59 protein-coding genes (1 of these 59 cut by a window edge) are annotated in these 56,821 nt (G+C 43.0%); 41 read left to right on the top strand and 18 right to left on the bottom strand.

Annotation, left to right across the window (positions count from 1 at the left end; all coding sequences use genetic code 11):
- The 3 genes in view from VB775_RS17220 to VB775_RS17210 are tightly spaced (each overlapping or abutting the next) and all read right to left on the bottom strand, a layout consistent with a single transcriptional unit that may run on beyond the window.
- Window positions 1–828: the 5' portion of a GumC family protein gene (locus VB775_RS17220; RefSeq protein ID WP_281006893.1), read on the bottom strand. The gene continues 654 nt to the left of window position 1, outside the view; the window shows 828 of its 1,482 coding nt (coding positions 1–828); the start codon lies at window positions 826–828; the stop codon falls past the left edge of the window.
- Window positions 825–1,949 carry a polysaccharide biosynthesis/export family protein gene (locus VB775_RS17215; protein WP_281006892.1) on the bottom strand — a complete coding sequence of 375 codons (1,125 nt, stop codon included), beginning with the start codon at window positions 1,947–1,949 and terminating at the stop codon, window positions 825–827. Before VB775_RS17215 ends, VB775_RS17220 begins: the two co-directional genes overlap by 4 nt.
- Window positions 1,936–4,089 (bottom strand): sugar transferase, encoded by a 2,154-nt coding sequence (locus VB775_RS17210; protein WP_281006891.1) that lies wholly within the window; start codon window positions 4,087–4,089, stop codon window positions 1,936–1,938. Before VB775_RS17210 ends, VB775_RS17215 begins: the two co-directional genes overlap by 14 nt.
- Window positions 4,090–4,889: 800 nt before the next feature.
- On the opposite strand from VB775_RS17210, the gene VB775_RS17205 reads away from it, so the two are divergent.
- The 4 genes from VB775_RS17205 (at window position 4,890) to VB775_RS17190 (ending at window position 6,236) form a co-directional block, all read left to right on the top strand.
- The gene (locus tag VB775_RS17205; protein ID WP_281006882.1) at window positions 4,890–5,126 is read left to right on the top strand and encodes a type II toxin-antitoxin system HicB family antitoxin; all 237 of its coding nucleotides are present in this window, start codon (window positions 4,890–4,892) and stop codon (window positions 5,124–5,126) included.
- The gene (locus VB775_RS17200; RefSeq protein ID WP_281006890.1) at window positions 5,123–5,353 is read left to right on the top strand and encodes a type II toxin-antitoxin system HicA family toxin; all 231 of its coding nucleotides are present in this window, start codon (window positions 5,123–5,125) and stop codon (window positions 5,351–5,353) included. The genes VB775_RS17205 and VB775_RS17200 overlap by 4 nt, the downstream gene beginning before the upstream one ends.
- A 125-nt stretch (window positions 5,354–5,478) precedes the next feature.
- Window positions 5,479–5,814: a nucleotidyltransferase domain-containing protein gene (locus tag VB775_RS17195; protein ID WP_281006889.1), complete on the top strand. Its 336-nt coding sequence runs from the start codon at window positions 5,479–5,481 to the stop codon at window positions 5,812–5,814.
- On the top strand, window positions 5,811–6,236 hold the full coding sequence (locus VB775_RS17190) for a HEPN domain-containing protein (protein WP_281006888.1): 426 nt from the start codon (window positions 5,811–5,813) through the stop codon (window positions 6,234–6,236). Before VB775_RS17195 ends, VB775_RS17190 begins: the two co-directional genes overlap by 4 nt.
- Here the strand turns inward: VB775_RS17190 and VB775_RS17185 are convergent.
- Window positions 6,211–6,498, bottom strand: coding sequence for a type II toxin-antitoxin system RelE/ParE family toxin (locus tag VB775_RS17185; RefSeq protein ID WP_281006887.1), 288 nt, complete (start codon window positions 6,496–6,498; stop codon window positions 6,211–6,213). The two genes, VB775_RS17190 and VB775_RS17185, sit on opposite strands and share 26 nt — an antisense overlap.
- Window positions 6,485–6,838 (bottom strand): type II toxin-antitoxin system Phd/YefM family antitoxin, encoded by a 354-nt coding sequence (locus tag VB775_RS17180; protein ID WP_281006886.1) that lies wholly within the window; start codon window positions 6,836–6,838, stop codon window positions 6,485–6,487. The genes VB775_RS17185 and VB775_RS17180 overlap by 14 nt, the downstream gene beginning before the upstream one ends.
- Before the next feature lie 68 nt (window positions 6,839–6,906).
- Here VB775_RS17180 and VB775_RS17175 point away from each other — a divergent pair, with 68 nt between their 5' ends.
- The 9 genes from VB775_RS17175 (at window position 6,907) to VB775_RS17135 (ending at window position 10,541) form a co-directional block, all read left to right on the top strand.
- Window positions 6,907–7,101, top strand: a complete 195-nt coding sequence (locus VB775_RS17175) for a hypothetical protein (protein ID WP_281006885.1) — start codon at window positions 6,907–6,909, stop codon at window positions 7,099–7,101.
- A gap of 30 nt (window positions 7,102–7,131) precedes the next feature.
- A complete protein-coding gene (locus VB775_RS17170) occupies window positions 7,132–7,308 on the top strand; it encodes a hypothetical protein (protein WP_281006884.1) in 177 nt (58 codons plus the stop codon).
- Entirely contained in the window at window positions 7,298–7,621 is a 324-nt protein-coding gene (locus VB775_RS17165) for a type II toxin-antitoxin system PemK/MazF family toxin (protein WP_281006883.1), read from the top strand. Before VB775_RS17170 ends, VB775_RS17165 begins: the two co-directional genes overlap by 11 nt.
- 219 nt (window positions 7,622–7,840) lie before the next feature.
- The gene (locus VB775_RS17160; protein WP_281006882.1) at window positions 7,841–8,077 is read left to right on the top strand and encodes a type II toxin-antitoxin system HicB family antitoxin; all 237 of its coding nucleotides are present in this window, start codon (window positions 7,841–7,843) and stop codon (window positions 8,075–8,077) included.
- Complete coding sequence (locus tag VB775_RS17155) at window positions 8,074–8,304, top strand: type II toxin-antitoxin system HicA family toxin (protein WP_281006881.1); 231 nt, start codon at window positions 8,074–8,076, stop codon at window positions 8,302–8,304. The genes VB775_RS17160 and VB775_RS17155 overlap by 4 nt, the downstream gene beginning before the upstream one ends.
- 117 nt (window positions 8,305–8,421) lie before the next feature.
- Entirely contained in the window at window positions 8,422–8,631 is a 210-nt protein-coding gene (locus tag VB775_RS17150; protein ID WP_281006880.1) for a hypothetical protein, read from the top strand.
- Window positions 8,621–8,881: a type II toxin-antitoxin system RelE family toxin gene (locus tag VB775_RS17145; RefSeq protein WP_281006879.1), complete on the top strand. Its 261-nt coding sequence runs from the start codon at window positions 8,621–8,623 to the stop codon at window positions 8,879–8,881. Before VB775_RS17150 ends, VB775_RS17145 begins: the two co-directional genes overlap by 11 nt.
- A gap of 312 nt (window positions 8,882–9,193) precedes the next feature.
- Window positions 9,194–9,559: a hypothetical protein gene (locus tag VB775_RS17140; protein ID WP_281006878.1), complete on the top strand. Its 366-nt coding sequence runs from the start codon at window positions 9,194–9,196 to the stop codon at window positions 9,557–9,559.
- Window positions 9,560–9,656: 97 nt separating this feature from the next.
- Complete coding sequence (locus VB775_RS17135; protein WP_281006877.1) at window positions 9,657–10,541, top strand: HEPN domain-containing protein; 885 nt, start codon at window positions 9,657–9,659, stop codon at window positions 10,539–10,541.
- Window positions 10,542–10,623: 82 nt separating this feature from the next.
- Here VB775_RS17135 and VB775_RS17130 read toward each other — a convergent pair whose 3' ends face one another.
- Window positions 10,624–10,932, bottom strand: a complete 309-nt coding sequence (locus VB775_RS17130; RefSeq protein ID WP_281006876.1) for a hypothetical protein — start codon at window positions 10,930–10,932, stop codon at window positions 10,624–10,626.
- 27 nt (window positions 10,933–10,959) lie between these two features.
- Between VB775_RS17130 and VB775_RS17125 the strand changes: the two genes are divergently transcribed.
- Window positions 10,960–11,121 carry a hypothetical protein gene (locus VB775_RS17125; RefSeq protein WP_281006875.1) on the top strand — a complete coding sequence of 54 codons (162 nt, stop codon included), beginning with the start codon at window positions 10,960–10,962 and terminating at the stop codon, window positions 11,119–11,121.
- 136 nt (window positions 11,122–11,257) lie between these two features.
- On the top strand, window positions 11,258–12,469 hold the full coding sequence (locus VB775_RS17120) for a glutathione S-transferase family protein (RefSeq protein WP_281006874.1): 1,212 nt from the start codon (window positions 11,258–11,260) through the stop codon (window positions 12,467–12,469).
- Window positions 12,470–12,656: 187 nt separating this feature from the next.
- Here VB775_RS17120 and VB775_RS17115 read toward each other — a convergent pair whose 3' ends face one another.
- A complete protein-coding gene (locus VB775_RS17115) occupies window positions 12,657–14,300 on the bottom strand; it encodes a GspE/PulE family protein (protein ID WP_281006873.1) in 1,644 nt (547 codons plus the stop codon).
- A 226-nt stretch (window positions 14,301–14,526) separates the two neighbouring features.
- Here VB775_RS17115 and VB775_RS17110 point away from each other — a divergent pair, with 226 nt between their 5' ends.
- From VB775_RS17110 to VB775_RS17095, 4 genes are all read left to right on the top strand, one after another.
- Entirely contained in the window at window positions 14,527–15,288 is a 762-nt protein-coding gene (locus VB775_RS17110) for a pentapeptide repeat-containing protein (RefSeq protein WP_281006872.1), read from the top strand.
- Window positions 15,289–15,519: 231 nt separating this feature from the next.
- The gene (gene dnaK / locus VB775_RS17105; RefSeq protein WP_281006871.1) at window positions 15,520–17,424 is read left to right on the top strand and encodes a molecular chaperone DnaK; all 1,905 of its coding nucleotides are present in this window, start codon (window positions 15,520–15,522) and stop codon (window positions 17,422–17,424) included.
- Window positions 17,425–17,558: 134 nt separating this feature from the next.
- Window positions 17,559–18,914: an ATP-binding protein gene (locus VB775_RS17100; RefSeq protein WP_281006870.1), complete on the top strand. Its 1,356-nt coding sequence runs from the start codon at window positions 17,559–17,561 to the stop codon at window positions 18,912–18,914.
- A 13-nt stretch (window positions 18,915–18,927) separates the two neighbouring features.
- Window positions 18,928–23,838 (top strand): eIF2A-related protein, encoded by a 4,911-nt coding sequence (locus VB775_RS17095; RefSeq protein ID WP_281006869.1) that lies wholly within the window; start codon window positions 18,928–18,930, stop codon window positions 23,836–23,838.
- 246 nt (window positions 23,839–24,084) lie between these two features.
- Here VB775_RS17095 and VB775_RS17090 read toward each other — a convergent pair whose 3' ends face one another.
- Window positions 24,085–24,630 carry an NYN domain-containing protein gene (locus VB775_RS17090; protein ID WP_281006868.1) on the bottom strand — a complete coding sequence of 182 codons (546 nt, stop codon included), beginning with the start codon at window positions 24,628–24,630 and terminating at the stop codon, window positions 24,085–24,087.
- 361 nt (window positions 24,631–24,991) lie between these two features.
- Between VB775_RS17090 and recA the strand changes: the two genes are divergently transcribed.
- On the top strand, window positions 24,992–26,131 hold the full coding sequence (recA, locus tag VB775_RS17085) for a recombinase RecA (RefSeq protein ID WP_281006867.1): 1,140 nt from the start codon (window positions 24,992–24,994) through the stop codon (window positions 26,129–26,131).
- Between the two features lie 281 nt (window positions 26,132–26,412).
- Here the strand turns inward: recA and VB775_RS17080 are convergent, their stop codons facing one another.
- Window positions 26,413–28,551, bottom strand: coding sequence for an IMS domain-containing protein (locus tag VB775_RS17080; protein WP_281006866.1), 2,139 nt, complete (start codon window positions 28,549–28,551; stop codon window positions 26,413–26,415).
- 228 nt (window positions 28,552–28,779) lie between these two features.
- Window positions 28,780–30,021, bottom strand: coding sequence for a TetR/AcrR family transcriptional regulator (locus tag VB775_RS17075; protein ID WP_281006865.1), 1,242 nt, complete (start codon window positions 30,019–30,021; stop codon window positions 28,780–28,782).
- A gap of 123 nt (window positions 30,022–30,144) precedes the next feature.
- On the opposite strand from VB775_RS17075, the gene VB775_RS17070 reads away from it, so the two are divergent.
- The 8 genes from VB775_RS17070 (at window position 30,145) to VB775_RS17035 (ending at window position 39,010) form a co-directional block, all read left to right on the top strand.
- Window positions 30,145–31,008: an acyl-CoA desaturase gene (locus VB775_RS17070; protein WP_281006864.1), complete on the top strand. Its 864-nt coding sequence runs from the start codon at window positions 30,145–30,147 to the stop codon at window positions 31,006–31,008.
- A 122-nt stretch (window positions 31,009–31,130) separates the two neighbouring features.
- Complete coding sequence (locus VB775_RS17065; protein ID WP_281006863.1) at window positions 31,131–31,601, top strand: GNAT family N-acetyltransferase; 471 nt, start codon at window positions 31,131–31,133, stop codon at window positions 31,599–31,601.
- Between the two features lie 134 nt (window positions 31,602–31,735).
- The gene (phoU, locus tag VB775_RS17060; protein ID WP_281006862.1) at window positions 31,736–32,407 is read left to right on the top strand and encodes a phosphate signaling complex protein PhoU; all 672 of its coding nucleotides are present in this window, start codon (window positions 31,736–31,738) and stop codon (window positions 32,405–32,407) included.
- A 144-nt stretch (window positions 32,408–32,551) separates the two neighbouring features.
- Complete coding sequence (locus VB775_RS17055; RefSeq protein ID WP_281006861.1) at window positions 32,552–33,388, top strand: carbon-nitrogen hydrolase family protein; 837 nt, start codon at window positions 32,552–32,554, stop codon at window positions 33,386–33,388.
- Between the two features lie 254 nt (window positions 33,389–33,642).
- On the top strand, window positions 33,643–34,818 hold the full coding sequence (locus VB775_RS17050) for a GNAT family N-acetyltransferase (protein ID WP_281006860.1): 1,176 nt from the start codon (window positions 33,643–33,645) through the stop codon (window positions 34,816–34,818).
- A gap of 262 nt (window positions 34,819–35,080) precedes the next feature.
- Complete coding sequence (cphA, locus tag VB775_RS17045; RefSeq protein WP_281006859.1) at window positions 35,081–37,672, top strand: cyanophycin synthetase; 2,592 nt, start codon at window positions 35,081–35,083, stop codon at window positions 37,670–37,672.
- Window positions 37,673–37,681: 9 nt separating this feature from the next.
- Window positions 37,682–38,659, top strand: a complete 978-nt coding sequence (locus VB775_RS17040; protein WP_190580153.1) for a carbohydrate kinase family protein — start codon at window positions 37,682–37,684, stop codon at window positions 38,657–38,659.
- A gap of 51 nt (window positions 38,660–38,710) precedes the next feature.
- On the top strand, window positions 38,711–39,010 hold the full coding sequence (locus VB775_RS17035) for a DUF2499 domain-containing protein (RefSeq protein WP_281006858.1): 300 nt from the start codon (window positions 38,711–38,713) through the stop codon (window positions 39,008–39,010).
- 74 nt (window positions 39,011–39,084) lie between these two features.
- Here VB775_RS17035 and VB775_RS17030 read toward each other — a convergent pair whose 3' ends face one another.
- The 3 genes from VB775_RS17030 to VB775_RS17020 are packed head-to-tail and all read right to left on the bottom strand — an operon-like array spanning window position 39,085 to window position 41,388.
- Entirely contained in the window at window positions 39,085–39,999 is a 915-nt protein-coding gene (locus VB775_RS17030) for a hypothetical protein (protein WP_281006857.1), read from the bottom strand.
- Window positions 39,911–40,588, bottom strand: a complete 678-nt coding sequence (locus tag VB775_RS17025; protein ID WP_281006856.1) for a hypothetical protein — start codon at window positions 40,586–40,588, stop codon at window positions 39,911–39,913. Before VB775_RS17025 ends, VB775_RS17030 begins: the two co-directional genes overlap by 89 nt.
- A complete protein-coding gene (locus VB775_RS17020; RefSeq protein WP_281006855.1) occupies window positions 40,585–41,388 on the bottom strand; it encodes a TIGR04255 family protein in 804 nt (267 codons plus the stop codon). The genes VB775_RS17025 and VB775_RS17020 overlap by 4 nt, the downstream gene beginning before the upstream one ends.
- Window positions 41,389–41,726: 338 nt before the next feature.
- Here VB775_RS17020 and VB775_RS17015 point away from each other — a divergent pair, with 338 nt between their 5' ends.
- Window positions 41,727–42,008 (top strand): DUF3593 domain-containing protein, encoded by a 282-nt coding sequence (locus VB775_RS17015; protein WP_281006854.1) that lies wholly within the window; start codon window positions 41,727–41,729, stop codon window positions 42,006–42,008.
- Between the two features lie 143 nt (window positions 42,009–42,151).
- Entirely contained in the window at window positions 42,152–42,517 is a 366-nt protein-coding gene (locus VB775_RS17010) for a hypothetical protein (RefSeq protein ID WP_281006853.1), read from the top strand.
- Between the two features lie 22 nt (window positions 42,518–42,539).
- Here VB775_RS17010 and menC read toward each other — a convergent pair whose 3' ends face one another.
- Entirely contained in the window at window positions 42,540–43,559 is a 1,020-nt protein-coding gene (gene menC, locus VB775_RS17005; protein ID WP_281006852.1) for an o-succinylbenzoate synthase, read from the bottom strand.
- Between the two features lie 111 nt (window positions 43,560–43,670).
- Here menC and VB775_RS17000 point away from each other — a divergent pair, with 111 nt between their 5' ends.
- The gene (locus tag VB775_RS17000; RefSeq protein WP_281006851.1) at window positions 43,671–44,012 is read left to right on the top strand and encodes a hypothetical protein; all 342 of its coding nucleotides are present in this window, start codon (window positions 43,671–43,673) and stop codon (window positions 44,010–44,012) included.
- 77 nt (window positions 44,013–44,089) lie between these two features.
- Here VB775_RS17000 and VB775_RS16995 read toward each other — a convergent pair whose 3' ends face one another.
- Together VB775_RS16995 and VB775_RS16990 are read right to left on the bottom strand one after the other, a co-directional pair.
- Window positions 44,090–44,689, bottom strand: coding sequence for an ATP-dependent Clp protease proteolytic subunit (locus VB775_RS16995; protein WP_281006850.1), 600 nt, complete (start codon window positions 44,687–44,689; stop codon window positions 44,090–44,092).
- 151 nt (window positions 44,690–44,840) lie between these two features.
- Window positions 44,841–45,542 carry an ATP-dependent Clp protease proteolytic subunit gene (locus tag VB775_RS16990; RefSeq protein WP_094532815.1) on the bottom strand — a complete coding sequence of 234 codons (702 nt, stop codon included), beginning with the start codon at window positions 45,540–45,542 and terminating at the stop codon, window positions 44,841–44,843.
- Between the two features lie 320 nt (window positions 45,543–45,862).
- Here VB775_RS16990 and petJ point away from each other — a divergent pair, with 320 nt between their 5' ends.
- The 4 genes from petJ (at window position 45,863) to VB775_RS16970 (ending at window position 48,817) form a co-directional block, all read left to right on the top strand.
- Complete coding sequence (gene petJ, locus VB775_RS16985) at window positions 45,863–46,204, top strand: cytochrome c6 PetJ (RefSeq protein ID WP_281006849.1); 342 nt, start codon at window positions 45,863–45,865, stop codon at window positions 46,202–46,204.
- Between the two features lie 76 nt (window positions 46,205–46,280).
- Window positions 46,281–46,925: a superoxide dismutase family protein gene (locus VB775_RS16980; protein ID WP_281006848.1), complete on the top strand. Its 645-nt coding sequence runs from the start codon at window positions 46,281–46,283 to the stop codon at window positions 46,923–46,925.
- Between the two features lie 20 nt (window positions 46,926–46,945).
- Window positions 46,946–47,401 (top strand): hypothetical protein, encoded by a 456-nt coding sequence (locus VB775_RS16975; RefSeq protein ID WP_281006847.1) that lies wholly within the window; start codon window positions 46,946–46,948, stop codon window positions 47,399–47,401.
- Window positions 47,402–47,608: 207 nt separating this feature from the next.
- Window positions 47,609–48,817, top strand: coding sequence for a sulfite exporter TauE/SafE family protein (locus VB775_RS16970; RefSeq protein WP_281006846.1), 1,209 nt, complete (start codon window positions 47,609–47,611; stop codon window positions 48,815–48,817).
- Between the two features lie 85 nt (window positions 48,818–48,902).
- Here the strand turns inward: VB775_RS16970 and hisS are convergent, their stop codons facing one another.
- Window positions 48,903–50,183 carry a histidine--tRNA ligase gene (gene hisS, locus VB775_RS16965; protein WP_281009442.1) on the bottom strand — a complete coding sequence of 427 codons (1,281 nt, stop codon included), beginning with the start codon at window positions 50,181–50,183 and terminating at the stop codon, window positions 48,903–48,905.
- 266 nt (window positions 50,184–50,449) lie between these two features.
- On the opposite strand from hisS, the gene VB775_RS16960 reads away from it, so the two are divergent.
- The 5 genes from VB775_RS16960 to VB775_RS16940 all read left to right on the top strand — a co-directional run bounded on the left by VB775_RS16960 (window position 50,450) and on the right by VB775_RS16940 (window position 54,429).
- Window positions 50,450–50,704 carry a hypothetical protein gene (locus tag VB775_RS16960; protein ID WP_199288714.1) on the top strand — a complete coding sequence of 85 codons (255 nt, stop codon included), beginning with the start codon at window positions 50,450–50,452 and terminating at the stop codon, window positions 50,702–50,704.
- A 32-nt stretch (window positions 50,705–50,736) separates the two neighbouring features.
- The gene (locus VB775_RS16955) at window positions 50,737–51,219 is read left to right on the top strand and encodes a hypothetical protein (RefSeq protein ID WP_281006845.1); all 483 of its coding nucleotides are present in this window, start codon (window positions 50,737–50,739) and stop codon (window positions 51,217–51,219) included.
- A gap of 2 nt (window positions 51,220–51,221) precedes the next feature.
- Complete coding sequence (locus VB775_RS16950) at window positions 51,222–52,175, top strand: DNA polymerase III subunit delta' (protein WP_281006844.1); 954 nt, start codon at window positions 51,222–51,224, stop codon at window positions 52,173–52,175.
- A 146-nt stretch (window positions 52,176–52,321) separates the two neighbouring features.
- The gene (gene gmd, locus VB775_RS16945) at window positions 52,322–53,392 is read left to right on the top strand and encodes a GDP-mannose 4,6-dehydratase (RefSeq protein ID WP_281006843.1); all 1,071 of its coding nucleotides are present in this window, start codon (window positions 52,322–52,324) and stop codon (window positions 53,390–53,392) included.
- A 59-nt stretch (window positions 53,393–53,451) separates the two neighbouring features.
- Entirely contained in the window at window positions 53,452–54,429 is a 978-nt protein-coding gene (locus VB775_RS16940; RefSeq protein ID WP_281006842.1) for a GDP-L-fucose synthase family protein, read from the top strand.
- Window positions 54,430–54,779: 350 nt separating this feature from the next.
- Here VB775_RS16940 and VB775_RS16935 read toward each other — a convergent pair whose 3' ends face one another.
- Window positions 54,780–55,961: a TRC40/GET3/ArsA family transport-energizing ATPase gene (locus VB775_RS16935; RefSeq protein ID WP_281006841.1), complete on the bottom strand. Its 1,182-nt coding sequence runs from the start codon at window positions 55,959–55,961 to the stop codon at window positions 54,780–54,782.
- A 364-nt stretch (window positions 55,962–56,325) separates the two neighbouring features.
- Here VB775_RS16935 and VB775_RS16930 point away from each other — a divergent pair, with 364 nt between their 5' ends.
- On the top strand, window positions 56,326–56,703 hold the full coding sequence (locus tag VB775_RS16930) for an Hpt domain-containing protein (protein WP_281006840.1): 378 nt from the start codon (window positions 56,326–56,328) through the stop codon (window positions 56,701–56,703).
- Window positions 56,704–56,821 lie beyond the last annotated feature (118 nt).

The following is a 56,821-nucleotide window of genomic DNA, read 5'->3' as shown; positions in this document are numbered from 1 at the left end:
GGTCGCCGATGATTCACTAAAATCCCTGAGATTTTGTTGATAAATCGGATCGGACTGCAAAGTAAAGGCGGCGCTTGCCTCATCGACGCTTAAACCGAGGCTACTTGATAATTGCTGAAGGCGATCGCTAATTAAGATATCCTGCGCTAACATTTCCGCCCTCTGTTTCCGCAACTGCTCCAAACTCACCGCCACTTCTTTCACTTGATCGCTGGTACTCAGCCCCGACTGACTTTTATAGGCAGCCAATTTCTTTTGGGATTCCGCTAATTTAATCTTTGCCATGTCCAGAGTCGCCTGTGTGCCATCATCCCGCCGCGCGATTTCATCTTTACGCAGCTTACTCACCTTTCGCATAAGCGTATTGTAAAGCGCAAATCCCCGCTCTTGAGCCTCTTTTGCGCTTGGACCCTCAATTTCCACTTGCAAAATGGAAGTATTATCGATTAATTTACTTTTAGGCTTTCCTAATTCTGAAGTCTTGATATTTAGAGATTCCGCCGCTTCTTTTAAAACTGGCTCATCATTGAGGATATATTGATAATTTGCGCGGGGATCAAGAGAAGATCCGCCTGAAGCCGAAGTACTCGAAGAGGAAGCTTGACCAATACTCGGTAAGTTCACATTTGCTCCCACATTGCCCCCAGGCAAAATGATTGCCATTTTGCTCACAAATTTAGGCTTTGTCCTTTTGAGATAGGTCAAGGCTCCTCCCCAGATGATCGCATTTAGGGCTAATCCCATGAAAACATAGATCCACCACCCAAAGCGAGGCGATCGCTTAGGCTCGGTCAAATCAATAGTTTCAGGAGGAGATTCCTTACTCATTGACCGCTCCCGCCGAAAATATCGCGAATCAGCTTGATCGGATTGAGAATATCCCCCACAAAATTTAAAACACCTCTCACTTCCGTTACAGTGGAGTCATAACAGGCGACGCTATCCTGCGGCATTAAAAATGGATTCGTAATCTGATCCTTAGAATTGCGGATTAAATCTTCAACGGAGCGATCAATTGCAACAGTTTCTCCTGAAGGGCGATCGGTTCGCACTAGCACCGCACGGCGTGGAACGTTTGTGGGTGTAGTCCCACCGACACAGTTGGCGGCAAATACCGCCTGCGAAAAACGGGAACCATAGGGAAAGCTAGATGAATCCTTGCCGATCGCTGAAGAAGCGTTACTACTAGCAGGTACGGTTAAGTTCGATAGAAAAACCGTAATTCCAGGGGGAGTAATTTGGGAGGGGCGTACAATGCGCGGATCGATGGTGTCTCTTTTGGGAACGATGATCGTATCACCCGCGATCAGGGGAATATCTTCCACTGGCTCCCCTGTGAAAATTCCTGACAAATCCACGGTTAACTGCTTATTTTGGCGAATTATGCTGATTTTGGTGATATCGGCATTAGGTGTTACGCCTCCCGCACCCCGCAAAGCCGAAGTTAAAAACCTATCAGGAGCATAGTCACCCGATGATTGCGTCAGTTGCTGGGCGCGAACTTCGGCACTGCGATTATTGATCAGCACTCGCCCCGTTTGAAAGGTTTCCCCCGAAACATTCACAGCGATCGGGGCAAGCGCCAGAGGCAACACTGAAATTTGCAGGAATTGCGGTTGAAAATATTTCCTCTCAATCAGTTGAATCTGAATTAAATCTTGAATGGTGGGCAGATCCAATCCAACTACAGACAGAGGCGCTAAATAGGGAATAGAAATGGTTCCATCGGTATTGACTTCATATACGCCGTTGAATAATTCGCCTTCGGGAATCAGTATGCGAATACGATCGCCTGGGGATAGGGGTAAAGCGGCTAGGGGCTGGACGTTGCTAACAGCGATCGCAATCATTGCCAAGATTAAACGTCCCAAATTAAGCGGTAAAACTAAACTTAACCACCTGATTTTGCATTGTTTGTGAGATCTATGCGATCTTTTAGACTGCGCCATTGTTCCGTTCAAATAAAACTGCAATAGTTCTCCAGATCAGCCATAGATCATATTTTAGACTCCAATTGCGTTTATAGGTAAGGTCAAAGCCCATCACCTCTTCAAAGCTTCTGACCGTCGAGCGTCCACTTACTTGCCAGACACCACTGAGTCCTGGTTTGACATCGAGCCGACTCCATTCGGTCATTTTTTCATCGGTATATTCGTTCTCTAGCTCATACAGCCCCACTTCACCGAAGGTTGGTGGTCTTGTGCCAATCAGACTCATATCGCCTGTAAGAATATTCCAGAATTGGGGAAACTCATCAAGGCTAGTTTTACGCAGGAATTTACCGACTTTAGTAACGCGTGGATCGTTACTGTTTTTAAAAAATTTACCGCTATCACTATTTTTAGGTGTGCCATCAGTGGAATTAGCGATCTCATTGGTAACCTTTTGCTTTAACATTTCCGCATTTTTGACCATAGAGCGAAATTTCCAAATCCCAAAGGGTTTGCTCATCAGTCCTGCGCGTTTTTGCTTAAAGAGAATCGAACCACGGCTCTCCAGTTTGATCGCGATCGCAATTGGCACAAACAAAATTGCTGTAAAACTCAACCCCACCAAAGCACCGAAAATATCGATCAACCGCTTGGGGAAACTACGAACCGATGGATGCACTGTTAGAGAAGGATCTAGCTCGATCGCAGGGTAGAAAAAATACATCACATAGGCAATCACACAGAAGATGGGAATACCAACAAAAAATTCATAGATTCGATGTAAAATTCTTGACAGTAGATTAGATTTGCTGTGCGATCGACCATTGTATGGATTTGGTAAACGATTGGTACGACTTGCTGGCTCAATATAAAAAACATGCTCAAGCTTGGTCATTTTTAAAATTGATAACACTTGAGAATTGACACTCCAGAGAGCCAGTTCTGTTGGTTCTGATTTACCTGACTGAATATCTGTTTGACGCAAAACTTTTAAACAAGATACCAACGCACCAACACCTGAGCTATCAATGAACTCAGTATGAGACATATCGATGATAATCTTGCGAAAGCTTTCTTCCTCTTGACACAACTGGTGAAAGTCTTCCTTTAATTTGCGTGCTTCAGGGTTAAATATATTTTTAGGTGTGCTGATCAAAACCGTGTCATAAAAATTAGTCATCTGTACATCATTTAAACCAAACCTCAAGGATTGCTGCTCACTATTGGTTGGGATATAGACTGCTTCAGGATAGAGACTTGCAATGTCTTCAGACCGAACAACCAACAAGTCCAAAGCTTTACACGATCGCAATAATTTAGCCGACAGACTCAGGTCGCGGATGCGCGTTTTTGACTCAATGAAAATTACTTTACTCTTAAACAAATACTTAGCAGCTAATAAAAAGGGTGCAGCGACACCAGCTCCAGTAGACATCACGAGCTGAGGTCTTTCTTTCCTTAGGACATCTATTGCTAAATACAAGTTGCGGATAAAGTTAGGAATATTGCGATTAGTAGGACTATAGGCCCAGAAAGTCTTTTCGGCACTTAACTCGGTCTGTGTTGTCCCTGTTTTAAAGGTAATCCAAGTTCTTTGCGGAATGGTTTGCCAATATTCGCTTAATCCTTGCATTCCCTTGAAGTGCCCACCTGATGAGCATACTAAGAGAATTTTTTGATAGTCTTGGCTAGGATAGCGATCGCTTAAATATTCACATAGTGCTTTGTCTTCACTAAAGCTAAGAGGACTCCGAGGAATAGTCACTAACTTCAAAAACTTCACTAAATCGGCTGGCGATCGGGCAATGAGTACGCCTTGGTTTTCTAAATCCTCAGCCATTTCTAGCTGATGATCGTCCACATGTTCATGGAATTTAACTGTGCGTGGTACTAAGATATAAGGCTTATCAAATTCTTCAAGCAACAGGGTACTACCCTCACCACAGTGGGCAATTACTGCGCTTGCTTGCTCAACCAGTCGCTTAAATTGCGTTTCTGGAATTATTTTACTAATTTTTACATCGTCAGGTAAGCGTGTTGAAGCCCCATACTGAATGACAACTTCTTCATTAATTATCCCCTCCTTGATCAACAAACTAATCCAATCCATTAATGAATTGAATGGATACTGCTCAGTCCCGACTGTAACAAGTATCATAAATTAATGCTCCCCATTTGTTTAGCTATGTATTTGCTTGGATGAGACTTGGCATATATTCAGTCTCGCAATTTTTTAAGTCCTATCTCTTGATCGTAAAACTCTTGAATTTCTAAATTTGATTTAAATTTGATTGGATCAGAAATAGATTTGCATTTCTTTAAATAAGTTTAGCAGATTGTACCTATTATTCACTCAGCATAAAATATTACAACTATGCTTAGCAATCTAAGTTTCGATTGGGAGATAAAACTCAAATAAATGAAGGCGGTGCAAAGCACCACCTTCATTTAACGTCAGTTCGACGAAAGCGAAAAATGGTAAGAATCGCTAAGCGATTCTTACCATTTTTCGCCATTTGCGGCGTGCGAAGCACGCCGCAAATGGCAGGGTAAAATAATAAGCCAAAGGCAAGGAATAAGCCAAAAATGAGGAAAAATTTATTACTACAGCGCTTTGCGCTCAAATCCAAACCAAGAAAAACTTTGAAAGCGTTGCAAGAAAACGCTTTCAAAGTTTTTCTTGTGGCTCGTTTGATCGGCAATTGCTGTAGTATAAATCCAGAGATGTCAGAGATAAGAGTGGCGAACCTAGATCATCCTTAATACACAATCGCCCATTTTTTCTATCAAACAGCGATCGCCCTCTCACCATACCCAAAATCCAATCGCCTATTCTCTCAAATCAAACAGCGATCGCCCCTCACCACCCACCAAACCTGATCGCCTAACTCAGCAAAAATCAATTATGATCAAAGAGATGAAACCTAAAAATTGATGCCTTAAAATAATCAAGAATATATGAAAAACAGCAAAAAAGCATATAACTATACGGTGCTTCTAGAAAAGGAAGAAGATGGAGGTTATCACGCTTTTTGTCCTATTCTCAGAGGTTGTCATTCTCAGGGGGATACTTTTGAAGAAGCGATCGCTAATATTACGGAAGCAATTGAGCTATATATTGAAAGTTTAATAGCTGATAGTCAGCCTATCCCTAGAGAAAATTTAATTGTCAAACCTTTGAGTGTTTTGGTATGAGCAACTTTCCAAGCGTTAAGGCTAAGGAGTTTATAAGGGTTATCGAAAAGTTGGGGTTTTATTTCGATCGCCAAAAAGGAAGTCATGCTATTTACAAAAATATTCAGGGAAAAAGAGTTGTTGTTCCAATTCATTCTGGAAAAGATATTAAACACGGTACTTTGATGGGAATGATTCAAGATATTGATGTTGACAAAGAGACTTTTTTCAAATTATTGCAAGAATAAAGCGATCACACTCTCACCACCCATAAACCCGATCGCCTATTTCCCCACCAAACAGCGATCTCCTCTTCATGTTAATGATCCTAGATTAGAATAGTGTTGATAATGCTTGCTTTAGCCTTAAACCTATGATTACAACTATTAAGAACAAGCAATTATTTGTTTTGTTAAACGAGCTAAAGTCTAGTCTGGTGAAACTCTATGGAGACAGATTGTTTTCGGTGATTCTTTTTGGTTCTCATGCAAGAGGAGAGGCTACTTCTGAATCAGATATTGATGTGATGGTAGTTTTGGCAGATCCTGTTAACGCAGTTGAGGAGAGATCAAGAATGTCTAGTCTTTTTTGGTACTTCTTGAGGGAATATGATGAACTAATCTCAATTATCCCAATATCAAAATCTCGGTTTTTAGCGGGTGAAATTTCTTTTCTGAGAGTGGTTAGGCGTGAAGGTATTGAGGTATGAATGAATTAGCAAAGTTCTTGCTATTATCCAATGACGATTTGGAAACTGCTCAATTATTATGCGATTGTGGACGTTATCGTTCGGCTATATCGCGTGCTTACTATGCCATGTTTTATATGACTCAATATTTACTTCTCTCTGAAGGATTGGATACTTCTACTCACAAAGGAGTTCTTAAGATGCTTAGTCTACATTTTGTGAAAACAGGGAAAATAACTCCAAGTGTTGCAGACTTACTGAGAGAGGCTTACGATGCTAGACAAGCTTGTGATTATGAATCTGATATGACTGAGAATGAGGAAATGGCGAAAAATGCGATCGCTAACGCTCAAACTTTTATTTCTAGCGATCGCCTTTTCTTTCCATCCAAAAAAACACTTGAATTTTACTCAAGTATTAGAACTGATTTTCAATATCTCTAGACTGATGCAGAATACGCACAATTTCAATGTAAGTTTCCATTCTTTTGTAGAAGATAATGTATGGCTTAACTGGGAAACTACGCAGTTCTTCTGAAAGCTCTTTTCTGCCTCTACCCATCTCTGGAAACTGTGCAAGCATAGGAAACTTGTCTAGGACTTTTGCTAGTAATAAATCGGCTGCTAGGGAATCATTTTGAGCAAGATATACCCACATATCCTCAAGGTCACGATCTGCTTGTCGGGATATCTTAAATCGATTCATTTTTATTAGCTAGGCGTTTTTGACCACGATTTTTAATGTTTTCTAATAGATTGGGTAATGTGTCCGAATCGTATTCGGTGTAATCACCATTTTTGAGTTGTGCAATTCCGAGGTTAATGTCTTGTTGTAGTGTTGCGAGTTTCAGGGCGCGAAGTTCGGCTTCGGCTTGCTCTGCCCGATCGCATATTGCTTGAAAGGCATGAGCATCTTGGACAACGACTTCAGCTTTACCGTTAACGGTTAGAACCATAGGCGATTGTGTTGATTTAATGCGTTCGATAAATTCTTTGGCGTTGCGCTTGAAGTCGCTGAGGGAATGGATATTTTTTAGCTCGATCATAGTTGTCAAAGCACTTAATTCGGATCTAATTTAATGATAGCTGATCTTTCTTAGCGATCGCAATTTCTATGATTCTTCATAAAGATCTATCGCTCTATCGCCTATTTCTCCAAATCAAACAGCGATCGCCCCTCATCACCCATAAACCCGATCGCCTAAATCTCCACATCAAACAGCGATCGCCTCTCTCTATCCACAAACCCGATCGCCTATTTCCCTCAACACCAAACAGCGATAGCATACTAACAAATATGCTAATCTAGGTTAAACTGACGCATTATGCAAAGGTAAAAATGGATACTTTGGTGGAAACATTAAATGTAAAGTTAGCCAGATGGCAGCCAGATGTTGCTGAATTGGCGAGACAGTTCATTTTGGAAATAATTGACTTAGCTGATCAGGATGCGTTAGATATTTTGCGATCGCGTTCTGTGGAGCAGGAAGTATTGGATTTGCTGGATGAATATTAAACAGGGTGAAGTTTGGTTAGCAGATTTAGGGATAGCTGCAAAGACTCGTCCTGTTGTCATTGTTTCTCGTTATGATGCAAATCCTCCAAGAGTTTTAGTGATTTATGTTCCATTGACGACTCAGTATAGAAATAGTGAGTATGAGGTCGTACTTCCTAACTTGAAGTTTCTCAATCAATCATCTATAGCTAATGTTCAGGGTATTGCTTCTATTCCTACCGCAAGGTTAGAACGCAAGTTGGGAGATTTGCCGAGTGATGTAATGTCGCAAATCAAGAAAGCAATTATTTTTTCGATGGATTTAAGTTTGTAAGTTAGCGATCGCCCCTCATCACCCAACACCCGATCGCCTTTTCCTCACCCCACACTGCGATCGCCAATCACCACCCACAAGACCCGATCGCCTATTTCCCACATCAAACAGCGATCGCCACTCACCACCCACCAAACCTGATCGCCTAAATCAACAAAAATCAATTATGATCGAGTAGATGAAATATAGAGATTGATATCTTAAAAAATTCAAGAATATATGAAAAACAGCAAAAAAGCATATAACTATACGGTGCTTCTAGAAAAGGAAGAAGATGGAGGTTATCACGCTTTTTGTCCTATTCTCAGAGGTTGTCATTCTCAGGGGGATACTTTTGAAGAAGCGATCGCTAATATTACGGAAGCTATTGAGCTATATATTGAAAGTTTAATAGCTGATAGTCAGCCTATCCCTAGAGAAAACTTAATTGTTAAGCCTCTGAGTGTTTTGGTATGAGCAACTTTCCAAGTGTTAAGGCTAAGGAGTTTATCAGAGTTATCGAAAAGTTGGGGTTTCATTTCGATCGCCAAAAAGGGAGTCATGCTATCTATAAAAATATTCAGGGAAAAAGAGTTGTTGTTCCAATTCATTCTGGGAAAGATATCAAACAAGGTACTTTGATGGGAATGATTCAAGATATTGATGTGGATAAAGAGACTTTTTTCAAATTACTACAAGAATAAAGCGATCGCTCTTTTCACCACCTACAAAACCCGATTGCCTAAATCTCAAATCAAACAGCGATTATATTGACGGCTAAGTTAAAATTAGTTAAACCCAAGTAGTAGATCCTTAGTGCTATGCAGATAAAAGAACTCACTACCGAACAGTTTCGTTTACTAGTTCGTGAAGTTGTAATTGAAGTGCTAGAAGAATATATCGATCTAGATGAAGGTAAGAAGTTAAAAGCATCGGTTGTGGAACGTTTATTACGACAACAACATCAACCGACTGTTATTCCTGCGGCTCAAACTATGCAATCATTGGGGCTGAATTGGGATGAGCTATAGCATTGATTTTACTTCTGAGGCGATCGCGGATCTTGCGAAAATTGATCGCACTAATCAAATACGGATAGCTCGTAAAATTAAGTGGTTAGGCGAGAATTTTGAACAAATTACGCCTCTATCTCTTTCTGGCAATTTATCAAGCTTTTTTAAGCTGCGTGTTGGAGATTATCGGGTTATTTATGCGATCGCCCAATCACAAAAAAGTGTCATTATTCATCAGGTCGGACATCGTAGAGAAATTTATGATTAGATGAATAATCGCCTATTCCCTCACCTCAAACTGCGATCGCCCCTCATCACCCAACACCCGATCGCCTAAATCCCCACCCCAAACAGAGATCGCCCCTCGTCACCCACAAAACCCTCTTGCCTATTCTCTCAAATCAAACAGCATCGCCAATCACCACCCACAAACCCGATCGCCTATTCCCTCAAATCGAACAGCGATCGTCCCTCATCACCCACAAACCCGATTCATATTAAAGTCTTGGATTAACATATTTAAAGATTTTGTAATAAAATAAAGGAAATATCTGGTTTTTGAATCAAGTAGGTATACTTCATGTTTGATTTTATCGCTAAGCTTTTTGGTGAAGACAACCGTAGTGAGATAGAACGCTATATCGAAGATGAACTATTTTTTAGGGAAAAAGATTTTGTCAAGTTTGTTGTACTTCAAGCAAGATTCGATGTAAATATTGCTGAAAAAAATTGGTTTCTTCGTCAGAATAAAACTATACAAAAAGCTTATTTGGGTCTGCTTTTTATGTGTGAAAATGATTCTGGGAAGGAGACTTTTGACAAGCTGGGTCATTTAAGCCCAATCTCACCAGAGTTTAAAAAGCTTAGAGATTTGAATATGAAAAAATATGGCTTGCATCTATGGGGTGACGAATTGATAAAATATCATAATCCTCAACTGAAGTAATGATGATAAGCATCAGTTCGATTTTTAAACGAAAAATATTAGACAATAAAAATTATTCTTTATTTAATAAAAACTAAAATAGCCTAAGAGGATAGGGATGTATAAAATCTGTATTGTTTTTCATACTGATAGTCCAAATATATTTGAGAATAATTTAGATTGTCAAAAATTCAATTTCTTGAAAGGTAAATTCTTATCTTTTGAAAGTCTAAAAAAAGACTCTTTAGACCAGATTAATGAATTTGCAATAACTGTAGGCAAATTTGAGGATAAAGATGAAGCGCAAAAAGAAAGTCATATCCTCAAAGACTGTTTATTAATGCTTGGAGCAAAATGGAGAATAGGTGTCAAAGTAAGTAAAGTAGATGTAGTTGCAACTGACGCAATAGTTCTAAATGTTGGTTTCAAAAGTGCGACTTATTTAGCATCTAGATCCATTGAGATCTTTAGAGATGAATTAGATTCTATCATGAACTTAAATCCTAAACTCAGTGATAAGCAAAGACTAGCTTTAGAGCTTTACGGTAATTCATACTACGAGTATTCTGTACGCGCTCAGTTTCTTACATTAATAACGGCAATAGAGAGTCTTATTAAAAAAAAGAAATTATCTAAAAATATAAGTGATGTAATAGATCAGCTTAAACAATTTGTCATGAATTCAGACACAATTTCTGATATTGAAAAAAAATCAATCTCAGAACGCCTATCGCAAGAGTTGAAAAAACAGACTATTACTGAAGCAGTAGCAGAACTTGTTAAGACTCATCTTGATGGCAAAGAATATGCCTATTTGACTGAAAAGGGGATTTCATATCCAAGTGAATTTGTAACTTCCTGCTATAAGGTACGCAATAAGCTCGTACATAATGGTTCCAGTGACGAACATCCTTTTCCATCTGGAATCAAAAATTTTGAAGAACTTACTCGTCTATTGAAACTTGTAGTTGCTGATCTTCTACTTAAAATAATCGAATCTTAAGTGATATATCCTGACGTGCTTTAATCGATAAAGCTTTTATTTGTCGTGCCGCCTTTGGCAATATTTGCACTTCATAGGACATCTAAACTAACTCTCCCACCAATGAGTTCCAAGGAATTGGTTGATCCCCTAACCTTTCTGCCTCAGCGATCGCCTCTAGAGCATCCTGTAAATCCAATCTATCCTCTAAGTCGGTTTCTTCTAAAAAATCAACCAATTCTCTAGGCGTAGTATCCAGAATCTTTGCCAGCGTAAAAATGGAAATCTGCGGCGTATCGTTGAAATAGAGCAAACTATGCAAATATTCACGCTTTAACCATGCCAAAAAGCGATCGGGCGTAGTTCCCAAAACATCTGCTGAAGTTGCTAAGTCAACTGTTAGCTTTGCCATAATTTTACTCAATAGCGAAAAAGTAAGATGCATAAGCGTCATCCTAAGGTTGATTGTACTCTAAACTTCAACACGATCGCCAGCGCCCTCGCCATGCAGGAAAAACTGATGCTCAATGGCATCCGCTATCGTCCCAATTACAAGATTGCGATCGCCAACCATCCTGCTTTGGTAATTTCTCGGCTATGAGCAACCGCTTCAATTTAATCTGATTGGGCTTAGTTTTATAGTGTGTATTTTTGGCGCAAAGGACTGTGAGTGTCGCGATCGCAATTTATGGCACTATGATGGATTAAAACCCTGCCCAATCATCACGCCTGTTTCTATGACTATTGCTCCGCTAAACTGGACAGAATTAGAATCCCTTACAGATTTCCACATAGATACTGTCAATGGTTCTACTAACTCACAAGCACGGCTACGACTATTTGGACATACCGAAGCCGATGTACGGGTGACACTATATCGCGACAATCATGCATGGTGTCCTTACTGTCAAAAGATTTGGCTCTGGTTAGAGGAAAAACAGATTCCCTATCGCATCGAAAAAGTAACTATGTTTTGCTATGGCGAAAAGGAAAGGTGGTACAAACAGATTGTGCCTTCAGGAATGTTACCTGCGATCGCCTTAGATGGAAAAATCATTACTGAAAGCGATGATATCTTGATTGCCTTAGAGAAGGTGTTTGGCTCTCTCAGGCACGGTATGCTTGATGCTCAAGTAATTCCCGTCAGACGATTAGAAAGAATTCTATTTCGAGCTTGGTGTGAATGGCTCTGTCGTCCTGTCAGTTCTGCTGCTCAAGAGCAGCGCCATCGTCAACAGTTTATTGAAGTCATGCAGCAGGTAGAAGCGGTATTGGGAAGTACGCCTAGCCCCTATTTTCTGGGAGACTTTGGTACTGCTGATGTGATTTTTACGCCCTATGTTGAGCGGATGAATGCTAGCCTCTACTATTACAAAGGCTACTCCATGCGTGAAGTTAATCCGCGCATGTCAGCTTGGTTTGATGCGATGGAAAGTCGTCTGACCTATCGCGGTACTCAGAGTGACTTCCATACCCATGCCCATGACTTACCACCACAAATGGGAGGTTGCTATGAAAATGGTGAACCACAGATGCTCATCAATAAGGAACGAGTGGATCATGGTTCTTGGTTTGGACTGCCCGACGTAACTTATGCAGAACCTAATAACTCTCGTCAAGAAGCACTGCACCGAGTGATCAAACATCGAGCCAATATCATTAAAGTCAATCCTGAAGATAATAAATTATTTGATGAAGCTCTACGTTGTGCTTTAACCAATATGATGACTGGGGAAGATTGTGCGCCACCACCTCATTCTGATATTGCTTTGAGGTATTTGCGCGATCGCATTAGCGTACCTCGTGACATGTCGATTTATGCGGCAAAGCGTCTCAGAGAATCACTTGAGAAAACTGCGGCTTTAGCAGGCGATCGGCAAAGTCCACCTATTCTCGTCAGACATCGGCGCGATCAAGATCCTACTAACTTTACTTCTCTCTCTTCGTGAAATCAATTACTGATGTTATGTGGAAGTTTCCAAGACCCTCACCCCTAGCCCCTCTCCCAAAAGGGGAGAGGGGAACAAGAAATTAGTCTTACTCCCCTTCTCCCTTGATGGGAGAGGGGGCTGGGGGGTGAGGGTTCCAAGTAACATCAGTCAATTAAACGAAAGCGGTGTAGAGCGCCGCCTTCGTTTATGTTTCTGTATCAAACATTTGACGGGGTAGTACCCGTAGGGATTCTTCCAATGTGGTTACTCCTGTGGAAATTTTCTTACGCACACTATGATAAAAAGGTTCATAACCATGACCTGCCAAGTATTCAACTAGTTGCGATTGAGTTCCTTCAGTGATGATTTTGCGTACTTGAGGGGTAACATCGAGTAATTCAAATATCGCCTCACGTCCCAAATAACCTGAGCCAAAACAATGTTCACATCCTCTTCCAGTTCGCCAATCCTGATATTTAACCTCCTGTACTGTCACATTGAGAAACTTTAGTTCTGCTTTTGTGGGTACATAAGATTCAGAACAGAAGGAGCAGATTTTCCTTACTAATCTTTGTGCGACAACTCCTAACAAAGATTCGGCAATCAAACTGGGATGCAGCCCCAAATCCTTTAATCGTGCTACGGTACTCACTGCATCATTAGTATGCATTGTAGATAGCACTAAATGCCCTGTCATCGCCGCTCGAATTGTAATTTCCGCAGTTTCCAAATCTCGAATCTCTCCCACCATAATGATGTCAGGATCTTGACGCAAAATTGACCTTAGCCCAGAAGCAAAGGTTAATCCTCCGACTTCCTGCACTTGTCCTTGGGTGATATTTGATAAATTATATTCAACGGGATCTTCCATCGTAACGATGTTAACTTTATCAGTTGCTAACAATTGCAGAGTGGCGTATAGAGTACTAGTTTTACCCGATCCCGTTGGTCCAGTAACGATGATTAAGCCTTGGGGTTGCGATATCCAACTGCGATAAATTGTTAATGCTTGTGCTGTGAAGCCCACATCTTCGAGGGTTGTTGTCAGCATCTTGTGACGTGGCAATAGTCGAATTACCGCCTTTTCCCCGCCCACACAAGGAAATGTGCTAACCCGCATGTCTAAATCTAAATCAAGATTATCAGCAGTAATATAATGTTGAGTAACTCGACCATCTTGCGGACGGCGGCTTTCGCCGATGTTCATATTACTCATTACCTTAAGAGCCACGATTGTTTTGCGACTTATTTCGGGAGGTAAGATGCGGGTTGTCCGCAAGATACCATCAATGCGATAGCGTACACGCAAGCCTGACTCGGTAGGTTCTAAGTGAATGTCACTAGCACGATGTTGCAAAGCCACAGAAATTAGGGCGTTGATTCGATGGGTTTGATCAAGGGCTTGAGAGAGGTAAATTTCAGAGATCTCATCTAAGTGAGCTTCTTCATTTGCCCCTGTGAGGGGATTGATAATTGGTGCGGCAATATTGTCGGTTTCAGGGAGATTTTGTCTGAGGAACCATAACAGATAACTTTCAGGAGAAATAGATATATTTTTGACTCCTGTTAGTGTTACGTTACTTATCTTTTTTATCTCATCGCTGGTTAGGGGATGGGGTGAGCCTAAATAAAAATAGCCATGCCACAGCAATAAGGGAATAATAGGAGGTAATGATTTGCGATCGTCGAAGTGATGAAAAAATCGATAGTTCACATCTTCATCCAGTAAGTCAATTCGCAGCCCACCTCGTTTATCAACTAATTGCTGAAGTGCATCTTCGCAACTAATCTCTTGGTTGCGGAGGCGATTCCATACCGAAATTGCTGGATTTACGGGTAATTCACTCATAGGGTCCTTAAGGATATCTAATTCACGTTAAATTTAGAGAGAGATTTAAGAACTTTGGTGACATTTTTTGTTTTTTTATTCTTGGGACTGAGAATTTATTAAAATCATCGTCTGCTACAGGGATGGTTTCTACTGATAAACTTACGATTCATGGTCTAATTAGCGATTAAAATCGCCCCTCCTTTCATATGTTATTTAATTTGCGTTCCTGCATTGAGAGGTGAGTATGTCTGATATACAACAATTGCAACTACTAGCGAAAGGGATAAAGGGCTGGAATCATTGGCGAAAGATCGATCCAGATGCAGCTATCGCCTTAGACAATGCAGCCCTTAGCATTGCTGATTTGCGCTATGCCAACTTAAGTATGGCAAATCTCGAAGGTGCAGATTTATATCACGCTAACTTAATCGAGGCGAACTTAGAATATGCAAACCTAGCTAAAGCGACTTTAAATGGGGCGATCGCGACAGGTTCTCTGCATCATGCCAATCTTAGTGATGCGAATCTATACAGCACTATTTTTACTTTTGCCGATCTCAGTCATAGCAATTTACAAAGATCTAATGCGATCAGTGCAAACTTTAATAGCACCAACCTCGAAAAAGCTAATTTACAAAATATCAATGCCAGTCATGCCATATTTTGGCAAGCTAATTTAAAAGGCACTGATTTAAGCAATGCAATTTTGTGGAATACCAAGTTTTACTGTGCTAATTTAGAGCGATCGCAATTACAAAACACCGATTTTAGTGGCGCAGACTTAAGCGGAGCAAATCTGCGTGATGCTGATTTAAGTTGGGCTGATTTGCGTGATGTGAATTTGAGTGGGGCAAATATGGAAGGCGCAAATCTTCATAAAATCTGTTGGGGAAAAAATGTCAAAGGACATGATACTAATTGGAATAGTGTGATTGGATTAAAGAATGCTCAAAATGTTCCTAAAGCACTCTTGTCATATAGCGCTAAGCTTTCAAAACTAAACTAAGAGATTTTTGGAAGTTGGTGCTTCGCAAAACTTTCCAAAAATCCATTGTGGCTCATTTGAAATGTTGATGTGCCAAAAAGTATAAGCAGAGCGTCGCGATCGCCTCTACTTTTAAGGATTGTACGGGAAACCCTACCAGATTAGGTAGAGTCCCCCTGATGTGCTAATCGGGAAAAGTGGTTAATCTTGTATGAGATTAAAGATTAACAAAACTTAGGAGTTAGAAGCCTTATGGCTAAAGTAGTTGGAATCGACTTAGGTACGACAAACTCAGTCGTCGCCGTCATGGAAGGGGGCAAGCCAACGGTGATTGCAAACGCCGAAGGCTTCCGTACCACGCCCTCAGTTGTCGCTTATGCCAAAAATGGCGATCGCTTAGTTGGACAAATTGCTAAGCGTCAAGCTGTGATGAATACTGAAAACACATTTTATTCAGTAAAGCGCTTTATCGGCAGACGTTATGACGAAGTTAGCGGCGAATCTAAGCAAGTCGCTTACAAAGTTATGAAGGTGGGCGAAAACGTTAAAATTGATGCACCTGCGGCTAGCAAACAATTTGCCCCCGAAGAAATCTCTGCCCAAGTACTACGCAAGCTAGTTGATGACGCTAGCAAATATTTAGGCGAAACCGTCACCCAAGCAGTTATCACAGTTCCTGCATATTTCAATGACTCTCAGCGTCAAGCAACTAAAGACGCTGGTAAGATTGCAGGTGTTGAAGTTCTGCGGATTATTAACGAGCCTACTGCTGCCGCTCTAGCCTATGGGCTTGATAGCAAAACTAACGAAACTATTCTTGTATTTGACCTTGGTGGCGGTACATTTGACGTATCTATCCTCGAAGTTGGCGATGGCGTATTTGAAGTAATGTCCACCAGTGGAGACACCCACCTCGGTGGTGATGACTTTGACAAGAAGATCGTAGACTTTCTTGCTAACCAGTTCCAATCATCTGAAGGGATTGACCTCCGCAAAGATAAACAAGCTTTACAAAGGTTAACTGAAGCTGCGGAAAAGGCAAAGATTGAACTTTCTAGTGTTACTCAAACTGAAATTAACCTTCCCTTCATCACCGCAACTCAAGATGGACCTAAGCACTTAGATACCACCTTGACCCGTGCTAAGTTTGAAGAGCTTTGCTCTGATCTGATTGATCGCTGTCGCATTCCCGTAGAGCAAGCGATTCGTGATGCCAAGATCGACAAGTCGAAGATTGATGAAGTTGTGCTTGTTGGCGGTTCGACCCGCATTCCTGCGGTGCAAGAAGTTGTTAAGAAGATTCTTGGCAAAGACCCCAACCAAAGTGTGAACCCCGATGAAGTCGTGGCGATCGGTGCAGCCGTCCAAGCGGGGGTATTGGCTGGTGAAGTTAAGGACATTCTCTTGCTTGACGTTACCCCCCTCTCCCTCGGTGTGGAAACCTTGGGCGGTGTCATGACGAAGATTATTCCGAGAAACACCACCGTTCCTACCAAGAAATCAGAAGTGTTCTCCACAGCCGTTGATGGACAAAGCAATGTAGAAATTCATGTTCTCCAAGGTGAGCGGGAAATGTCCAATGACAACAAGAGCTTGGGAACCTTCCGTCTTGATGGAATTCCTCCTGCACCTCGTGGCGTACCTCAAATCGAGGTTACCTTCGATATCGATGCTAACGGTTTACTATCCGTAACCGCAAAGGACAAGGGAACTGGTAAAGTCCAAACCATCTCGATTTCTGGTGCTTCGACCTTGCCTAAGGATGAGGTGGAGCGCATGGTTAATGAAGCTGAGCGTAATTCTGCTGCTGATAAAGAGAAGCGCGATCGCATTGAAGAGAAGAACCAAGCTGACTCTCTCGCATACCAAGCTGAGAAACAAATTAAGGATCTCGGCGACAAGGTTCCTGATGCGGACAAAACCAAGATTGAAGGCTTGGTGAAGACTCTGCGTGAATCTATCGCTAAGGATGACCACGAAGCGATCACTGCTCAAGCTGAAGAACTGAAGCAAGCGCTCTATGCCCTTAGCTCCTCGGTTTATCAACAGGGTGGTGCGGAAGCCGATCAAAGTGGTGCGGCTCCTGAAGATAGCACTCGTGATGCGGCAAGCGGTGATGATGATGTGATCGATGCTGACTTCACTGAGTCGAAATAGTAATAGCGCGATGCGCTGATTTTCCCAATAGGCTGTAGCGCGTTGCGCTACAGCCTATTGTTGTTTAGCGGGAATAATCAGCGATCGCTATATGTCGCTATAATGGTCTCAGCAAAAGAGGAATGAGATGACCCATGAGCGTAGATTACAAGAAGTTTTTTAAGGCGACAGATCCTAGTCGAACGTTGAGAGCCGATGACGAAGAGGATAAAAAATATTACATTGACTTTTCCACAGTACGTGGTGGTCAGGTTGTCGAAGACCTAAAAGATAATATTTCTTTATTTTCCGATGGACAGCCTACCTGTCAACTCTTTACAGGACATATTGGTTGTGGCAAGTCTACGGAAATTTTGCAACTAAAACAAAAATTAGAAGCCGAAGGCTTCCATGTGGTCTATTTCGAGTCCAGTCAAGATATGGAAATGGGCGATGTTGACCTCAGTGATATTTTATTGGCGATCGCCCGCCGTGTGGTGGATAGCCTCGAAACTGCCAAGGTTAAAACTGAAGCAAAGGGCTTTCGCGCTATGCTCAATGGGGCGGTTAAGATTTTGCAAACAGAAATAGAACTGTCGGCAGAAGCTGATGTACCGGGGGTTGGCAAGGTGGAAGCGAGTACCAGTGGCGAATTTTCGCTGTCTTTGGGTATTGGTAAGCTATCGGCAAAAACTAAAGATAGCCCCGATATGCGAAGTAAGCTACGGGGCTACATGGAACCAAAAACCAATGGTTTGCTAGATTTAATCAATCAAGAAATTCTTTTGCCTGGAATCGCTGATTTAAAAAAATTGGGCAAAGAAGGGCTGGTGGTAATTGTCGATAACCTCGATCGCGTGGATGATTCGCCGAAACCTTGGGGGCGACCACAAACCGAATATCTATTTGTTGATCGCGCCGAACAACTTCGCAAATTGCAATGCCATTTGGTCTATACCATGCCCCTCGCATTGAGATTTTCGCGGGATTATGGAACCCTGACCGCCAGATTTATGACCGATCCGATTGTCTTGCCAATGGTTCCTGTAGTCCGCCGTAATGGTCATCCCCATGCAGAAGGTTTGGCATTGTTACGGCAGATGGTTCTATCGCGGGTGATGCCAGATCAGAGTGATGATCAACGCTTAGCAGCGATCGATCAAATATTTGATAGCATACAAACCCTCGATCGCCTCTGTTTCGCTAGTGGTGGTCATGTGCGAAATATCATGCGCTTGTTGAACGATGCACTTCGCAAACAAAGAGGGCTGCCAGTAACGGCTGACGTGTTAGAAGATACAATCCGTAAACGCCGCAATGAACTAACTCTATCCATAGATGATGAAGAATGGAAGTTATTGCGTCAGGTCAACGCCACCAAGAAAGTGGTTGGCGATACGGGCTATCAAACCTTGATTAGAAGTATGTATGTCTACGAATATCAAGATGAGAACGGTTCTTGGTTTGAGGTCAATCCTGTGCTTGCCAATGCTCCCGAATTTAGCGGATAGGTCATGAACAAACATGCAAAATGATAATGCCGATAATGCCAACTATAAGCAATCTCAATCCCGCGAAGATGTAACCGTCTTTTACTTTTCTCCAGAGACTGAGCAAGCAATCCAGACCATGACCTCGCAACAGGATCGCTATCAAAGTGATTTGGTGAGTTCCTTTAATATCTCCTCAGAAATGGAAGATGCAATCCAAGAGCTATCTTTGCTTTTGGACATCTATGAGAATACGTTTACATTGCTGCTAGCAAGGTGCAACTATGCAAATCTGCGCGATCGCGCGATCGCTAGACTATGTGAGATTAGTTCTATGCCAATCCGTCAAGTGGGCATTGAGGCAACGACATCATCAATTTATCAGTTGATTCAACCAGAAGGCTCGACGGCAACTACATCCATAATGGTGACAGGGATTGAGCTTAGCGGTAATGTCGATGGACTAGTCAAGAGTCTGAACCAAATCCGCGAAGAGTTTCGTAAAAATTGCCATTTCCCGATTGTACTGTGGATTAATGATGATGTCCTGAAGCGGATGATTCGGGTTGCACCTGACTTTGAGAGTTGGACAACAACCATTGAATTGGCGATCGCAGGTAATGATCTTAAGGAATCATTATATTCAGGGACAGAAGCCCTGTTTAACATGGCTCTTAGTGCCAAATTGATCGATCCTAGCTATAGCCTTGGGCGCATATCGCATTTAGGTGGCATTTATCTATCGGAGTTAGATCTAGCTTTGCGAGATTTACGGAACCAAGGACAGGCGATCGCCCCCGCTCTAAAAGCAGGGCTAGACTTCATTCGCGGCATGAATACCGCCGAATTTAGTACTTCCCTGTCCTACTTGCAAGCCAGTTATCAATATTGGGAATCGATCCAAAACTTTGAGCGACAAGGATTACTTCTCTATCAAATTGGGCGGCGGCGCTATCACCTAACTAAATTAGAAAAGCATTCCCATGAAGAGAACTGGCAAACGGTTCAAGATTTGTTTTTCCGCAGTCTTGCTTGTTTTGAGATTGCCGATCGCCCCGATCTAATGTCCGAATGCTATCTGCAATTACAACGCACTCTGCACCACCTCCAATCTTGGACAGAATTAAAAGCTCTCTCTCACAAAGCTTTATCGGTACATCAAGAACAGACCCATTACCTCGCTGCTGACTATGGCTTCCTTGCCGAAGTCGCCCTCGCTCAACAACAATGGCAAATAGCACAGGAATATGCTGAGCAAGCGCTCTCACTACTGTCCCAAACCCCTAATACCTATCATTGGCTCTATGGTTTGTATTGGTGTTATCTAGCAGAAGCACAAATCCAGCTAAACAACCATGAAACTGCCTTAGAAAACCTGCTTAAAGCCCGCAAGCGTAGCCATTGTGGACATCCCCACATGTACATTCGCATTTTGAATCAATTACGGGATTTATATTTTGTACAGGGAAGATATTTAGAAGCTTTCCAAACTAAACAAGAACGCCTCGCAATCGAGCAGCGCTATGGATATCGCGCTTTTATCGGTGCAGGACAATTGCAGTCCTGTCTCGAAGAATATTCGAGCTTTTCTGGTCAAAAAAATCGATTCATTATCTCTCCCGAAATCTATGCGTCAGGACGCAAACAAGATTTAGATGAACTAACTAGGCGTATTAGTGAACCCCGTTACAAATTGATCGTTTTACATGGTAACTCTGGGGTTGGTAAAAGTTCCTTTGTAAATGCAGGGCTAATGCCCGCTTTGCAACAAACTACCTATGGTGGACGCACGGTAATTCCTATATTTCAAAGGGTTTACACCAGTTGGGATCAGGAAATCACCGATCTATTGATCGATTCATTAGAATTGTTGCAACTAAATTCTGCACCGTTGCTCGCTAATCCGATTGACCCCGCCACATCAGATAAGCACTCACTATGCGATCGCATTATCGAACAGTTGCGCTGGAATGAATCCCATAATTTCCGTTCGGTCTTAATATTTGATCAATTTGAAGAGTTCTTTTTTGTCCATCAATATCAAGTTTCAGAACGGCAGCGCTTTTTTGAATTTTTAGGCAGTTTGCTCAGTGACTTCCAATATTTATCGTCTCTCAAAGTAGTTCTATCCCTGCGTGAAGACTATATTCATTATCTACTAGAGGGCAATCGTATTGCCAATATGAGTGCGATCGACAATGACATTCTCAGCAAAAATGTTCTCTATCAAATGGGTAATTTCTCCACAGCCGCCGCCCATTCCACGATTAGGACATTGACGGAGAGAGCGCAATTTTATCTAGAACCGCAATTAATTGATCTATTGGTGCGAGATCTAACCAATGAACAGGATGAAGTGCGCCCGATTGAGCTACAAATTGTGGGCGCACAACTACAGCAGGATCAAATTAGTACGATCAAGCAATACCAAAAACTGGGTAGTCATCCTACGGAAAAGTTAGTGCAGCGCTATCTAGATAGTGTGGTTTGTGATTGCGGTAAAGAAAACTATCGCCTCACTAATTTGATTTTGTATTTGCTGACCGATGAAAAAGGCACAAGACCATTGAAAACCTATGGTGATCTGGAGAGAGAACTATACAATCTTGATCGTGAAGTGCGAGAACAAGGACAAACCATTTCCAGCTTTCTTGGCAATGCTGATGATCAGGAAGCACCAGATTCTGATAAACACAGTGAATTCGATCTTGACAAGATCGAATTGGTTTTACAGATTCTCATTGGTTCGGGGTTGGTAGTGCTGATTCCTGAAGCAACCACTAATCGCTGTCAGCTAGTCCATGACTATTTAGCCGTAATCATCCGCAAATCACAGTCACCTGAACTGCAAAAGCTGCAAAAGGAACTAGAGAAAACCCAAACTGAATTACGGCAAACGGTGCGCCAACTAGAAAGTTCCCTCAAAAACTCACAGGCGATCGCCGATAGTTTGGGGTTGAACAGTTTGCTATCGAACCGACTCCTCGACCTCAGTGAACTATCTAAAGCCATACGGATGGCGACTAAATGGCTGCCAGAGATTCAAGCGATCGCTTCAGAGACGCGCTGGCAATTAACTAGTACTATTTACCGCGCTATTTATGAAATCAAAGAAAAGAATCGCATCAATTCCCATTTAGAAGGGGTATGGAGTGCGGAATATAATGCCGATGCTTCGTTATTTGTCACTGGTGGACTAGACAATAAGATTAAAATTTGGCAAGCAAATGGAACGCAGATCGGCGAACTAATTGGGCATACAGGCGCAATTCGCAGCGCTTCCTTTAGTCCCGATGGACAGATGATTCTCTCTAGTAGTAGCGATAAAACTATTGGGCTTTGGAATCTCCAAGGCGATCGCCTGCATACATTTACAGGGCATACAGGAGCCGTCTGGAGCGCCAGATTTAATAACGATGGTAATCTCATCGTTTCGGGCAGCGCTGACAAAACCATCAAACTTTGGCAACTTGACGGTACTGAAATCCAGACCCTGAGTGGACATCGCGGCGATGTGCGAAATGTGCTATTCAGCCCTAATGGAGAATTGATCATTTCGGGCGGCTCTGACAAAAACATTATGATCTGGTCACTAGATGGCACAATATTACAAACTCTCAAAGGACATACTGCAGATATCCGATGTCTGAGCCTCAGCGCCAATGGAATGCTAATCGCCTCTGGCAGTGGCGATAATATGCTGAAAATCTGGCAAATGGAAAAGGGAGCCGACTCGGATCTTCAGAACTTGCAAGCTACAGAAATATTCTCAATTCAAGGGCATACCAGCGCTATTCGCAGCCTTAGCTTTAGTCCAGACAGTAACATTCTGGCATCAGGAAGCGCCGATAAAAATATTAAGCTTTGGGATTTGCAAGGTCACGAACTGCAAACCCTCAAAGGACATGACGAGGCGGTGCGATCGGTCAGCTTTAGCCCTGATGGAAAAAACCTGCTCTCAGCCAGTCTCGACTGCACAGTGCGTCTATGGGAAATCAATAATCGTGTACAACAGCTTTGGGATGGACATAGTGCGGCGGTACGAACTGTGGCAATTAGCCCCGATGGTCAAACCTTTGTTTCGGGCAGCTTAGATAAGTGCATCAAAATTTGGGATATGCAGGGTAATCTGTGCCAAACCATAGAATGTGAACATGATATTTTAAGTGTCAGCTTTAGTCCTGATGGTCAAACCCTTGCGATCGGTAGTGGCGATAATGCGATCGCCCTTTGGTCAATGGGAACAAATCCGCAACTAAAACAAAGTCTAGTGGGTCACAGCACAGCAGTATGGACAGTGGATATTAGCCCCAACGGACAACAGGTTGTCTCTGGCAGTGGGGACAAATTGGTAAAAATATGGCAAATTGACGGCACGGGGAATGGTGTAGAGCTATGTTCACTCTCAGGACATCGCTCCACGATCTGGACTGTTAAATTTAGCCCCGATGGTCAAAGAGTATTATCGGGTAGCGGTGATGACACAATTAAATTATGGAGTCTTGACGGTCACGAATTGGCTACTCTCCGCGATCATCGCGGCGCAGTCTGGAGTGCCTGTTTTAGTCCCGATGGCGAACTAGTGCTATCGGGTAGTAGCGACAATACGCTTAAACTATGGAATTTAGCGGGTGAGCTAATCCATACCTTTAGAGGACATGAGGCAGTTGTATGGGCGGTTGGGTTTAGTCCCGATGGACGCAATATTATTTCAGGCAGTAGCGACAATACAATTAAGCTCTGGAACCTTGATGGCAAAGAGCTACAAACCCTATCTTGTCCCGATCATACCCCCATTAGTTTATGCTTCCGACCTGATGGTTATGGCTTTGTTTCTGGTCATGGCAGCAATGCGATCGGGCTGTGGAATTTTGACCTTACCCATCTCATTAGGCAAGGGGAAGTATGGTTAGAAGACTATTGGCGACAGTTAAGTAATGTGTGAGTAAAAAGTGGACTTTAGCGATCGCCACTAGTACCAAAACTAAAGAAACCTCGGATCGGGTTAATTTCAAACTACCTCCTAGAGAGGCTTAGCGGCGCTAATTAAACGTGAGTTCGATATAGCCATTTGCGGCGTGCTTCGCACGCCGCAAATGGCGAAAAATGGTAAGAATCGCTAAGCGATTCTTACCATTTTTCGCTTTCGTCAAACTGACGTTAATTAAAGAATAGAATCCTTCTATCATAGCTAACTCAGGCTATTACGCCACTTCGCTAATTGAGCTTTAGTCTCACTATCAATCCGATTGCCCAAAAGATTACTCGTATTAGCCTTTTGTGGTTTTTGCCGACTTTGTACCGATCGCAGAGTTGCTTCCACTTCCTGTTCTAATGCTGTTGCCGATAGCCACTCAGCTCCAAAGCCCACTGCGGTAAGCTGCTGAGCGCGATCGGAAGTGACGACAATAATCCTTTTTAAATGTCTAAGCGGATCACGTCGGTATTTGCCACATTGACGCTCAATATAAGTATCCGCAGTTTCGTTATGATCAGTAAAATACAGCCTAAGATTTTTCGTTATTTTTTCAGCTTTAGCGGGTGTCGCCTGTACATAGGCATCAAAAACCAATGTCGTTTTATAGCCGTGATAGGCACTAAAGTTGACCATTATCTCGGTTAAATGCGATCGGGCAATGTCAAACCCTTGCAGATCTCTCATTTCCTGCAAATGCCGCCACAGTCCAATCACGTTATAAGCGTCCACCAACATAACTGGTGGATGTTCCGAAGACATAATGGTAGACCGCTAGATAGAATTACTTATTTCAATTCTGACATTAGACTTTACAAATGTTGCGTTTCTTTTATAGCAATGCTCGAATAGGATGGCGGCGCGAAGCGCCGCCATCCTATTCGAGCATTAAATAATAGGGACTACGGTTAGCGTGAAGGCTGAACATGATCTGAGTTCAAAGACTTTGTACATGTTGCCATCTAAATGTTGCGATTCTTTGAGTAAAAATATGTACAAATATCTAAATTCCACTAGTAGTAAAGCAATCACTTAAATCTCAGGATAAGTTTACCCCCTCAAAATCAAGAGCTTAGTGTCATAATGAGGCAGACTTATTAAACGAACTAAACCTCGAACGGCAATGGCGAAAAATTCTTCTGCAACGGCAAATAGTCAAGTTGACAAGGCTACACCGATCGCCCAAGCAGCAAAGGCTAACATCAGTCCTGAGAAAAAAAAGGCGCTTGATGCGATCATGCAAAAGATCGAGAAAGATCATGGCAAAGGCTCGATCATGCGTCTCGGCGATGCCACAAATATGCGCGTCGAAACCATCCCTAGCGGCGCATTACCCCTCGATCTTGCCCTTGGTGGTGGATTGCCCAAAGGACGGGTCATCGAAGTCTACGGGCCAGAAAGCTCAGGTAAAACTACTTTAGTACTGCACGCGATCGCTGAAGTCCAAAAGCGCGGTGGCATTGCTGCATTCGTCGATGCTGAACATGCATTAGATCCAACTTATGCGGCGGCTGTGGGTGTTGATATTGATAACTTGTTGATTTCCCAGCCAGACTCAGGGGAAATGGCGCTAGAAATTGTCGATAACCTCGTGCGATCAATGGCAGTAGATATCATTGCGATCGACTCAGTAGCCGCCCTCGTCCCCCGTGCTGAAATCGAAGGTGAAATGGGTGCATCCCATGTTGGTTTGCAAGCTCGTTTGATGAGCCAAGCCCTCCGTAAAATCACGGCTAATGTTGGTAGATCCAATTGCATCGTCATTTTTCTAAACCAGTTACGCCAAAAAATCGGCGTATCCTACGGTAGCCCTGAAGTCACAACAGGTGGAACAGCGCTAAAGTTTTATGCTTCAGTACGTCTAGATATTCGCCGTATCCAAACCCTCAAAAAAGGTACAGAAGAATTTGGTATTCGAGCTAAGGTCAAGGTTGCTAAAAATAAAGTTGCACCACCTTTCCGTATTGCTGAATTTGACATTATTTTCGGTAAAGGTATTTCTACCGTTGGCTGTCTAGTAGACCTAGCTGAAGAAATGAGCATCATCGTGCGTAAGGGTGCATGGTATAGCTACCAAGGCGACAACATTGGACAGGGTAGAGACAACACGATCAAATACATGGAAGACAAACCAGAATTTGCTCAAGATGTGGAACGCCAAGTCCGTGAAAAGTTATCCGCAGGTGTCGCAGTTTCAGCAACTAAGGTTGTGCCTGAAGAAATTGAGCCAGAAGACGACGATGTCCCTCCAGAAGATTTCTAAAACTTTTTATATAGCTGTCGCCATTCTTGCTAGGACATAAAAACCAAATAGTGTGAGTCGGCGCTTCGCGCCGACTCACACTATTTGGTTTTTTGATTTGTCCTGATACAGGTAACTATAGCAACGCAAGAGATAGATAGGACAAATCAAAACCAAAAAGATGAGTGGCGGCGCGAAGCGCCGCCACTCATCTTTTTGGTTTTATGTCCTAAGCAAAACTTATGGTTCGTTTAATCGATAACTGTTTTAAAACAAAAGGGGCGCAAAGCGCCCCTTTTGTTTTAAAAGACTAACATTTCCCTAATTAGCCATTTATTATCTTTCTTTACTAAGTCATACTCAACCGTATAGCTAGCATCATCCTTTGATGCACTGCGATCAAGATCACCGTTATAGAAATAATTTCTTGACTCTGATATTTTAGCGATTACTTTGGCTTTGCTATCACCATCAGGGGCGACACTATCAACTTCACTAGATTTGGTTTGATACTGCAAATAAGAGTTGGTAGATTTAAGTTCTTTAGCGCGTCCTTTCCAGTCGCTAAGGGCAGGATCAACTAAAACTTCTTCTAAAAGATTGTCCTCATAATCTTTGCCCAAAGCCTTAGCTTTAGTTGCTTGCCATGTTTCGATGAGTTTGGTAGCAGTTTCTTTGTCTAAGGGTCCTGGTTGAGCAATTGGTGCAGCATTAGTTTCTTTGAGGGCTTGGACTAGAGTTGTGATCGGTTTTTCTAGAGTTACAGGCTGTGGTTGTGTAGAACCACTTAAGGCTCGAACAGCCCAAACAACTAAACTAATACTGCCAACCAATAAGGCGATCGCCACCACAATTACCGTAACTAAACGACCAACATTAAACTTACGTTTTGGAGGAGATGTGTGAACTTGAGATGGACGTTTGATTTCCCTGATCGGCTCATTAACGTTTCTTGTTGGTGGTACGTTACTAGTACGGCGAGAGCTAGGTAAGCCTCGCGCTGCATTACCCGTGCCATTGGCATTGACATAGGCAGGTCGCTCAATTACGGGAGTCGCCGATCGCTGAAAACGGTTAGGAGTTTCAGGGGCATAGTTAGAAAGTTTTGGTTCTGCAACAGTACTTTTCGCAGGATTTAGATCAAAATCACGATTTACAGTTGGCGAATCATCAAGAGAAGACATCGCAGATAAGCGATCGCCACCCACAGGCGAAGTCCATTCCGATGACATTGCGCCAGTATTCGGTAATTCTTCTAGGTATGCTTGCACTTGTTCGTCGGCAAAATAATCCTTGAGCGAGACGATTTGACTCATCAGATCGCGGAAATGTGGATAGACCTCTTCTTGGAGCCAACGTTCGCTATAGAGACATAGCCCAGGCAAAAGATCAGGCGCACCTTCAGAATTTTGACGGATGAAAGCAATTTGATCCTCTTCCGCACTATTGTCGATCGCCGCACTTGCTTCTTCGGTCTGCCCTAGCAACAAAGCACATACCGCTTTTTCCAGATAAATATCTTGCTTAGCACTGAGTTTGACTAGCAGCCCCTTAGCACGACGGATCAAGGCTGGCTGACGCTGAGAAAATCCACGGGCAATTAAGGCATATACAGCGAGATAGGTTGCGACAGAAGATGGACGACGCGCTTCTTCCTCAAACAGGGTTTGCTGCTCGATCGCCGTCATATAGCTACGTAGTTGCTGGATAAACCGCAAGAAATCATCAATACCGAGACTAGAATAGTCATTACCCGAACCATCAATGCCTCGCCTTGCATCCAGCATCTCTTGCAAAAGCGACATACCTTTGCGATGTTCATTGGTGTGATTGTCAGGTGATGCTAACAATTCGAGAATGCGATAGGGGCGCAGACGGAATAGATCGGCTTGGATTTCACTGCGAATACTGAGGAATAATCCTTCCCGCAATAAAATTTCTTGAGCAGATTCTAAAGATGAAGCCGCTGACTCATACTGCCCCTGTTTCCAATATTCACGACCGAGATCTAGATAGGACAAAGATACAGATAGCAAAAGATCTGGATCATGGGGAGAAATTCTAGCGGACTGATACTCGGCTTCTTCGGGGTCGTAATAGGGTTTAGCAAGGGATAAAACCTTATCGGATTCGCCGAGTTCGTACAAAATCAGTAGTAGCCCTGCAAAGTCTTTTTCGTCAGCTTCAATCTGAGGCGGCAATGTTAAAACTGGGCGATCGCTATCTGCCTCTAATAGATCATTTGCTTCCGCAGGAATTGCGCGTTCAGTCAGAGTTTCATAAGCTTTGTCAATAATGCGCTTGCGAGAGGCGATCGCCGCATCAGAATATTCACGCCTTGGCATAGAGAGCAGGCGATCGCGATGGGCTTGATGGATTTTATCTAGCCCTGACAGGTGTGTTAAACCAAGGATTCGGTAACAGTCTAGGGGAACTCTCACTTTACTTTTCTACCCGAAACTTCAATTGAAAATGCCGATCTGAACTCCGATAATACCAACCTGTTTGCCTCTCAAATCAAAGATGCTCCGTATCTAATGCACTGAGAACGTTTGATACAATGCACTCAATTTTTTAAGTACATTAAACGCCCGAATTATACACTAAGTTTATTAACTTGGTGAAAATAGCTAAAAAAGTAAAAACGACCCAAAGGGTCGTTTTTACTTTTAAGAATCAAGGGCGATCGCTTTATCGATCGCTAACTTTTGATTAAGGCGGATTTGATAAGCTTGCATTTCTTTGGGCTTGATGCCGCTAATGATGCTAAAGCTATCAACATCAATGCCACGAGATAACATTTCGATACACCAAGTATGACGGGCTTGATCGATAGTTAAAGTTGAGCCATCGAGATTGCGATAGGGCTGTGTCCAACGATCCCACATTTGTTCGATTTCTTCTAACGACAAGGGTTGGCGATCACTACTGAAAAACAAAAACTCGATATTGTCAATATTTTGCAGCTCTTTTAAATCATGCTTAAGTTCGTTCTTACGAGTCTTGAGATAGGCACTGAGGGGGTTATTGGTTGCTGAACCATAACGATGACCAAGAATTTTTTGATTGAGTGGTACAGATCTCTCATTACCAGCTTTATCCCTAGTTCGTAAAATTCCATGATTAGCATGATGCTGGTAGTCAGTTAGACCCAAGCGCGTAATATCCAGCGCAGTGATTCCTGATCCAAATAATAGATAGGCGATCGCGTAGTCATTTACCCCACATTTCTTAGCTTGCAATAGGATTTCGCGGACAATCTCCGCAGGGATATCAATAATTGGTTTGGCTTGAGAGATGGGGATGACTTCTTGAACAAACATATCCACCAATGTACTCACAAACTCATCGCGATCGCTCCAAATCGTCTGGACATCACTGGTTAAAGTGATCACTGCGTAACCCAAAATACAAGTATTTAATAAGTTAGCCAGCTTAATTGGCGGCAAAGAATATTGCAAACGCGAATTAATCAACACATCATGGATGGCTGTAGCGATCGTCTGATTGACTTGATTAATACCTTGGGCGAGTGCTTGACGACTCTCTAGGGGATATTGTCCTGCCTCCCCAACTAGCGATCGCACCAACTCAGGCACACTTTCGAGCGCCCGCAAAGAACTCTGAATGTAATATTTGAGAAATCTCCGCAAATCACTCTGACTAGAGATATCTGACACCATGAGCGACTCTCCCACTTGCGCCAACACCAGATATTTTTGCAGACATTCTTGCAATACGGCTAGCAATAACCCATGTTTATTTCCAAAATGACGAAATAAAGTTACTTCATTAACCTGAGCAAAGTCAGCAATTTGGCGGGTAGTTGTCTCGGTGATTCCTTTGCTAGCAAACAACTCTAGAGCTGTATTGACTATGCGTTGACGAGTAGGAATTCGAGATACAGACATGAGCGCATGTACCATTGAGATGATTTGCAAGTGATACTTGCATTATTACTTAAAAAACAGTTAGACTTAGCATAACTGTAAGTGATACTTGCATCTCCTCACCACCCCTTAAGTTATTATTTCATGACCGTCACTACTGAAGCCATCTCAAAAGAACAAAACCTGAACTGGACAAATGTTGCCTTCTTCAGTGCTTTTCATCTCGCTGCCCTAGCTGCGCCTTTTTACTTCTCGTGGCAAGCTGTAATCCTTACAGTTTTCTTGCACTGGTTATTTGGCAGCATCGGCATCACTTTAGGATATCATCGCTTGCTTAGCCATCGTAGTTTTCAAGTGCCTCAGTGGTTGGAATACATCATCGCCACAATTGGAGCATTAGCACTTCAAGGCGGTCCCGTATTTTGGGTGGGCGGACATCGCCAGCATCACGGTTTTACAGAAGACAATCAAAAAGATCCCTACTCGGCAAATAAAGGTTTTTGGTGGAGCCACATGATGTGGATCATGTACTCCAAGCCTGAGCATTTTCAGCGTTCAAACTACAGCAAATTTGCACCTGATCTTGCTAACGATCCTTACTACAAGTTTTTAGATATCTACTTCCTATTATTGCAAATCCCCCTCGCAGCATTACTTTATGTAATTGGTGAAAAGGTTTTCTCTGGGCTAGGTACATCGTTCTTGGTGTATGGCGTGGCTGTACGCTCCGTAGCTCTATGGCATAGCACTTGGTTGATTAACTCTGCTTGTCACAAATGGGGATACAAGAATTTTGCGGAAACCCCTGACCATTCCACAAACCTTTGGTGGGCAGCAATTTTGACCTATGGCGAAGGCTGGCACAACAATCACCATGCATTTCCTAAGTCTGCGCGTTCTGGTTTGAAGTGGTGGGAAATCGATCCAACTTGGGGTGTAATCAATCTGCTGCAAGCAGTTGGTTTGGCGAAGAAAGTTTATATACCTGAGCCTTGGCAAGCTAAATAAAAAAGAAAGGGCGCTAAGCGCCCTTTCTTTTTTAGAATCTAGCAAAAATAGATACATTGACGGGATCAGTAGTATGTAAACCTAGTCCTAAAATGGGTTAATAGATGCGGGAATGTAAGCATATGGATCATCGCCACATTCGCTTTAGCGATCGCCACGAAGAAATTGATTTAGAACAGTTGCAAGGATTATTTCGATTGGGAGCCTTTTGGGCAAAGGAGCGCACCTTGGCGGGACTAGCGATCGCTATTTCTAACTCCAAGCCAGTCGTAACTGTGTGGGATGGAGATCGATTGATTGGACATGCTCGCGCTACTAGTGATGGCATTTATCGAGCGACAATTTGGGATGTGGTGATCGATCCTGACTATCGCGGCTCAGGCTTAGGTCGGAAGTTAGTCCAAACGGTGCTATCTCATCCTAATGTTTGCGATGTTGAGCGGGTTTATTTAATGACGACTCATCAGCAAAAATTTTACGAACAGATTGGCTTTGAGCAAAATTCTTCAAGCACTCTGGTTTTATTCAATAGGGATTGTAGTAGCGATCGGCAACTTACAACCTCTGTCCGAAATCAAGTAACGGTTGTCTAATCCTTCCTCTGATTTCGGATTTGATAATAGTATTTGTAAATACTGTCAAAACTTATCACCTATGTAACGATGTAAGATAAGTACATGAAATATCTGTCGTTTTCTTTTGATCCCATTTGATGTGTTGGGAGCCAATGATCGAAACTTCATCTCAAAGCCAGAAACGGACAAGGAGCGAATTTGAACGCCAATTGCATCGCCTAGAACAAGATTCTTTGCGAATGGGCGCACTTGTCGAAAACTCCTTCCTTTTAGCTCATGCCGCCCTATTTGAGAGAGATCTTGAATCAGCTACCCGTATTGATCCTCAAGACAAACAAATTGATCGAATCTATCGCCAAATAGAAATCGATTGCATTAGTCTGATCGCTTTACAATCTCCAGTTGCTCGTGATCTCAGGCTTTTGAGCGCTCTGATGCAGCTAATCCGTGATATAGAGCGCATTGGTGACTATGCTGAAAACTTAGGCGATATTGCCATTAAGCTTTTTCCCTATCCCCCGTCCCCCTATCTAGGGGAATTGCAAGTCATGTCTAATCGCTGTCGAGCCATGCTTGCTATGAGTTTAGAAGCCTTAGCCAATCTTGATGAAAATATTGGTTTACAAATTAAAGCGAAAGATGATGCAGTTGACGATGACTATAAGCAAATCTATAGCCTTCTCGCTTCTCAAAGGCTATTTGGCGAACCAATGGAACCTGTCATGTTGATGGTATTAGCAATTCATCACTTGGAACGCATGGCTGATCATGCAACTAATGTCGGGCTTCGCGTTGCGTATATTGTTACTGGCAAACTTGGCTAAGTTTGCATCAATGTTTGCATAAATAAAAAAGGTGCAATGCGCCTTTTTTTATTTTCTAGTTTTTTATAGCGCGATCGCAAGGTAATCTAAGTTAAGTGCCGTAAGGCACATCTGAATTTATGTGGGAAAGTTTTAAGGATTGAAATGAAGTCATATTTGGCGGCTGCCGTACAAATGACCAGTGTCTCTGATGTAGATAAAAATCTTGCTCAAGCAGAAGATTTGATCCAACTGGCTGTGAATCGAGGTGCAGAACTAGTTTGCTTACCTGAAAATTTCTCGTTTTTAGGTGACGAGAGCGAAAAGACAAGGCTTTCTACAGAAATTGCAGAAAAGAGCGAGAAATTTTTAATTACGATCGCTCAACGCTATCAAATCCTGTTACTTGGTGGCGGCTTTCCTGTGCCTGTTACTGATAGCAACAATGGCAATCAGGGCAAAATGTACAACACGGCTCTACTGATTGGTCGTGAAGGTGAGGAGCTAGCTCGTTATCGCAAGATGCATTTGTTTGATGTTAATCTGCCTGATGGCAACACCTATCAGGAATCTGCGACTGTGTTAGCAGGTAGTGAATCGCCGCCTGTCTATGTTTCTGAGAAATATGGCAACTTGGGACTATCAGTTTGCTATGACGTGAGGTTCCCAGAGCTTTATCGCCACCTTTCCCAAAATGGCGCAAACATATTATTTGTTCCTGCGGCTTTTACTGCTTTTACTGGTAAAGATCATTGGCAAGTTTTATTGCAAGCTAGAGCCATTGAAAATACTTGCTATGTGATTGCACCTGCTCAAGTGGGGATGCATACGCCTCGTCGTCAGTCCCATGGTCACGCGATGATTGTCGATCCTTGGGGCATTGTTCTCGCCGATGCAGGAGATCACATTGGGGTGGCGATCGCCGAAATCCAGCCCTCACGCCTTGACCAAATTCGCCGCCAGATGCCATCTCTACAACATCGCACCTTTTCCTGTTCTTAAGAAAAGGCGATGTAAAGCATCAAAACCCAAGAAATAGTGGTGCGGCGCTTCGCGCCGCACCACTATTTCTTGGGAGTAATACTAATTCACGAAAGTAAAGTACCGCCTTTTCTTTTTGGGCGATGTTTATAAAATATGTATTAAAATCGTAAGCAATGGGTTGTTCTGGTTTTTAAAGCGATCCCAAGCTAGATCCTCATATTTCAAGCTCATATCCCTAGGCTTTATCAATTCTTTCTCTGGCATAAGCAGCTATGCAACCTTTTCCAGTGCTTGGTAACACGATCCGTCCGCTACAACATCGCGACTTAGAGTTTATTCAGCGATTTGCATCGCCCAATGATCTCGAACAGATTGCGGTCAGCGATCTTAGCGGTTGTCGCAGCCGCCAAAAAATCAGCTTACACCAGCTAGCCAGTTGGTTACCTGCGCCTGTGCAAACCCTGCTCAAGCCCTATGTGAGAGCCTATGTCTCCGAATGTAATGGCATCATCCAAGGCTTTATTCGGGTTTCCCCTTTTAATAACAACAGTAGTACTTGGCAGATTGATCGCGTTGTGGTTCTGCCTGAAGCTCAGAATGGTCAACACAACGTCGGGACACAACTGATTCGCTATTGCCTCGAATCCTGCCTAGAGGCAAGAACTTGGGTATTGCAGGTTGACATTAACCAAAAAGATACGATCGCCCTCTATCGTCAGAATGGCTTTCAGCCCCTCGCCCAATTTACTGATTGGGAAATTGATACAGCAAGTCTGCACGAACTCGCCCAACATTCTCCAGATCTGCCAAATTTAATGCCCGTCAGTAATGCGGATGCTAGCTTGCTTTATCAACTTGATACCGCCGCAATGCCTCCACATATTCGCCAAGTTTACGATCTCAATGTTGATGATTTTCGGGCAAAAACGATCGACAAACTGGTTAATCACAGTTCCTTGCTAATTAATCATTTGCAGGACGTGTCAGGCTATGTCTATGAGCCACAGCGCAAAGCGGCGATCGGTTACTTTTATCTGCTATTGCAGCGCCCAACCGTTAATCAAACCAATGAAAAACTAGTTCATCATTGCCAACTTACGGTTCATCCCGCCTACACATGGCTTTATCCAGAGCTAACTTCACAAATTGCACGAATTGTCACGAAGCAATCTTCTGATAAATTATCTGAGCAGGTCAGTCTCCAACTATCTTCTGCTGATTATCAACCCGAACGTGAAGATTACTTAGAAAGTATTCATGCCCAACGTCAAGGACATTCCTTGCTGATGGCGCGTTCAGTTTGGCATAAGATTCGGGAGACAAAACCTGTCCTCGATGGTTTACAACTCTCACGCATGTTGTCGGGTTTGCAGCCAACGCAAAAGCCGATTCCCGGTCGGATTGAGACTTTACCACAGCAGCATCAACATACAGATGAGTCTATTTAGTTGTGAGGCTCGATTGCTTGACTTAGCTTCAGTAATCGGGGCACAGATTCATAATTGAAACTGCTTTCTTGGCAGAGTTTGAATAGTGAATTGTGATTTTCCTTAGCAAAATATACTAATAAAACCTCACCTAAAGACTTAATGAAGTTATTGTTAACTGATCTAATTTTGGTTCAATTTATACAAAATGAAGATCCACAAGATCGCTAGGATTAGATACTGGACATTTAGGCATTGGATGCACCTTTAAAAACGCTTGACTATGAAAATTCTCAAAATCCAGACATTACGTGGTCCAAATTATTGGAGTATCCAACGACATCAGCTTGTAGTTGTACGATTAGATTTAGAGGATTTTCAAGTACAACGAGCTAGCTTTTATCAAAATTTATGCAAAGTGTTGCCAAGCCTTGCGGGGAAAGATATAGCTCATCGATCAGATATTGGTGACGCTGATTTTTTAGCAGAAATTGTTAAAGATATTGCGATCGCACTTCAAGGCTATGTGGGGATGAAGGTCGATTTCGGAGCAATTAGACAGACTGTTGAAAAAAATGTCTGTCAAGTCGTATTTGAATATCAGACCGAGGGCGCAGGAAGATATGCCGCCCGTGCAGCCATACGGATTTGCACCAGTATCTTAGAAACGGGAACCTATGCAACTACTGAGCTACAAGAGGATCTCAAGGATTTAAGGGATATTCGCCTTGATGGTCAATTGGGTCCAAGCACTGAGTCAATTGTCGCTGAAGCCAAGGCAAGAAATATCCCTTGGTTAGAGCTTGGTAGTCGTGCCATGATCCAACTGGGCTATGGGGTCTATCAGAGTCGGATTCAGGCTACTTTATCTAATAAAACGGGGATCTTAGCGGTAGAGCTAGCCTGTGATAAGGAAGGCACAAAGAGCATTTTGCGGGCTTCGGGAATACCTGTGCCAAGGGGAACAACGATCCGATCGCCTAAATATCTAGAAGATGCGATCGCTGAAGTTGGCGGCTTTCCGATTGTAATCAAGCCCTTAAATGGCAATCATGGACGCGGGATCACTATTGATGTGCGTACCGTTAAAGAAGCGATCGCCGCCTTTGACATGGCGCAAGAAGTTTCCGAAGAAGTAATTATTGAGCGCTTCCACACAGGTCGCGATCATCGCATACTGGTGATCGATGGCAAATTCGTCGCCGTTGCTGAGCGCGTTCCTGCCAACATCACAGGTGATGGAGTCTCTACGATCTCACAATTAATCGAAATTACCAACCAAGACCCCCGCCGTGGTGATGGGCATGATAACGTCTTGACCCGTATCGAGATTGATCGCACCAGCATGGATATTCTTGTCAGGCAAGGATTTACGCTAGAATCTGTACCACCCAAGGGACAAATCTGTTATCTCAAGGCAACTGCCAACTTAAGTACAGGTGGTGTATCAGTTGATCGCACCGATGAGATTCATCCTGAAAACATCTGGCTAGCCGAGCGCGTGGCAAGAATTATTGGTTTGGATATTGCGGGGATCGATATGGTCACTGAAGATATTTCCTTGCCTGTGCGCCAAACTGATGGGGCGATCGTGGAGGTAAATGCTGCACCTGGGTTCAGAATGCATACCGCGCCAAGTATTGGCACACCGCGCAATGTGGCTGCACCTGTTATTGATATGCTGTTCCCATCGGGATCGCCTACCCGTGTTCCCATCGTTGCGATCACAGGGACAAATGGCAAAACCACTACCACGCGCCTAATTGCTCATATCTTCAAGCAGACTGGTAAGCGAGTTGGCTACACCACTACCGACGGGATCTACATCGGTGAATGCTTAGTCGAGAAAGGCGATACGACTGGTCCCTATAGCGCTCAAGTCATTCTTCGCGATCCCACGGTTGAAGTGGCGATCTTAGAAACCGCTAGAGGTGGCATCTTGCGATCGGGTTTAGGCTTTGATGGCTGCGATGTCGGTGTAGTGATGAACGTCGCCGCCGATCACCTTGGTATTGGTGACATTGACACAATTGAAGACCTTGCCCAACTCAAGAGCGTAGTTGTGAAGACAGCTCTACCGAGCGGCTATGCAGTACTGAATGCGGATGATCCCTTGGTGGTTGCCATGGCTCAAGAGCTACAGTCCAAGGTTGCGTATTTCAGTATGAATCCTGAGAACCCATTGATTAAGTCCCATATTGCTGAAGGTGGACTTGCCGCAGTCTATGAAGACGAGTTTCTGACAATTTTGAAGGGTGATTGGAAATTGCGGATTGAAAAGGCGGTAAACGTGCCTCTTACCCTTGGTGGACGTGCTGCCTTTAATATTCAAAATTCACTCGCTGCAAGTTTAGCTGCCTTTGCTCAGGATGTGCAGATCGAGCAGATTCGTCAAGGTTTAGCCACCTTTGTAGCTTCTAGTGAGCAGACCCCTGGACGGATGAATTTGTTTGACTTGGGCAAGTATCACGCGCTGGTTGATTACGCGCATAATCCTGCGGGATTTAAAGCGATCGCCGATTTTATTCAAAAATGGGAAGGTGAAGCGATCGGTGTGATTGGCGCACCAGGCGATCGCCGCGATGAAGACATCATTGAGCTAGGACAACTAGCGGCAACCATGTTTAGTCGCATTTTTATTAAAGAAGACAAGGATTTGCGGGGACGTACCCCTCGTGTGGTTGCCGACCTGTTGCGTCAAGGAGTCGAAGAAGTGGATAGTAATATCCCCTGTATTACAATTCTTGACGAATCGGAAGCTATCACAGCCGCCTTGGATAGCGCCCCTCAAAGTAGTTTAGTTGTGGTATTTCCCGATAAAGTGGATGCAGCTATTGCTATCATTGAATCGCGAAAGTCCAAACTGTCCTCGTAAAGTCCGCCTATGCCGCGTGTAATTTGCCTTGGCGAAGTTTTAATTGATCAAATAGCTGAAGATATTGGGGTTCCCTATGACCAAGTCAGTTCTTGGAAACCATATTTTGGTGGAGCGCCTGCTAATGTCGCCTGTGGCTTAGCTAAGCTAGGCACTCCTGTCAGTTTGATTAGCTGCGTTGGTCAAGATGCCGCAGGAACTGATTTACTCAAACAATTGGGGGCCGCAGGTGTAGAAACTTCAGGCGTGCAAGTGCATCCTGAATCTACTACCCGTGAGGTTTATGTCACCCGTGATGCTCATGGCGATCGCAGTTTTGATCGCTTCAATGGTGATGCGAATACGGTATTTGCCGACACCTTGATGTCTGCGGAGCATTTGCCTGAGCATTTATTTGCGGATGCTAAATTTTTAGTATTAGGGACATTGGGTTTAGCAAATCCACAGACATCAAGGGCGATCGGTCGAGCGCTAAAACTTGCCGAGGAAAATTTTGTAAAGGTAGTAGTTGATGTTAATTGGCGAGCGATGTTCTGGAAAAATCCTGAGCAGGTAGCTAAACTCTTGCCAGTTTTACTGAAATACACTGATTTTCTGAAAATGACTGAGGATGAGGCAAAGCTACTATTTCGGTTAACTAGTCCCGCCGCGATCGCCCAAGCCTATAGCCATCTAGAAGGAATTTTGATCACTAATGGCGATCAAGATTGTCGTTACTACTTAGGTGAAAAGCAGGGTAAACATGCTGTTTATCCAGTTCATTCAATCGATACAACTGGCGCAGGCGATGCTTTTTTAGCCGCATTCATTCATAAAATCTATCACCGTCCTCTGACCAATTTGCTCGATCCTAAATTTGCCAATGAAGTGATTGCTTATGCCTGTGCCGCAGGTGCCTTAACCACCTTAGATATGGGAGCAATCTCTGCTCAACCAAGCGATCGGCAAATTCGCGAATTTCTAACCATGCGCGAAGCAAAACATTAACCCCATAGGCGGCGCTTTGCGCCGCCTATGCAAAAAATTTATAGAATCACCATGCACTCTTTGTCTTTACCCACATGGGTCATCCATATTTCTAGCGTGATCGAATGGACTCTAGCCATTTGGCTCATTTGGCAATATGACAAGCAAAATCCCGATCGCGGATGGCGCAACTTAGCATGGGCGATGTTTCCTGCTTTGGTTAGCGCCATGTGTGCGGTGACTTGGCACTTTTTTGATAATGCTGATTCGTTAGAATGGCTAGTGACGGTACAAGCTGCTTTAACCTTAATCGGCAATAGTACTTTGGCGATCGCTGCCTATTTTATTTGGAAAGTTGCGCGATCAGATTAGTGTCTATCGATTTTTGCTTAATATTATGCCATCTAATTCCGATATTTTTATGTAAAAAAATTATATTCTTTACATTATGAGGATAAATGATCTAGATCAAGCGAATCACTCTCAATATAATCTTTCGCTGTCATGTCTTCTAAAGCCACTACCAAACCGTCTACATAGAATCTTCCAGTATCAGGAATTAATTTTAACCACTGTTTAAGAAGCTGATTCCATTCTATTCCTTTAAACTGTATCTGATCTTCATGACGAATAAACCAAAACAGCAAATGAACTTGAGAGTCACTCCAAGAAGGTTCTGCACGTACTCTAATCTCCCGTAAAGCACGAAGCGCTTCGCCTTCATCTGTAGCTTTGCTATGTTTATCTCTTAGACGGGTTTGAAGTTTCTTGGCAAAATCATTAAAGTCATCGGGGAATGCAAATCTACTGCGCTTCCGTGCCAGAGCTTGTCCAAATGATCTAACATCATCATCGGTAGGACAACCCAGTTTGCGGTTCCACTGTGCTACAACTCCTTTCTCTACTGTCATTACGAGATCTAAGTCAGCGACAAGATTAAACTCTTCAACCCCTGGAATGTAAGCATATCGAGGTCGTCTAATTCGCTTAATCTCGGACAAAAGTTGCGTTCCAACTTCTACTAGAGGTACAACCTCAACAAATGGTCTCTCTTTGCAAGAACGGACAATATCACAAGTTTGTGTGACTACAACCAGCCCTTTAACCTTGGATTCTGTAAGATCAGCATCCTCTTGTGCTACATCAATAGATTCAGGAGTCAAAGGACATTGAGGATTGAATCGAAAAACAAACCATTGTTCGCCAATTACACAATCACCTTGACTCCAATCTCTCAGAGCAAAATCTACTGCCTGAACCCAAACTTCATGCTCATTGACCACTACTATTTTTTCGGCTCCTTGCAACTCTAGCGATTCTATATTCTCCAACTTCACGATGGATAGGATCTTGAAGAGCATCAACCAGATCTGCTGGATTCTGAGGCATACGTGCTTTATAAACATTCCTTGATAAAGAGCCTAATTGTGCTTTTTGGGGCGCATTATTAGTACCAACGATCTGCTTGAATTTTTCGTATTGACCTGCAATTAAAAGATCAAAAAGTAGATTACCATTATTGTCAGGTTTCATTAACAAAGTCCGATTAAGACTGGCACTTCCTCGATCAATGTATTGGATGGTACTTAATAGGCGATTCAGATGCTCTTCGTTAAAGCTAGATAGAGGTTGCCCACTTGCCCAAAAATGAAGACTTCTGCGTGAAACATTAAAAAGTTTGGCAAGCTGATCCCAAGTTAGCCCACTTAATCTTCGCAATTCGCTAAGAGATTTTTGTGTGGCTTCTGGCGAAGTGGTTGATGGCAAGCTTATCCCGCTAGTTGTCATCTCTACCGTAGCTAGAAGATTTTGCTCGGCGGTTACGGTACAAGCAGTTGTGCCAGAATGAAATATAAAAGCTCTAGAGTAATAATTTTTTTCTTGTCTTATAGTTTCAAGCGCAGAGGTAACTGATAGTAGCTCGGGATTCTCCCTTAACATAATAGTCATAATTCACCTCCAAAACGCCTCAAAAAATCATTATTTACTGCCCATCGGAAAAAAGTATAAATTCTTTCAGAGAAATTCTGTCCTTCAAGTATCAAAGATTCAATATTAAACCCTCGATTTTTTGAAAGTGACATATCCAAATCAAGAATCCAGCTGGGTTCAGCAATGGGGGCAATTGCACTAGGATCAAAAGTCACTCCACTAGGTAAAGATCCCCATCTTGCAACAATTTGTTCACCGCTATCTGGACTAATTAACAAAGATTCATTGATAGTTTGATAGATGTACTCTCTAAAATCAGTAGATATCATTCCAGCTATCTGAGGCTTTACAAGTAAGGATATATCTTGCAAATTTTGACCAACAACTCTATCGATATATCGCAACCCAAATCGATCAATACTTGCGGGCTTAAAATTTTCATTAAGAGCAATAAGTACACTTTGTAGACGCTTTAAAAAATCATAGCGACTTAAATAAGCAGTTGTTTCAAGTGCGACAAAACTAGGTGCAAGCGAAACTCTCCAATTCCAGTTATCTACTACGTCTACAAAACGCCAAGTTAATTGAGGAATGATTGGAACAACGCCTTGGTCATCAAAAGCAAATCCTTTAGTTTGTTCTGGTTGTAGAATGGGGTAGTTATCGCGAATTGACTCTTGAAATGCCCCAACAAAATCTCTCTTCTCTATAGAGAGAATAGGTGGAAATCTCACCTGTGCAATTACTCGAATAAGAGGTGCATCCTTTAATGGCACTTCTTCAGGTGGTGGTGCAGTAAATGGATTAAAGGTAACCACTGGTTACATCCTTCTTAAAATTTTTAGAAAAAACGATCACACTTAGACCAATGGGTAGAAATATATTACCCAATATTTATTATTTTCAACATAGCACAGTAGTGTGAAATAGAGTGTGAAGTGTAAGCAAATACTTTCTTGCAGACTAGGTAAATTTAGAAAGAAGTATTAATTAGGTGCTATATGAAAATTTAGTGATTTGTGCAAGTTTTCAATCTTTAGTGGTTTTATTGACAATCACTTTGTTGGTGTGACAGGAACATTATTGCTGAGATCTAATAATTCTGTCACTAAATTTATTCTAATCTTGATTACCTAAGCTTATCTAACCAGAACCGATGCCCAAAGAAGCCTTATTTGGATTGTCTCTTTTCCCCTATCTTGCTTTTCTCTGGTTTGCTACTAAATCAAAGCAATTTCCTAAACTGGGACTTTGGGGATTTTATGGCACGTTAGTTTTTGTGGCGATTACGATTCCCGCAGGGATTTATGCTCAGACACAATATAACGAAGCCTTAGCTAATGTTGATTGGTTACATGGAAGTGCAGAGTCGTTTTTAACAATGACCAATATTTTGCTGGTTTTAGGCTTTAAAAATGCGCTTAAACCTAAAGATTAGAGCTGGCAATTTAAGCGTATCTTTAAAAACCGAATAGGTTGCGGCGGGGCTTCGCCCCGCCGCAACCTATTCGAGTTTTGATTTGTCCAATATAATGAGCAATTATTGTAGTTAACGTCTCTGACTGCTAATGCGAGGAATTTATGAACAGACATTATCAACGCATTTCTCAATTTTCAGCGATCGCCTTTTTAGCGATCGCCAGCACTGCAATTAGTCCAGTCTCGGCACAACAGCCTCAACTAGGCGATGCCGATCGCTTACGTCCTGCCCAAGGTCAGCCGATTTCGCCCACCAATACTGATCAGTTTTCGATAGAAAGAGATTTACCAAACTCTAATCTCAAGATTCAAAATATTAATTTTGACGTTGAAGAGATCCAACCCGTTATCCCTGGTAATTACAACGCTTCTCCCCAGAAAGTTAATCGCTCTGGTACTTTTAGCAGCGATCCGCTCAATGCTATTCAGATTTTCCAAGAGTCTGGCACATCTCGAAGTGACAAATAAAATAGAGAATTAGCGCTTCGCGCTAATTCTCTATTAACAAATGTCCTGTAGCCAAACCGCAAGCTCGTTGAATTGGCAAAGCGGCAGCTAGGTCATAGGCAGCTTGTCGAGCGATCGCTCCGTCGATAGTTGTTGTTACCACTACATCTAAGCCAGCTTGGAAAGCGATCGCTGCTGCACGATTTGCCGTGATAATTCCGCCTAACGCCATAGGCTTGAGAATAATAATATCCGCAGCCTGAGACTTAATCACTTGCTGCAATTGGGCAAGATTATTGACAGATTCATCAGCCGCAATGGGAATTGATTGAGATCGCCTGACCACCGCCATACCTGCCAAATCGGAAGCAACAACAGGTTGCTCGACATATTCGATTTGTAAAAATTCCAGTTTTTTTAAATTAGCGATCGCCTCCTCGACTAACCATCCTTGATTCGCATCAATCCGAATTTGGATATCATTCCCAATCTGCGATCGCACTGCTTCTACTCTTTGCAAATCCATTTCAAAATCCTGTGTTCCCACCTTGATTTTGAGACAGTGATAACCTTGTTCTATATATTCCCTTGCTTTTGTGGCAGCTAATTCAGGAGAGATCGCTCCAATCACCGCATTAACTGTAACTTGATCTCGCACTATTCCCGAAAAAGAATTAGCTAACAATTGAGAAATGGAAATACCTTGCACTTGTGATAATAAATTGAGTAATGCTAATTCAATTCCATGTTTTGCCGCAGGAGTGCAAACATATTTTGCAAGTACATTCTCAATATCTTTGAGGTTTTTGATTTCTGCATTAATCAGCGATCGCTGAGCTTCTTTTAAGACTTGTTCTGTCTCGCGCAAAGATTCCATTCCGAAACCATAAAGTGGCGCAGACTCACCTAAGCCAATATGCTGAACTTGATAATCAGATCGGCGATCGCGAATCTCAATCACAAAACCTTCACGATTTAGAAGTATACCCGTCGCAGTTTGAAAGGGTTCGCGGAAAGCCAATTGATAAGGCTGATATTGGATTGATTGAACTATAAAAGTCATAGCTAAACCACATCAAAAGTTATAAAAAGTTATAAGAATCTCAGTGTATGTTGCAAATCAGATTTTATAGTTTATATTCTTAGTAAGAGCTTCTTTAGAGAGTTTAAGACAGTGGTTAAACAAAGTTTTTTGATTTCTGCTAGTGTACTTGCCTTGAGTCTAGTGGCAAATGTTTCTTCTGCTTCTGCTGATCAATGGTATTTCTACGTTAAGAATAATAGCAATTCGACAATCAAAAAGTTGATGGTGGGTGAGCCAGAAAAGACTTGGGGACAGTTTGATATTGGCTCAGGCATTGGTTCAGGGGAGAATGCCAAGATGGTTTGGGACAGTTCCACTGACAATCAATTGTGCAAACAATGGATTAAGGCTGAATTTGCCGATGGTAGCGAAAGTGCGCCATCATTTATCGACTTCTGTCAAAATCTAGATGATCCGATTGTATTCCAATAGAAAAAATAATTACTGCACTCTGCCTTAACAAAAAAGATGTAATGATGCTACGCATCATTACATCTTTTTTGTTTTCATTAAACTGATTGTGGTGAATCAAGAACGCGATCGATCAATCCGTAGGCAAGAGATTCTTCTGAAGACATGTAATAGTCGCGATTCATATCACGCTCGATCTTCTCTAGGGGCTGTCCTGTCCGCTTAGCATATTCTCCATTCAGCTTATGGCGAATCCGAATGATTTCTCGTGCCTCAATCTCAATGTCGGACGCTTGACCACGAGTCCCACCTGACGGCTGATGAATCATAATTCGAGCATTGGGCAGAGCGTAACGCTTACCCTTAGCTCCAGCCATCAATAGATATGAACCCATTGAAGCTGCCAGTCCAACACAAATGGTGGTTACATCAGCCTTAATATGCTGCATCGTGTCGAAAATTGCCAATCCTGCGGAAACTGAGCCACCAGGAGAGTTGATATACATGTAGATATCTTTGGATTGGTCTTCAGAATCAAAGTAGAGCAATCGAGCAATGATCGAATTTGCCATCCCATCCGAAACTTCTCCACTCAGGAAAATAATTCGCTCCATTGACAGGCGCTCGTAGATGCTAATCCACTGCGTATATGAGTCACCAGGATAGCGATAGGGAACTCTAGGAACACCGATAGGCATAGGTTTTTGGTAATTGGTAATTGGTTGGCTTTTGGCTTTTAGCTTTTAGCTTTTAGCTTTTGGCTTTTGGCTTTTAGCTTTTAGCTATGGACTGTAAAATTAACTGAGCTAACAGCTAACAGCTAACAGCTAATTGCTAACAGCTAATTGCTTAAACAAGTGCTGGAACTGCTTTAGGCAAATCTTTAGTACTTTCGAGTACGCGATCAATTAACCCGTATTCTTTAGCTTGCTCAGGAGTCATATAAAACATCCGATCCATATCTTTGGTAAGTACCTCAGGTGACTTACCTGTAGTCCGAGACAGGATTCTCAGCATTGCTTCGCGATTGGTCAGTACTTCCTTAGCTTGAATCTGCAAGTCAGAGGCTTGTCCTCTGGTTTGGCGGCGAGCTTGGTGGAGGACAATCGTGGCATTAGGCAAGCTCGCTCGGAAACCTTTAGTTCCGCAGGCGAGGATCATTGCGGCTGTCCCCATGGCTTGTCCAAGGCAGATGGTATGGACGGGAGGCTTAATATAGTTGAGTGTGTCACAGATGGCAAAAGCTTCGGTTTCAAACCCGATCGCATCACCTGTGTACCAAGAAGTCCCTGTGGAGTTGATATACAGGAAAATCGGTTTTTCGGGATCTTCGTATTGTAAATATAAAAGTTGGGCGATGAGCAATTCTGTAACATCGACACCAAGCTGCTGTTTGTATTCGTCGGGAGATACAAGAGGCAACCCAAAGTAAATAATCCGCTCTTTTAGCAGTAGCGAAGGTAAGTCAGGCGGCGGTGTGCGTCCGTATGACGAATCCCCTGAATAGGCGGCTTGTGCGGCTTGGGGAACAGAGCGAGAAGGTCGATCCATGTTTATTCGTGTTAATGACACTAACATTGTTAGCTTATCACAGCGATCCCACTGCAATTGTTGATCCTACCTAAGATTGAGGTAGGGTTAGCCGTCTAGAGACGGTGCGCTATAGCAATAAACCCAAAAGAAAATGGCGGCGCGAAGCGCCGCCATTTTCTTTTGGAGCTTTGTTTGACGGACTGTCTTTTGACGGCTAGAGCAAATACCGTCATCATACATTCAGACTAAAATTCAACTCGACTTTGCGGCTAAGCCGCGTAGGGCATCAGCTATAGCTTTGCCCTTATTTTTCGTGAATATTTAAGGACTAAATAACTATGAAACGCATTTTTTCTATTCTCGCGATCGCCTTAACAATTTTGGTGAGTCTTGCTTTCGGTCAACCAGCTTTTGCGGAAGTGTCCGCAGGTGCAAAAATCTTTAACAATAATTGCGCTCAATGTCATGCAGGTGGCAAAAACAACGTAGTTGCTGCAAAAACCTTGAAAGCAGATGCCTTGGAAAAATATGGCAAGAACACGGTTGAAGCTATTTCTCTGCAAGTTGTTAAGGGTAAAGGTGCAATGCCTGCCTTTGGGAAAAAACTTAAGGATGAAGAAATTAGTCTAGTTGCTAACTATGTACTCGAACAATCTCAGAACGGTTGGCCAAAAGCATAAAGAAGTGAGTTAAGCCGCGCAATACGCGGCTTAACTTCAAACAATTCATATTTTAAGGTGAGGGAAAGTAGATCGTATGATTCATTTAAATAAGTATCAATTTCAAGCTAAATTTGCTTCTAAGTTCGTAGTTTTTCTGCCTCTAATCACAATGGCAACTCTGACTAGTCCAGCTATTTCTAAAACTTTGAAACCCAGCGCTAACTCACAGATTTTTAATGCTAAGGGCGAACTTGTAGGAACTGCGACTTTTACTCAATCTGCTTCAGGCGTGAAGGTAACTCTGCAAGTTCAAAAACTCGCTCAGGGAGAGCATATGGTGCATTTACATGAAAATGGTAAATGTGAAGCGCCAGACTTTAAGTCAGCAGGACATCATTTTGATCCCAAGCGATCGCCCGTGGATGATTCCCATGATCGCAGTCTTCATCATATGCATAACAAACATCATCATCATACTCATTACAAACATGAGGATATGAAGCATGGATCTGATCAACATAAGCCTGCGGGTGATTTGCCAAATATCATGGTTAAGCAGGATGGGTCAGGAACTTTGACGGCGACCCTGCCAGAATTAACACTGGGTACGGGGCGTAACTCTTTACTAAAGCAAGGCGGCACTGCGATCGTCATTCATGCAGGTGCAAATGGAAAATCAACAATTCCCAATGTTGACTATAAAACTCGGATTGCTTGTGGCGTTGTCAAACCTCAATAATTAAGAATTATCATTAATCAATGTTTGAAGTAGCTTCTATCCTATTCAACTTGCATTTATCTACTGCTTCTAATATCAACGGTTCTCACCTAGCCAAATTTTCATCGCCTGTTCGCATTGCCCATGAAGTCAAAACTTCTCAAGGGGTAGGCGGCACAATCCATATCGAACCAAATGATCGCCCTGTTGCGGGTAAAAAATCGAGAATCTGGATTGCGCTCACCAGACGCGGTGGCGAGCTTATCCCTTACGGAAAATGCAATTGTCGGTTAGAAGTGCGATCGCTGACCGATCGCAACATCAAATTTACGGTGGCTAATCCTTTGTCAATTATTGAGCGCTATTTGGGATTACCGAGTATGGAAGTCATATTTCCCCAAGTAGGAAGATATGAACTGCACTTGAGTGGTTCCCCAACGGAAGGAGCAGACTTCTCCCCCTTTGAATTAACCTTTACGACTAATGTGGGTAGATAGATATCAATTTGCGCTCAAGCCAAAATCAAGAGATTTTTTGAGAGTAGCGATTGGGGCTTGGAGACCAAGCCCCTACCATTGCAATAATGTAGGGATTTGGTCTTCAAATCTTCTTGCAGGATGACATGGAAACATGATGACTATCTTTGTTCTACGTAGTAACACTGGTTTTAAAAATAATTCAGCGCAAAGCGCTATAAATAAAGAATGCTAGATTTATTGCTTGTTGCTGCTTTAGGTTTTTTAGGGAGTTTCGGTCATTGTGTGGGGATGTGTGGTCCATTGACCGTCGCTTTTTCACTTTCAGGCAAAGATAGCAACTCCCAAAATCATCCTCAAGCTTGGCAACAGTACTTGTACTTTCATACATTGCTGAACATTGGCAGGATCTTCAGCTATGCGATCGCGGGAGCTGCCATTGGTGCGATCGGTTCGGTGCTAGTGGCTAGTGGACAGTTAGCAGGTTTAGAAAGCGATCTGCGGCGTTGGCTTGCGATTTTGACAGGTGTGCTTTTGGTATGGATGGGACTTGTCCAGATTAAGCCAGAAGGTTTGCCTACTCTTCCATTTATCAATCCTATGGCTCTAGCGGGACTGCATCAACGTCTTAGCTCCGCGATGATGAAACTATCGCTGCATTCCCATCCATTAACTCCAGCTTTACTCGGCATGACATGGGGATTGATTCCCTGTGGTTTTCTCTACACGGCTCAGATTAAGGCGGCGGAAACTGGCGATATGATGCAGGGGGCTCTGACGATGTTGGCATTTGGATTAGGAACTTTGCCATCAATGCTCGGTATGGGTGTCTTTGCAGGATTGTTGAGCCGAGATCGCCGCAGTCAGTTATTTCGCATGGGTGGCTGGATTACTCTCACTATTGGGATCTTAACGCTATTGCGAACTAGTGACATGGTGGACTACACGGGTCATGCAGGTTTGATTTTACTGATCCTTGCCCTTGCCGCCCGTCCTCTCAGACATATTTGTAAAGCTGGTTCAGTTTTAATGACCTATCGTCGAGCGATCGGTGTTGGTGCATTTGTTCTATCCCTTGCCCATACTTTCCATAAGATTGAGCATACTTTTCAATGGAACTTTGATGCTTTATCCTTCATGATTCCGCAGCACCAAATCTCGATCTGGATTGGCGCGATCGCGATCGCACTGATGGCTCCTGCTGCTCTCACTAGCTCTGATTGGATGATGGCGAAACTAGGTAAATCTTGGCGCTATGTGCATTTGCTCTCGGTTCCTGCTTTGGTACTAGCTTCAGTACATACCATTGCGATCGGTTCCAATTATCTTGGTGCGGTAGACTGGACCCCTAAGAATTGGATTTTGGCGATTTTATGTGGTGTGGTTACGCTGGGGACTTTATTGATTAGGTTATGGATTAGGTCAAGCAATAAGTAGCTAGGCATAAGTAAACTAAAAACCTAGAAAGCTGTGCCATCCGCGTAGCGGGTGGCACAGCTTTCTAGGTTTTAATTATGGTGAGCTACTTAGTAATAATCTTTAACTTTTGTCTTAACACCTCAAAACTGTCACTTAGATCAGCGATCGCGATCGCTTCCTGTTCGCCAGACTCTAGCCATTTGATTTGGACTTGCCCTGCTTCGATTTCGCTATCACCGATAACAATAGCGGCTTTAGCATTGGCATTACTTGCCCGTTTGAATTGTTTGTCAAACTTCGCACCACTAACATCAAGTTCTACTGTAAATCCTGCTTTACGGAGAATTTGAGCAATGGATAGAGACTTAGCTTCTGCTTGGTCGCCTCGCGAAATCACATAGAAATCGATCGCCGCTTGTTTTTGTTCAGCAACCTGCTGCATGAGAATGACCAAACGCTCTAGACCGATCGCCCAACCTACCGCAGGCACATCCGCGCCGCCAAGTTCTGCAATTAGGCGATCGTAACGTCCACCACCACAGACTGCTGACTGTGCGCCCAACTGATTGGATTGAATTTCAAAGGCGGTACGAGTGTAATAGTCTAAGCCACGCACTAGACGCGAATTGATGCGATAGGAAATCTGCAAATCCGTTAATAGACTTTTGACTTTCTCAAAGTGTTGTTGCGATTCAGGGCTTAAATAATCGAGAATGCTCGGTGCATCTTGGGAAATTTCTTGGGTGCGCTTATCTTTGCTATCGAGAATTCGTAAAGGATTGCGAGTCAGGCGATCGCGAGAATCAGCATCAATTTCATCCACAAAAGGCGTGAAATAATCCACTAGGGATTGACGATAGACAACCCGATCTTCCGCACTGCCCACCGAGTTAAGATCCACCACAAGATCGGTTAACCCGACAGCTTGCAAAAAATCACTGGCGATCGCGATCGCTTCAGCATCGGCACGCGGATCGGCGCTACCTAATACTTCAACACCCAACTGGTGAAATTGACGCTGACGACCTGCTTGCGGACGCTCATAGCGAAACATTGCGCCCATGTACCAAAGACGCTGTACGCCACCTTGAGCAAATAACTTATTTTCGATATAGGATCGCGCCACTCCTGCCGTGCCTTCAGGTCGCAAAGTCAGAGAGCGATCGCCGCGATCGTTAAAGGTATACATTTCCTTGCCGACAATATCTGTAGCTTCACCGATGCCCCGCGCAAATAGCTCAGTTGCTTCAAAAATGGGTGTGCGAATCTCGGTATAGGCGGCTTGGGCAAGGATTTGACGCGCAGTTGTCTCTAACTGCTGCCAATAATAAATTTCGGGAGCAAGGATATCGCGAGTACCGCGTGTGACCTGAAGTGAAGACATGGATGCTAACGGGTGATAAACAGGAGACTGTAATGTTATTCCAGAATACATAGTTTTTGGTCATCAAAACCCCATATTCTATGCAAAGTCTTGCAGATCCAAAACTCAAGCAGTGATTGACGACACACCACGCCGCTAATCACTGCTTGGGTTTTATCATTGCAAAACTACGATTGTGATCGCTCTGCACATTCAGAAGGTAACAAATCTGGGTAAAATCTGGATAGTGTCAAGTAAATTTAGTGCCAGTTAATTTAAAAACTCATATGCCAGAAGATAACGCTAACGAACCGCAAATAAACCAATCGGCTAATGAAGCAGTATTTAATGAGGTGCTAAAGAGTATAGACATCGATCCTGCTTTACTTGCTGAGCTTGGTGAAGTCACCAATGATCCTGAACAGGCGATCGATACGGCGATCCGTCAATGGTTGCAGCGTCGAGCGATCAAAGAAGCAGATCGCTCCCGTCCCCTAACGATGAATCCCGTTGTGCCACCTCGCGGCGAGTGGAATGATTAGGAAAAAGGCTAATAAGCTGATCCCAAAAATTTATGGATGAATTTTGGTCTCCAGACAAACTGCTCTTGATGATTGGACTTTTTCAGTTCGGACTTATCCTCATGATGTTCACGATCCTCAATATGAGCAAACTCCAAGTAAACAAAAATAATCTGAATTCAACTGATGCAGTAGCAAATGATTCAGCTAATAGTGAAATAAATCTTAGTCAGACTCTCTCCGAACCCATTAATCAACCTTTGCCATCTGCATCAGAATCCATCACCGAGACTAATCAAGCCAATCCACCAGCCATCGATCTCACCGATGAACTCGTCTATAAAGTGGACATTGCCCCAGAATTACTAACTGAGCTACTGGAAATATCCAACAACCCTGCGGCGATCGTCGATGAAGCGATTCGATGGTGGCTGAGACGACGCAATGTTGATTCGCTTGATTCAGGGCAGCGTCATCGTCGCTACCCAGTAGGAGTCAGCGCCCAAAGATCATTACAAGATCAGTGGAATGACTAGAGGTGTCACTCCCAAATTTGCCGCTACCCATAAATTCGCCCTTTGATGCGGTCGTTGGTCAAAGTCAAGCGATCGCCTTATTAAAGGCTGCGATTCAACGTAATCGCATTGCTCCTGCTTACTTATTTGCGGGTACGAGTGGCGTGGGGCGTAGTAAAACTGCATCCGCGTTTGCCGAAATTTTATTAGGCGATCGCAAATCTGCTCATCGATTAAGCGATCGCAATCATCCCGATTTGCTGTGGGTAGAGCCGACCTATTTAGACAAAGGCAAAATGCTCACGGCAAAGGAAGCCGACGCAGCAGGACTCAAGCGACGCGCTTTGCCTCAGATCAGGATCGAGCAAGTCCGCGAAATCAGCGAGTTTGTCAGCCGATCGCCCCTCGAATGTCAGCGATCGGTAGTGATTCTCGAAGAAGCGCAATCGATGGCAGAGTCTGCCGCTAATAGTCTGCTCAAGACCCTCGAAGAACCGCTGTATGCCACCATAATTTTGATCGTTCCCGATGCTGGTTCGATTTTGCCAACTCTAGTTTCGCGCTGCCAACGTATCCCCTTCACAAGACTAAATCAAGCGCAAATGCAGGAAGTCCTCACCCGCGAAGGTCATACAGATATTCCGCCCGAAGTAGTTGCCTTGGCGCAAGGATCGGCAGGTCAGGCGATCGAGTCCTTTGATCGCTTTAAGAGTATTCCCATCGAGCTATTAACTTCAGTACGTCAAATTCCTAAGGATGCCAAAAGTGCCATGGCGATCGCCAAACAAATCACCAAGGAGCTAGAGGTGGATTTGCAATTATGGCTGATTGATTATTTGCAAAATTATTTTTGGGAGCAGCAAAGATCGAAGTCAGTTTTGCAACATCTCGATAAAGCAAGGGAATTAATCTCGCGTTATGTGCAACCACGACTAGTTTGGGAAGTAACTCTTCTCCAAATTGCAGGAAAGATCTAAGAAGGCGAAAAATGGTAAGAATCGCTTTGCGATTCTTACCATTTTTCGCCATTAACGTCGTGCTTCGCACGACGCTAATGGCTATATAGAACTCACGTTTTATTAATGATATAAACTTTTATCTGAGTCCTTTTAATACCAACTTCATGAGTAAATCTAAACGTGCCTTAATCACAGGTATTACTGGTCAAGATGGATCTTATCTATCGGAACTTCTATTGGATAAAGGATATGAAGTCCACGGCATCATTCGTCGATCTTCGACGATTAATACCGATCGCCTTGATCATATGTATCAAGATCCACATCTACCAGAAACTAAATTATTCCTGCACTATGGCGATTTGACTGACGGCACAACTTTAGGTCGAATATTAGAAGCAGTTCGACCTCACGAAGTATTTAATCTCGGCGCTCAGTCCCATGTGCGCGTTAGTTTTGACTCACCTGAATATACGGTTGATGCAGTGGGGATGGGAACTTTACGTTTACTAGAAGCATTGCGTGACTATCAACAACGCAACACTCGCGAAATTCGTTTTTATCAAGCAGGCTCATCGGAGATGTATGGCTTGGTGCAAGCCGTACCCCAAAATGAAGACACTCCTTTTTACCCACGTAGCCCCTATGCCTGTGCCAAGGTATATGCTCATTGGCAAACGATTAATTACCGCGAATCCTATGGGCTATTTGCTTGTAATGGCATTTTGTTTAATCACGAGTCGCCTCGTCGCGGCGAAACCTTTGTCACCCGAAAGATCACAAGGGCGATCGCTCGTATTGTTGCTAATCAGCAGAAAAAACTGTACTTAGGTAATTTGGATTCTAAAAGGGATTGGGGCTATGCCAAAGACTATGTAGAGGCAATGTGGTTGATGCTGCAACAGGAAAAGCCCGATGACTATGTAATCTCTACGGGGGAAACGCATTCAGTACGCGAGTTTTTAGAAGAGGCTTTTGCATATGTCAATCTCAAGTGGGAAGACTATGTAGAGATTGATCCGCGCTATTTTCGTCCTGCTGAAGTGGATTTGTTATTAGGTGACTCGACTAAGGCAAAACAAAAGCTAGGCTGGGAGCCTAAAGTTACCTTCAAGGCTTTAGTTGAGCTAATGGTAGATGCAGATTTAGAAGCATTGGGCTTGCCAAATCCTAAAGGCACGCATTCTGAGGATATTGCCACATTGAGAAATATTGGACAAGCATCGACTTGGTAGATTAAAAGCCCTGCACAGCAGGGCTTTTAATCTACTCGTACTTTACTGAAGAAATTTTTATGATAGACAATCAATCAAAACTACAATTCAAAGATCAAAAGATTTTGGTAACTGGTGGTGCTGGCTTTTTAGGAAAGCAGGTAATTGCCCAACTGATCGCCGCAGGAGCCAACCAAGATTTGATCACTGTACCTAGATCAAAAGATGATGATTTGCGATCGCTTGCCGTCTGTGAAAAAGTCGTTCAAGATCAAGACTTAATCATTCACCTTGCGGCTCATGTCGGCGGCATTGGACTCAACCGTGAAAAACCTGCCGAACTTTTTTATGACAACCTAATGATGGGTGTGCAGTTAATCCATGCCGCCTATCAAGCTAACGTCCAAAAATTTGTCTGTGTTGGCACAATCTGCGCCTATCCCAACTTTACACCCATACCATTTAAAGAAGAAGATCTCTGGAATGGCTATCCTGAAGTCACAAATGCTCCCTATGGGGTCGCCAAAAAAGCTTTGCTAGTGCAGTTACAGTCCTATCGTCAACAGTATGGATTTAATGGTATTTACCTACTGCCCGTTAATCTTTATGGGCCAGAAGATAACTTTGATCCGCGTAGCTCCCATGTAATTCCTGCACTGATTCGTAAGGTTTATGAGGCTCAACAAAAAGGCGATCGCCAAATTTCGGTATGGGGTGATGGCACACCAACTAGAGAATTTGTCTATTCTGAAGATGCTGCCAGAGGAATCGTTATGGCATCGGCGACTTATAACGAGTCAGATCCTGTAAATATTGGTACTGGCTCGGAGATTTCGATCAAGGACTTGATCCATTTGATTTGTGAATTAATGGGATACGATGGCGAAATTGTCTGGGAAACGGACAAACCCAATGGACAACCTCGCCGTTGTCTCGATGTGGAAAGAGCTAAACAAGCTTTTGGTTTCACTGCACAGGTAGGTTTCCGTGAAGGTTTAAATCAGACGATCGCTTGGTATCGCCAACATGCTATCTATAGCAACGCAAGAGATAGATAGGACAAATCAAAACCAAAAAGATAAGTGGCGGCGCTTCGCGCCGCCACTTATCTTTTTGGTTTTAACGTCAGTTCGATGAATTTTGATGGCTGTAGTCCTTGCCTAATAAAGATTACAAGGAATCGTGTTGTATAAAAGTGTTCAAACCTGTTGAGAATGGAGTCAATAAATCACAGATTTGCAGTCTATTGACTTTATTTTCAATAATAATTTGGATTTGCTTGTATGCTTAGATCCCAAGACTATTGATTTATAAAGATTCTGAGTTCTAAAGTTCGTCAAACTCACGTTAACTTTAGAACCTTAGGTTTGCGAATAAGCGAAAAGCTCTGGGGCTACTATACAATCGCCTATACAGGAGTAGAAAAACGTATTTTCAGATAATCATCTTCCATTTTCGCCCCAGAGGTTTGGAGAACTGATAGAGCTTGAGGTAATACTAAATTACGGCGATGATTGCCAATGCGGATGTTTAGCTCATCACCAGTCTTAGTTAGCTCAATCTTTTCTTTCGGTACACCTGGTAAATACAACTCTAAACGATACTGCTTATTCTCCTCAACAACGCGCATTGTATTTTCTTTGTAATAGACTTGCGAAGGATCTTCATTGCCATATAGAGTCTCTTTTAAGCGCTCTAGGGCAGCAATCCCACACATCTCTTCAGCATAAAGTGGAATCTGCTTAATTGGCAGAGGATGGAAATCTCGATGAATTTGTTCGCAATATTGCTTCTGATTGTCTTTCCATGCCTTAAAGAATGGATCTTGCACTTCTTCAGGAATAATCCGATTGGCAATCACCATATCTGTGGCAACATTGTAAAGACTGAGATAGGAATGCGCTCTCAAGGACTCATTAATCACCATCTTTTCAGGATTAGTCACCAGTCTGACGGTTGTGGTGGTGTTATCTGTGAGGATTTTTTCTAGAGCTTCTAATTCTTCATAAAACTCATAGGGTGCATCCATTACTTCTTTGTTTGGCAAAGAGAAGCCAGTCACACGCTTAAAAATAGGCTCAAATACAGGACTCAGAACCTGTGCCATTCCCTGTAATGGCTTATAAAACTTCCGCATATACCAACCTGCTACTTCTGGTAGAGACAACAGTCTCAGGGCTGTCCCCGTGGGTGCAGAGTCAATTACCAAAACATCATATTCCTTTTCATCATAGTGACGTTTAACACGCACTAAACCAAAAATCTCGTCCATTCCAGGTAAGATCGCCAATTCTTCAGCTTGAACTCCCTCCAGACCCCTCGCTTGAAGAACTTCACTAATGTAACGCTTGACAGCACCCCAGTTGCCTTCTAGCTCTCTTAATGCATCTAACTCCGCTCCCCAGAGGTTGGGACGGACTTCTTTAGGATCATGCCCCAATTCGACCATAAAACTATCAGCAAGAGAGTGAGCAGGATCGGTACTCAAGACTAAAGTTTTATAACCCAATTCAGCACAGCGTAAACCTGTGGCTGCGGCGACAGAAGTTTTGCCCACTCCGCCTTTTCCTGTCATTAAAATGATACGCATGGTCAATATGACTCGTCTTGTTTAAATTTTGATGAGATTAGGGTTGACAAGGCTAAGCCTCGCCAAATCCAATAAATTTTGAATAAATAGTTGATGTTGCAAATCTTTACAATTGCTTCTCATTCTAACATCGATATCGCGATCGCCTGAAATGCTTTTGAATAGCTTTTTTAGTTAAGTAGCTCACCATACTGAAAACCTAAAACTAGAAAGCTGCCCCGCCCGCTACGCGAGCGGGGCAGCTTTCTAGTTTTTTAGTTTACTTATACCTAGCTACTTACTGGATTTTTGGATTGTATACATGGTAGTTTAGCCAGATACAAGCTAAGGTAGCCTAGCTAATCGCTGTAAGGCTTTTATGTATATGAATCAGCAACCACCAGACTCACCTGTTAACTTAGAACAACTTAACCAAATATCAGAAGGAGATATCGAGTTTGAGATTGAGGTTTTGCATGTTTATGTTGAAGATGTCTCGCAGCGTATTGAAAAGATTCATGATGCAATTACTAGAGATGATTGGTCAAAAATTATGGGTGAAGCACATCATCTCAAAGGTTCTAGTGCGAATGTGGGGGCTTTACGAATCCAGACCTTGGCAGGACAACTTGAAAAACTAGATCAAGCGCACGATCAGGAAAAAGCTCTGGAGATTATTAATGATATGTTCGGGGAAATACAGGCTGTGGAGCTATTTATTCACGAAAAATCAGCAACGCTGTCAGTCCAGAAAAAAATTTAACTAACGCGAACGAGAAGTCCCGCACTCTATCCGTTTACAAGGATGAGTGACGGGATGAAAGTGAGCCAGAAACAAATTGAGCGATTCTCGAATCAATAGAAGTTATCTATGCTATAAT

Source organism: Pseudanabaena sp. CCNP1317, assembly GCF_034931345.1.
In the GTDB taxonomy this organism is placed as follows: domain Bacteria; phylum Cyanobacteriota; class Cyanobacteriia; order Pseudanabaenales; family Pseudanabaenaceae; genus Pseudanabaena; species Pseudanabaena galeata.
The sequence above is the reverse complement of the archived record's forward strand: the minus strand, read 5'-3'. Positions and strand labels throughout refer to the sequence as shown.

Coding starts and splice junctions, on each gene's coding strand:
- VB775_RS17215 (WP_281006892.1), bottom strand. CDS start 1,949: ATGGCGCAGTCTAAAAGATCGCATAGATCTCACAAACAATGCAAAATC.
- VB775_RS17210 (WP_281006891.1), bottom strand. CDS start 4,089: ATGATACTTGTTACAGTCGGGACTGAGCAGTATCCATTCAATTCATTA.
- VB775_RS17205 (WP_281006882.1), top strand. CDS start 4,890: ATGAAAAACAGCAAAAAAGCATATAACTATACGGTGCTTCTAGAAAAG.
- VB775_RS17200 (WP_281006890.1), top strand. CDS start 5,123: ATGAGCAACTTTCCAAGCGTTAAGGCTAAGGAGTTTATAAGGGTTATC.
- VB775_RS17195 (WP_281006889.1), top strand. CDS start 5,479: ATGATTACAACTATTAAGAACAAGCAATTATTTGTTTTGTTAAACGAG.
- VB775_RS17190 (WP_281006888.1), top strand. CDS start 5,811: ATGAATGAATTAGCAAAGTTCTTGCTATTATCCAATGACGATTTGGAA.
- VB775_RS17185 (WP_281006887.1), bottom strand. CDS start 6,498: ATGAATCGATTTAAGATATCCCGACAAGCAGATCGTGACCTTGAGGAT.
- VB775_RS17180 (WP_281006886.1), bottom strand. CDS start 6,838: ATGATCGAGCTAAAAAATATCCATTCCCTCAGCGACTTCAAGCGCAAC.
- VB775_RS17175 (WP_281006885.1), top strand. CDS start 6,907: ATGATTCTTCATAAAGATCTATCGCTCTATCGCCTATTTCTCCAAATC.
- VB775_RS17170 (WP_281006884.1), top strand. CDS start 7,132: ATGGATACTTTGGTGGAAACATTAAATGTAAAGTTAGCCAGATGGCAG.
- VB775_RS17165 (WP_281006883.1), top strand. CDS start 7,298: ATGAATATTAAACAGGGTGAAGTTTGGTTAGCAGATTTAGGGATAGCT.
- VB775_RS17160 (WP_281006882.1), top strand. CDS start 7,841: ATGAAAAACAGCAAAAAAGCATATAACTATACGGTGCTTCTAGAAAAG.
- VB775_RS17155 (WP_281006881.1), top strand. CDS start 8,074: ATGAGCAACTTTCCAAGTGTTAAGGCTAAGGAGTTTATCAGAGTTATC.
- VB775_RS17150 (WP_281006880.1), top strand. CDS start 8,422: ATGCAGATAAAAGAACTCACTACCGAACAGTTTCGTTTACTAGTTCGT.
- VB775_RS17145 (WP_281006879.1), top strand. CDS start 8,621: ATGAGCTATAGCATTGATTTTACTTCTGAGGCGATCGCGGATCTTGCG.
- VB775_RS17140 (WP_281006878.1), top strand. CDS start 9,194: ATGTTTGATTTTATCGCTAAGCTTTTTGGTGAAGACAACCGTAGTGAG.
- VB775_RS17135 (WP_281006877.1), top strand. CDS start 9,657: ATGTATAAAATCTGTATTGTTTTTCATACTGATAGTCCAAATATATTT.
- VB775_RS17130 (WP_281006876.1), bottom strand. CDS start 10,932: ATGGCAAAGCTAACAGTTGACTTAGCAACTTCAGCAGATGTTTTGGGA.
- VB775_RS17125 (WP_281006875.1), top strand. CDS start 10,960: ATGCATAAGCGTCATCCTAAGGTTGATTGTACTCTAAACTTCAACACG.
- VB775_RS17120 (WP_281006874.1), top strand. CDS start 11,258: ATGACTATTGCTCCGCTAAACTGGACAGAATTAGAATCCCTTACAGAT.
- VB775_RS17115 (WP_281006873.1), bottom strand. CDS start 14,300: ATGAGTGAATTACCCGTAAATCCAGCAATTTCGGTATGGAATCGCCTC.
- VB775_RS17110 (WP_281006872.1), top strand. CDS start 14,527: ATGTCTGATATACAACAATTGCAACTACTAGCGAAAGGGATAAAGGGC.
- dnaK (WP_281006871.1), top strand. CDS start 15,520: ATGGCTAAAGTAGTTGGAATCGACTTAGGTACGACAAACTCAGTCGTC.
- VB775_RS17100 (WP_281006870.1), top strand. CDS start 17,559: ATGAGCGTAGATTACAAGAAGTTTTTTAAGGCGACAGATCCTAGTCGA.
- VB775_RS17095 (WP_281006869.1), top strand. CDS start 18,928: ATGCAAAATGATAATGCCGATAATGCCAACTATAAGCAATCTCAATCC.
- VB775_RS17090 (WP_281006868.1), bottom strand. CDS start 24,630: ATGTCTTCGGAACATCCACCAGTTATGTTGGTGGACGCTTATAACGTG.
- recA (WP_281006867.1), top strand. CDS start 24,992: ATGGCGAAAAATTCTTCTGCAACGGCAAATAGTCAAGTTGACAAGGCT.
- VB775_RS17075 (WP_281006865.1), bottom strand. CDS start 30,021: ATGTCTGTATCTCGAATTCCTACTCGTCAACGCATAGTCAATACAGCT.
- VB775_RS17070 (WP_281006864.1), top strand. CDS start 30,145: ATGACCGTCACTACTGAAGCCATCTCAAAAGAACAAAACCTGAACTGG.
- VB775_RS17065 (WP_281006863.1), top strand. CDS start 31,131: ATGGATCATCGCCACATTCGCTTTAGCGATCGCCACGAAGAAATTGAT.
- phoU (WP_281006862.1), top strand. CDS start 31,736: ATGATCGAAACTTCATCTCAAAGCCAGAAACGGACAAGGAGCGAATTT.
- VB775_RS17055 (WP_281006861.1), top strand. CDS start 32,552: ATGAAGTCATATTTGGCGGCTGCCGTACAAATGACCAGTGTCTCTGAT.
- VB775_RS17050 (WP_281006860.1), top strand. CDS start 33,643: ATGCAACCTTTTCCAGTGCTTGGTAACACGATCCGTCCGCTACAACAT.
- cphA (WP_281006859.1), top strand. CDS start 35,081: ATGAAAATTCTCAAAATCCAGACATTACGTGGTCCAAATTATTGGAGT.
- VB775_RS17040 (WP_190580153.1), top strand. CDS start 37,682: ATGCCGCGTGTAATTTGCCTTGGCGAAGTTTTAATTGATCAAATAGCT.
- VB775_RS17035 (WP_281006858.1), top strand. CDS start 38,711: ATGCACTCTTTGTCTTTACCCACATGGGTCATCCATATTTCTAGCGTG.
- VB775_RS17030 (WP_281006857.1), bottom strand. CDS start 39,999: ATGCTCTTCAAGATCCTATCCATCGTGAAGTTGGAGAATATAGAATCG.
- VB775_RS17025 (WP_281006856.1), bottom strand. CDS start 40,588: ATGACTATTATGTTAAGGGAGAATCCCGAGCTACTATCAGTTACCTCT.
- VB775_RS17015 (WP_281006854.1), top strand. CDS start 41,727: ATGCCCAAAGAAGCCTTATTTGGATTGTCTCTTTTCCCCTATCTTGCT.
- VB775_RS17010 (WP_281006853.1), top strand. CDS start 42,152: ATGAACAGACATTATCAACGCATTTCTCAATTTTCAGCGATCGCCTTT.
- menC (WP_281006852.1), bottom strand. CDS start 43,559: ATGACTTTTATAGTTCAATCAATCCAATATCAGCCTTATCAATTGGCT.
- VB775_RS16995 (WP_281006850.1), bottom strand. CDS start 44,689: ATGCCTATCGGTGTTCCTAGAGTTCCCTATCGCTATCCTGGTGACTCA.
- VB775_RS16990 (WP_094532815.1), bottom strand. CDS start 45,542: ATGGATCGACCTTCTCGCTCTGTTCCCCAAGCCGCACAAGCCGCCTAT.
- petJ (WP_281006849.1), top strand. CDS start 45,863: ATGAAACGCATTTTTTCTATTCTCGCGATCGCCTTAACAATTTTGGTG.
- VB775_RS16980 (WP_281006848.1), top strand. CDS start 46,281: ATGATTCATTTAAATAAGTATCAATTTCAAGCTAAATTTGCTTCTAAG.
- VB775_RS16975 (WP_281006847.1), top strand. CDS start 46,946: ATGTTTGAAGTAGCTTCTATCCTATTCAACTTGCATTTATCTACTGCT.
- VB775_RS16970 (WP_281006846.1), top strand. CDS start 47,609: ATGCTAGATTTATTGCTTGTTGCTGCTTTAGGTTTTTTAGGGAGTTTC.
- hisS (WP_281009442.1), bottom strand. CDS start 50,183: ATGTCTTCACTTCAGGTCACACGCGGTACTCGCGATATCCTTGCTCCC.
- VB775_RS16960 (WP_199288714.1), top strand. CDS start 50,450: ATGCCAGAAGATAACGCTAACGAACCGCAAATAAACCAATCGGCTAAT.
- VB775_RS16955 (WP_281006845.1), top strand. CDS start 50,737: ATGGATGAATTTTGGTCTCCAGACAAACTGCTCTTGATGATTGGACTT.
- gmd (WP_281006843.1), top strand. CDS start 52,322: ATGAGTAAATCTAAACGTGCCTTAATCACAGGTATTACTGGTCAAGAT.
- VB775_RS16940 (WP_281006842.1), top strand. CDS start 53,452: ATGATAGACAATCAATCAAAACTACAATTCAAAGATCAAAAGATTTTG.
- VB775_RS16935 (WP_281006841.1), bottom strand. CDS start 55,961: ATGCGTATCATTTTAATGACAGGAAAAGGCGGAGTGGGCAAAACTTCT.
- VB775_RS16930 (WP_281006840.1), top strand. CDS start 56,326: ATGAATCAGCAACCACCAGACTCACCTGTTAACTTAGAACAACTTAAC.